This is a genomic window from Streptomyces sp. F63 (genome assembly GCF_018070345.1).
Classification (GTDB): Bacteria; Actinomycetota; Actinomycetes; order Streptomycetales; family Streptomycetaceae; genus Streptomyces.
In genome coordinates this window covers 229,467-287,137 of the sequence record NZ_JAGPXX010000004.1, presented here as the reverse complement: position 1 = coordinate 287,137, position 57,671 = coordinate 229,467, and the positions used below count along the sequence as shown (strand labels likewise).

Sequence of the window (57,671 nt, the reverse complement as noted above, 5' to 3'; positions counted from 1 at the left end):
TGACCTTTCTCACGCCCCCGCCGGTCGACAGGGGCGGGCAAGGGTGTTCTCCGAGGGGCGGGGCGGCCCGCATGCGCACCTTTCTGTCCCCATAGGTCGGTGAACGCGGCAATCATTCCGGCGTCCGGATAGTGGACGGACCGCGGCTGTTATCAGTGTGTTATGAGGCGTCAACTTCGCCCCGTTCCAGCATCCCTGGCGGCGCGGACTAATGTTTCGCCAGAACTTCACCACAGCCCCTGTGACCAGCGGTGCCCACGTCGGTATGGTCCCCGGGACGGATCGCAATGCAGGAGACCCCCGACGATGAATCGCAAGACTCTGGCGCTGCCGGCGGCCATCGGCTTGCTGCTGCCGGTCCTGGCTGCTTGCGGCGGGTCGGCGGGGTCGGCGGCGGACGGGGCGATCGTCGTCGGCACCACGGACCAGTTCATCGTCACCGAGGACAACCCGGCGCCCTTCGATCCCGCGCTGGCCTATGAGATGGCCTCCTGGAACGTCCTGCGCAACAGTTTCCAGACGCTGATGGCCCTGCCCCGCTCCGGCAGCGAGCCGACCCCCGAGGCGGCCTCCCGGTGCGGCTTCTCCGACCGGCGCAACGAGCAGTACCGCTGCACCCTGCGGGAGGGCCTGAAGTTTTCCAACGACAACCTCCTCACCGCGGAGGACGTGAAGTTCTCGATCGAGCGGACGCTGAGGATCAAGGATCCCAACGGGCCGGTCTCGCTGATCTCGAACATCGACCGGATCGAGACCCTCGGTGACCTGGAAGTCGTCTTCCACCTCAAGAAGCCGGACGCGACCTTCCCGCACAAGCTCGCCACCCCCGCCGCCGCGATCGTGGACTCCCAGAGCTACCGGCGGGACGCGCTCCGCGACGGCTTCGAGGTGTCCGGCTCCGGCCCCTACACCCTGGAGACGAAGGAGAAGGACGGTGCCGTCCAGTCGATCACCTTCACCAGGAACCGGAACTACCAGGGGCAGTTCAAGCTCAGGAACGAGAAGGTCGAACTGCGGATCCTCCGGGACTCGGTGGCGATGGAGGAGGCCCTCAAGGCCGGCGAGATCGACATGATGACCCGCAGCATGTCACCCGAGCAGATCGCCCGGCTGGCGAAGGGTGAGGACGAGGACATCGAACTCGTCGAGATGCCCGGCCAGGAGATCCGCTACCTCGTCTTCGACACCGAGCACCGGACGGCCGGCCGGAAGGCCGTGCGGCGGGCCGTCGCACAGATCGTCGACCGCCAGGAACTCGCCCGCGACGTGTACGCGCGCAGCGCCGAGCCGCTCTACTCCATGATCCCGAGCAGCGTCGACGCGCACGTCAACTCCTTCTTCAACCGGTACGGGGAGCCCGACCCGGCGGCCGCCCGCAGGACCCTGGCCTCCGCCGGTGTCGACACCCCGGTGAAGCTGGAGCTGACGTACACCACGGACCACTACGGCCCGGCCACGGCCCTGGAGTTCGAGACCCTGCAGAAGCAGCTGAACCGGACGGGCCTGTTCGACGTAACGATCAAGGGCGTTCCCTGGAAGACGTTCCGCCCCAGCCAGACCGAGCGCAAGTACGCCGCGTACGGTATGGGCTGGTTCCCCGACTTCCCGGACCCCGACAACTTCACGGCCCCGTTCTTCTCCGAGGACAACTTCCTCAACAGTCCGTACGACAACGAGGAGATCCACGGCCGGCTGATCCCGGAGACCCGGCGGCAGGCGGAGCGGACCGGTGCCACCAAGAGTTTCGAGCGGGTCCAGGACATCGTCGCCGAGGAGGTGCCGCTGCTGCCGCTGTGGCAGGGCAAGCAGTACGTCGCAGCCCGGAACACCGTCACCGGAGTGGAATGGGCGCTGAACTCGTCGTCGGTCCTGCAGCTGTGGGAACTCGGCCGCACGGTCGACTGACCTGACCAGTCGTGGCACCGACGGGGGCCGGTGCCGATCAAGAAGAGTGTGAGGAATGTGCGCGTGAGGATACGTCATCACCTGCTCGCGGTCCCCATCGCGATGGGGCTGCTGGCCGGTTGCGGCGGGGGGGACGCCGACTCGGCCGGCACGGGTGAGCCGATCGTCATGGGAATGACGGACGAGATCGCGGCCACCGACCCGGCTTCCGGCTACGACCCCGGCTCCTGGCTGCTGTTCAACAACGTCTTCCAGTCGCTGATGAGCTTCCCCCGGGGCGGTACGACACCGCAGCCGGAGGCGGCCGAGCGCTGTGGCTTCGACGACAGCGCCAGCAGGGTCTACCGCTGCGAGCTCAAGAAGGGGCTCAAGTTCAGCAACGGCAACAGCCTGACGTCCAAGGACGTGGCGTTCTCCTTCCGCCGGACGCTGAAGATCAACGACGAGAACGGCCCGGCCGTCATGCTGACGTCGATCGACAAGGTCGAGACGCCGGACGAGAAGACCGTCGTCTTCAAGCTCAAGTTCCCCGACGCGACCTTCCCCATGAAGATCGCCTCCGGCGCCGGCTCGATCGTGGACCACCGCGAGTACGAGATGGACAAGCTCCGCACCGACGGCAAGGCCATCGGCTCCGGCGTCTACAAGCTCGACTCCTACACGCCCGAGAAGGAGGCGAAGTTCTCCGTCAACCCGGACTACAAGGGCCCCGCCAAGGTCAAGAACTCCGGCATGACGATGAAGCTCTTCAACGGCGACCAGGCCGCCCTGAAGAGCGCCCTGCGCGAGGGCGAGGTCGACCTCGCCTACCGCGGTCTCTCCATCAAGGACATCAACGAGCTGGAGACCGCCACGACCGACGAGAAGAACGGCCTGGAGGTCATCGAGGGCACCAGCGCCGAGGTCCAGCACCTGGTCTTCAACGTCGACCACCCGGTCGTCGGCAAGGACGGCGTGCGCAAGGCCATCGCCTACCTCGTCGACCGCAGCGCACTGGTCCGCGACGTCTACAAGTACACCGCCAAGCCGCTGTACTCGATCGTCCCGGCGGGCATCACCAGCCACAACACCGCCTTCTTCGACGTCTACGGCGACCGCCCGCAGCGGGACAAGGCCGAGGAGGCGCTCCGCGAGGAGGGCATCACCGGCCGGCTCAAGATCACCCTCTGGGCCACGCCGACCCGCTACGGCCCCGGCACCGTCCCCGGCTTCCAGAAGCTCGCCCAGCAGCTCAACGCCAGCGGGCTGTTCGACGCCGACGTGAAGAGCGTCGAACTGGAGGAGTACGAGGAGGGCATCAAGAACGGCGAGTACGGCATCTACGTGAAGGGCTGGGTGCCCGACTACCCGGACCCGGACAACTTCACCGCGCCGTTCTTCGGCGAGGGCAACGTCCTCTCCAACAACTACGAGTCCAAGCGCATCGTGAAGCAGCTCATCCCGAGCACCGCCGCCGAGGCCAACCGCGCCGCCACCGCCGCGAACTTCGGCGAGCTGCAGGACATCGTCGCCGAGGAACTGCCGGTGCTGCCGCTGTGGCAGGGCAAGCAGTACGCGGTGGCGCACCGGGACATCGCCGGTCTGGAGTGGTCGCTGGACGCCTCCACCGTCTTCCGCTTCTGGGAGATCAGCAAGATCCAGGAGTGACCGGAGCGGTCCGCCGCACCGCTATCCGGCCCGGCACCCCGCGGGGGAAGGGCCGGCCCGCACCCGGGCCGGCCCTTCCCCCGCGTCCGCGCGCGCTCACCGGGCGCCCCCGGGCCGCACCAGACCGCTCTCGTAGGCGTAGACCGCCGCCTGCACCCGGTCGCGCAGACCGAGCTTGGTCAGCACGTGCCCCACATGGGTCTTGACCGTGGTCTCGCTGACGAACAGGTCGGCCGCGATCTCCGCGTTGGACAGCCCCTTGGCGACCAGCTTGAGCACCTCCACCTCGCGGTCGGTCAGGGTGTCCAGCGTGTCGGGCACGGGCTCGTCCCCCGAGGGGAGCTTCGCCGCGTACTTGTCGAGCAGCCGGCGGGTGATGCTCGGCGCGAGCATGGCCTCGCCCGAGGCGACCACCCGGATCGCCTGCACCAGCTCCTGCGCGGGCGCGTCCTTGAGGAGGAAGCCGCTCGCCCCCGCGCGGAGCGCCTCCACCACGTACTCGTCCAGGTCGAACGTGGTCAGGACCAGCACCTTCGCCGGCCCCTCCCGGCCCGGCCCGGTGATCTGCCGGGTGGCCTCGACCCCGTCCATCCGGGGCATCCGGATGTCCATCAGGACCACATCGGGCTGCAGGGCCCTGACCTGGTCCAGGGCCTGCAGCCCGTCACCGGCCTCGCCGACCACGGCGATGTCCTGTTCCGCCTCCAGGATCATCCGGAAACCGGTGCGCAACAGGGGCTGGTCGTCGACCAGGAGGACACGGATGGCCACAGCGGGACTCCTTCGCTAGACACCGCCCATTCTGCCCTGGCCCGGTACCCGCGGGCCGCCCGGTTCCCCGTCGGGGACGGCCACGGGCAGCAGCGGGTACGGCGGGGGAGTGCCGCCGAACTCCGGGCACACCGCCCGGTGGTCGCACCAGTCGCACAGCCGGCTCCGCCGGGGCCGCCAGTCCCCGGTGTCCGTGGCCCGGCGGATCGCGTCCCACAGGGCCAGCAGCTTCCGCTCGGTGGCCCGCAGGTCCTCCTCGGCCGGGTCGTACGTCAGGATGTCGCCGCTGCCGAGATAGACCAGCTGCAGCCGGCGCGGCACCGTGCCCCGCAGCCGCCACAGGACCAGGGCGTAGAACTTCATCTGGAACAGCGGGCCGTCCGCGTATTCCGGGCGCGGGGCCTTCCCCGTCTTGTAGTCGACGATCCGCACCTCGCCGCCCGGGGCGACGTCCACCCGGTCGATGATGCCGCGCAGCCGGAGCCCGGAGTCCAGCGTGGTCTGGACGAACAGCTCCCGCTCCGCCGGCTCCAGCCGGGAGGGGTCCTCCAGCGTGAACCAGCGCTCCACCAGCCGCTCGGCCTCGGCGAGCCATCCGGCCGGCGGCGCCGGACCGGGGCCGTCGTCGTCTCCGCCGCCCTCCGTTCCCCCGCCGGCGTCCCCGAACAGCTCGGCCAGCTCCGGCCGCGCCGCCAGCAGCCGCTCCCATTCGCCGGGCACCAGCGCCCGGGCGCGCGTGGCCGTGCGCTCCGCGGCCGGGGTGTCGAAGAGCCGCTCCAGCACCGCGTGGACCAGCGTCCCGCGGGCGGCCGCCTCGCTGGGCTTCTCCGGCAGTTTGTCGATCACCCGGAAGCGGTAGAGCAGCGGGCAGGTCATGAAGTCGGCGGCGCGCGACGGCGACAGCGACGTCGGCGGCGCGGCCGCCGCGCCGCGCCCGCGGCCGGTCCTGCGGCCGCCGTGTCCGGCGTCCGCGCGCTCGGTGCTGGTTCCCATGGCGTACGACCCTACGGCCCGGGACCGACACCGGTCCGCATACCATCGACGGCAGACCTCCCCGGGCCGCCGGCCGTGCGCGGAACCGGACGACAGCGGCGCGGGGGAACGAGCGACGAAGGGACACCGTGGACGAGAGCGGCGAGAGCGGGAAGCCGCAGTCCGGCGGCGGGGGAGCGGCCGGCGGCGTTGGTGAGCCGAAGCGGCCGCGCGGGACGGGGGGCGGCATTCTCATGGGCCGCCCGTTCGGGGTGCCCGTCTACGTCGCTCCCAGCTGGTTCCTGGTCGCCGCCCTGATCACCTGGGTCTTCGGCGGGCAGCTCGAACGGGTGCTGCCCGGACTCGGCGGTCTGCGCTACCTCGTCTCCCTCTTCTTCGCGGTCGCCTTCTACGGGTCCGTGCTCGTCCACGAGCTGGCCCACACCGTCGTCGCGCTCCACTACAAGCTGCCCGTCCGCCGCATCCAGCTCCAGTTCTTCGGCGGGGTCTCCGAGATCGAGAAGGAGTCCGAGACCCCGGGCCGGGAGTTTCTGCTCGCCTTCGTCGGCCCGCTGCTCTCCCTGGCCCTCGCCGGGGTCTTCTACCTCGGCGTGTACGCCGTCGAGCCCGGCACCGTCCCCGGTGTGCTGCTGGCCGGCCTGATGATCTCCAACCTGATCGTCGCCGTCTTCAACCTCCTGCCCGGACTGCCCCTGGACGGCGGACGGATGCTCCGCGCCGTCGTCTGGCGGGTCACCGGCAAACCGATGACCGGCACCGTCGCCGCCGCCTGGACCGGCCGGGCCCTCGCCATCGCCGTCCTGATCGGCCTGCCGCTGCTCACCCACTCCGGCAGCCTCGGCAACGCCCCGGAGGACCTCGGCGGGGTCGACACGGTCACCGACGCGCTGCTCGCCGCCATCCTCGCGGCGATCATCTGGACCGGCGCCGGCAACAGCCTGCGCATGGCCCGGCTCCGCGAGCGCCTCCCGGAACTCCGGGCCCGCAACCTCACCCGGCGCGCGGTTCCCGTCGCCGCCGACACCCCTCTCTCCGAGGCGCTGCGCCGCGCCAACGAGGCGGGGGCCCGGGCCCTCGTCGTGGTCGACGGGCAGGGCGAGCCCACGGCTCTCGTCCGCGAGGCCGCGATCGCCGGGGTCCCCGAGCACCGCCGCCCCTGGGTCGCCGCCGGCGGCCTGGCCCAGGACCTCAAGCCGGGTCTGCGGGTCTCCGCGGAGCTCGCCGGCGAGGATCTCCTGGAGACCCTGCGGGCCACCCCCGCCACCGAGTACCTGGTCGTCGAGGAGACCGGCGAGGTCTACGGCGTGCTCTCCACCGCCGACGTCGAACGCGCCTTCGTCTCCGCGATGGCCCGCAACCCCTGAGGCACCGTCCCCCGCGCCCGCGCCCGCGGACCGGCCGCACCGCTGTGGCGGGACGGCCCGCCGGCGACCGGTAGGCTGGTCACATGTCCGAACCGACCGGTGCCGCCCGCCGTCGCGGGCCCTTCAAGGTCGGGGACCAGGTCCAGCTCACCGACCCCAAGGGACGCCACTACACGTTCACGCTCGAAGCCGGGAAGAGCTTCCACACCCACAAGGGTGCCTTCCCGCACGACGAGCTGATCGGCGCTCCCGAGGGCAGTGTTGTCCGTACCACCGGGAACGTCGCGTACCTCGCGCTGCGCCCCCTGCTCCCCGACTACGTCCTGTCCATGCCCCGCGGAGCCGCCGTGGTCTACCCCAAGGACGCGGGGCAGATCCTGGCGATGGCCGACATCTTCCCCGGCGCCCGCGTCGTCGAGGCCGGCGTCGGCTCCGGCTCCCTCAGCACCTTCCTGCTGCGCGCCATCGGCGATCAGGGCATGCTGCACTCGTACGAGCGCCGCGCGGACTTCGCGGAGATCGCGGCCGGGAACGTCCGGCGCTACTTCGGCGGCGAGCACCCGGCCTGGCGGCTCACCGTCGGCGATCTGCAGGACAACCTCTCGGACACCGAGGTCGACCGGGTCATCCTCGACATGCTCGCCCCGTGGGAGTGCCTGGACGCGGTCTCCAAGGCCCTGGTGCCCGGCGGCATCCTCTGCGGCTACGTGGCCACCACCACCCAGCTCGCCCGCACCGTCGAGGCCATCCGCGAGCACGGCACGTTCAACGAGCCGACCGCCTGGGAGACCATGGTCCGCACCTGGCACGTGGAGGGCCTCGCGGTCCGCCCCGACCACCGCATGATCGGCCACACCGGCTTCCTGCTCACCGCCCGCCGCCTCGCGGACGGCGTGGAACCCCCGCTGCGCCGCCGCCGTCCCGCCAAGGGCGCCTACGGCGAGGACTACACCGGCCCGGGGTCGGGCAGCGGCGGCGCCGGCCGCGACTGACGCCCCGTCCGCCCGACCCGCGCACCACCCTCCGTACGGCACGGCTCCGCCGTCCGCTTCCCCGGGAAGTCCGGACGGCGGGGTCCCGGGTAAACCTTTGGCCACACTTGGCGGCGCGCTGTGACCCCGCCGTTCCCGGCCGGTGTGAGATATGGCACGATGCAGGCCATCCCCATCCGCTCCGGATTCCAGGAGACACAAGCGCGTGCAGGCCCCGGCATGCCCTCAGCCGTCAGCGCCCCGGCCCTCGAAGCCCACCGCGGACCTTCCGCACACCCGTACCCGGCCGGTCCACTGGCTCACCACCGCGACGGCCCTCGCCGCCGTCCTGGCAGCCGCTGCCCTCGTCCAGCCGCCGGACGCGACCGCCACCCCGCCCGCCGCCGGCCGGCAGCAGGCCGGTGCGGCGGACGGCACGGCGCGGCAGGCGGCCGCGCCCGACGCCGGGGCCGCCGAGTACCCCCTGGAGTGCGGTGGCGCGGAAACCGAGGTGGTGGACCGGGGGTCCGCCGATCTCGACGGCGACGGCCGTCCGGAGACGGCCGTCGTGGTCCGCTGCGCCGCCGGCATGGGCACGCCCCCGCACGGCGTGTACGTCCTGGGGTCCGCCCCGGGCGGACCCCAGGGCGCCCCGGCTGCTGGAGACCCTGGTCGACCCGGCGGAGAAGATGAACGTCACGGACTTCGCCGTGGACGAGGACGGGGCGATCTCCGCGACCCTGCTCGGCTACTCCGGTCCGGACGTCCCCCGCTGCTGCCCGGATCTGCAGCGGAAGGTCGAATGGCACTGGCGGGACGGGAAGTTCCGGCTGACCGCCCTGCCCGTCCCCGGGAGTGTGTGACCGGTTACTCCGCGTCAGGACCGTACAGCTCAACCTTGTCCGAAACCCGCTGTACGTGAATACAGTCGCCGGGGCATTCCTTGGCGGAATCCACGACTTCGCGGAGGAGTGGCAACGGCACGCGCGTGGTGGCGCCGGCCTCCGTGAGCAGCTCGTCGTCGGCGTCCTTCACATAGGCGAGGCCGTCGATGTCGAGTTCGAAGACCTCGGGCGCGTACTGGGCGCAGATGCCGTCGCCGGTGCACAGATCCTGGTCGATCCAGACCTCCAGCTCCGGCTGAGCCGTGTCCGCCGTGGCCCCGGCGGCCGTCTCTTCCTGCACGCTCATCTCGCCTGCCGTTCCCTGCGTCGGTGAATCAATTGAAGCCAGCTCTGACGGGTGTTGACCGTCCCGACGATACAACCGGCCGCTTCCGGATGTTGCTGGGTGGGTATCCCCTGGCGAGAGGGAGTACGCAAGGGTGAAGATCGGACACGCCCCCACCGTCTTTGTGATCTAGGGGTTTCAACCTGCACCGGCCCAGGTAGGGTCAGGAAGCGTCCAGCTCCCCTTGGAGGAGGTGAGGACCGTGGCAGCCCACGACGACGACATCAACCGCGGCTTCCGGCCGGGGCGAGGGTCCGAGGACCCCGCCGGCCAGGTCGCCTATCTCGAGCAGGAGATCGCCGTCCTGCGCCGCAAGCTCGCCGACTCTCCGCGCCACACGAGGATTCTCGAAGAGCGGATCGTCGAGTTGCAGACCAATCTGGCCGGGGTTTCCGCCCAGAACGAGCGGCTGGCCGGCACGCTCCGTGAGGCCCGCGACCAGATCGTGGCCCTCAAGGAGGAGGTCGACCGCCTCGCGCAGCCGCCCGCCGGCTTCGGGGTCTTCCTGCAGGCGAACGAGGACGGCACGGCCGACGTCTTCACCGGAGGCAGGAAACTCCGGGTCAACGTCAGCCCGAGCATCGAGCTCGACGAGCTCCGGCGTGGCCAGGAGGTCATGCTCAACGAGGCGCTCAACGTGGTCGAGGCCATGGAGTTCGAGCGCGCCGGGGACATCGTCACCCTCAAGGAGATCCTCGAGGACGGCGAACGGGCCCTGGTGATCGGCCACACCGACGAGGAGCGGGTGGTCCGGCTCGCCGAGCCGCTGATGGGCGTCACCATCCGCGCCGGCGACGCCCTGCTGCTCGAACCCCGCTCCGGCTACGTCTACGAGGTCGTACCGAAGAGCGAGGTCGAGGAGCTCGTCCTCGAAGAGGTCCCGGACATCGACTACGACCGCATCGGCGGCCTGGGCAACCAGATCGAGCTGATCCGGGACGCGGTCGAGCTCCCGTACCTCCACCCCGACCTCTTCAAGGAGCACGAGCTGCGGCCGCCCAAGGGCGTCCTGCTCTACGGCCCTCCCGGCTGCGGCAAGACGCTGATCGCCAAGGCCGTGGCCAACTCCCTTGCCAAGAAGGTCGCCGAGGTCACCGGCCGGCCCGCCGGCAAGAGCTACTTCCTGAACATCAAGGGCCCCGAGCTGCTCAACAAGTACGTCGGCGAGACCGAGCGGCACATCCGCCTGGTCTTCCAGCGGGCCCGGGAGAAGGCGAGCGAGGGCACCCCCGTCATCGTGTTCTTCGACGAGATGGAGTCCCTCTTCCGCACCCGCGGCTCCGGTGTCAGCTCGGACGTGGAGAACACCATCGTCCCCCAGCTGCTCGCCGAGATCGACGGTGTGGAGGGCCTGGAGAACGTCATCGTCATCGGCGCCTCCAACCGCGAGGACATGATCGACCCCGCGATCCTGCGCCCCGGCCGCCTCGATGTGAAGATCAAGATCGAGCGCCCGGACGCGGAGGCCGCGAAGGACATCTTCCGGAAGTACCTCAAGCCGTCGCTGCCGCTCCACGCGGACGACGTCGCCGAGCACGGCGGCTCGCCGGCGGCCGCGGTCGACGGCATGATCCAGTCCGTCGTCGAGCAGATGTACGCGGAGTCCGAGGAGAACCGCTTCCTGGAGGTCACCTACGCCAATGGTGACAAGGAAGTCCTCTACTTCAAGGACTTCAACTCCGGAGCCATGATCCAGAACATCGTGGACCGGGCCAAGAAGATGGCGATCAAAGCGTTCCTCGACCACAACCAGAAGGGTCTGCGGGTCTCCCACCTGCTCGCCGCCTGCGTCGACGAGTTCAAGGAGAACGAGGACCTCCCCAACACCACCAACCCCGACGACTGGGCCCGCATCTCCGGAAAGAAGGGCGAGCGGATCGTCTTCATCCGCACCCTCGTCACCGGGAAGCAGGGCGCCGACACCGGCCGTTCCATCGACACCGTCGCGAACACCGGTCAGTACCTGTAAAGCGCGCCCCGGCTGCGGATGCCCCCGGCGGGCATCCGCAGCCGAGTGCGTTCCGGCAAAGAATGAAATGATCTCCCCACCACCCCCACGGCGCTCTAGGCTTTCGGTACCGCCGGGCCGCGCGGTGCGGGGAGGGGCACACCGCACGCGCATCGGAAAGGCAGCGGTACTTGAGCGCCGACCCCGTCCGGGGGCGGCGCCGGGCAAGGAGGGCCGCATGACCGTACGGCGAGTAATGGGCATCGAGACGGAGTACGGGATCTCCGTTCCGGGGCACCCGAACGCCAATGCCATGCTCACCTCGTCCCAGATCGTCAACGCCTACGCGGCGGCGATGCACCGGGCGCGCCGCGCCCGCTGGGACTTCGAGGAGGAGAATCCGCTGCGGGACGCCCGGGGCTTCGACCTCGCCCGGGAGACGGCGGACTCCAGCCAGCTCACCGACGAGGACATCGGTCTGGCCAACGTCATCCTGACCAACGGCGCCCGGCTCTACGTGGACCACGCGCACCCCGAGTACAGCGCTCCCGAGGTGACCAATCCGCGCGACGCCGTGCTCTGGGACAAGGCGGGGGAGCGGATCATGGCGGCCGCGGCCGAGCGCGCCGCCCAGCTCCCCGGGGGCCAGCCGATCCACCTCTACAAGAACAACACGGACAACAAGGGCGCTTCCTACGGCACGCACGAGAACTACCTGATGAAGCGGGAGACCCCGTTCTCGGACATCGTGCGCCACCTGACGCCCTTCTTCGTCTCCCGTCAGGTCGTCACCGGCGCGGGCCGGGTCGGCATCGGCCAGGACGGTCACGAGCACGGCTTCCAGCTGAGCCAGCGCGCCGACTACTTCGAGGTCGAGGTCGGCCTGGAGACGACCCTCAAACGGCCCATCATCAACACCCGCGACGAGCCCCACGCGGACGCCGAGAAGTACCGGCGGCTGCATGTGATCATCGGCGACGCCAATCTCTCCGAGCTCTCCACCTACCTCAAGCTCGGCACCACCTCCCTGGTGCTGTCCATGATCGAGGACGGCTTCATCGCCGTGGACCTCGCCGTCGACCAGCCCGTCCGCACGCTCCACCAGGTCTCCCACGACACCTCGCTGCGCAAGGCGATCACTCTCCGCAATGGCCGGACCCTCACCGCCGTCCAGCTCCAGATGGAGTACTACGAGCTGGCCAGCAAGTATGTGGAGGACCGCTACGGCGCGGACGCGGACGAGCAGACCCGGGACGTGCTCACCCGCTGGGAGGACGTCCTGAACCGCCTGGAGCGGGATCCGATGAGCCTGGCCGGGGAACTGGACTGGGTGGCCAAGCGGGAGCTGCTGGAGGGCTACCGGCGCCGTGACGGCCTCGACTGGGACGCCCCCCGGCTCCACCTGGTCGACCTGCAGTACGCCGACGTACGCCCCGACAAGGGCCTGTACAACCGGCTGGCCGCCCGCGGCAGGATGAAGCGGTTGCTGGACGAGGGCGAGGTGGACCGGGCCGTCACGCAGCCGCCGGAGGACACCCGGGCCTACTTCCGGGGCCGCTGTCTGGAGCAGTACGCGGACGACGTGGCCGCCGCCTCCTGGGATTCGGTGATTTTCGATCTGCCGGGTCGGGACTCGCTTCAGCGGGTACCCACCCTGGAGCCCTTGCGGGGCACGCGGGACCACGTCAAGGAACTCCTGGACCGCTGCCGCACCGCGGAAGATCTGGTCCGGGTGCTCTCCGGCGGCTGAAACGGTCCCGGCCAGGGAATCATGGGGAGGACACCGGCTCTCCACGAGAAGTACGAGCAGGCGGAGAGCCGATGTCGGACCCGCCTTGTAGGGTCTGATCTTGACCGTTCCAATCAAGCTGGGTCGAACCGAGCGGGGTGAGGGATATGGCGACCAAGGACACCGGCGGCGGCCAGCAGAAGGCCACGCGTTCCACGCAGGAGACCGAGGAGACCACGCAGGACGCGCAGGCCTCGGAGGATCTCAAGGAGCGCCAGGAGAAGCTGTCCGACGACGTGGACTCCGTCCTGGACGAGATCGACGACGTCCTGGAGGAGAACGCCGAGGACTTCGTGCGCAGCTTCGTGCAGAAGGGCGGCGAGTAGGCCGCGCCCGCGCCGGAGAGCGTCACCATCCGTGACGCCTCCGGTGCGCACGGGCGCCGCGCCGGCCGGCGCGGACCCGCCGTTCCGGGAGGCCGGCGGGCGCCCCCGGCCGTCGCGGGGCCATCGGGCGTCCCCGGGAGAGCGGCGCGCCCCACGCGAGGGTGCGGTTCCCCGGGATTCCGCTCCGGCGGAACGTGTGGATCACGGCCGGGAGACGGGTAGGGTCCGGGGCGTGCCGGGTTCTTCCAGGAACGACGCCCGGCACAGGGAAGTTCAGGGACCGGCCCGAGGCGATGTGCCGGGCCGCCGCATCTGTGGAAGGAAACGTGTGGAAGCCAACCCTCGCAAGCCCGGGCGTCTGCCGGCTGCCTTCCTGACCCCGGGATCCTCCTCCTTCATGGACTTTCTCGCCGAGCACGAGCCGGAGCTGCTCCCCGGCCGCCGGCCGCTGCCCCCGGTGCAGGGGGCGATCGAGGCCCCGCACGGCACGACGATCGTCGCGGCAGCCTTCCCCGGCGGTGTGGTGCTGGCCGGTGACCGGCGGGCCACGATGGGCAACATCATCGCCCAGCGCGACATCGAGAAGGTCTTCCCCGCCGACGAGTACAGCGCCGTCGGCATCGCGGGCACGGCCGGCCTGGCCGTCGAGATGGTCAAGCTGTTCCAGCTGGAGCTGGAGCACTTCGAGAAGGTCGAGGGCACGCAGCTCTCCCTGGAGGGCAAGGCCAACCGGCTGTCCACGATGATCCGGGGCAACCTCGGCATGGCCCTGCAGGGCCTGGCCATCATCCCCCTGTTCGCCGGCTGGGACACCGACCGGGAGAAGGGGCGGATCTTCAGCTACGACATCACGGGCGGCCGGTCCGAGGAGCGCGGCTACGCGGCCACCGGCTCGGGCTCGGTCTTCGCCCGCGGCGCCCTCAAGAAGCTCTACCGCGAGGATCTGACCGAACGCCAGGCCCTCACCCTGGTCGTACAGGCTCTCTACGACGCCGCGGACGACGACTCGGCGACCGGCGGACCGGACCTGGCCCGCCGCATCTACCCCGTTGTCACGGTCATCACCGACGAGGGCTTCCGGCGGCTCCCGGAGGACGAGTCCTCCGAGATCGCCCGCGCGGTCCACGAGCGCCGGCTCGAGGAGCCCGAGGGCCCCCGGGCCGCGCTCCTCTGAGGCCGGACGGACCGGAATGCACTTGTCACCGACACGGACAGAAAGGGACGGATAGCCGGTGTCGACACCGTTCTATGTCTCACCCCAGCAGGCCATGGCCGACCGCGCCGAGTACGCCCGCAAGGGCATCGCGCGCGGCCGCAGCCTCGTCGTCCTGCAGTACACCGACGGCATCGTGTTCGCCGGTGAGAATCCGTCCCGCGCGCTGCACAAGTTCAGCGAGATCTACGACCGGATCGCCTTCGCGGCGGCGGGCAAGTACAACGAGTACGAGAACCTCCGCATCGGCGGTGTGCGCTACGCCGATCTGCGCGGCTACACCTACGACCGCGCCGATGTGACGGCCCGCGGGCTCGCGAACGTCTACGCGCAGACCCTCGGCACCATCTTCTCCAGCGCCGGCGAGAAGCCGTACGAGGTCGAACTGGTCGTCGCCGAGGTGGGGGAGACCCCCGAGGGCGACCAGATCTACCGGCTGCCGCACGACGGCTCCATCGTGGACGAGCACGGCTCGGTCGCGGTCGGCGGCAACGCCGAGCAGATCAGCACCTTCCTGGACCAGCGGCACCGGGACGGCATGACGCTCCCGGAGGCACTCAAGCTGGCCGTACAGGCGCTCTCGCGGGACACCAACGGCGGCGAACGGGAGATCCCCGCCGAGCGGCTGGAGGTGGCCGTCCTCGACCGCACCCGCCCGCAGAAGCGGAAGTTCCGCCGGGTGGAGGGCCGCCGGCTCGCCCGCCTCCTGGAACCGGGCGGCGGCGCGGCGGCCGATGAGGCGGATGCCGCCGATGAGCCGGGATCCGGCGAAGACGGGGCCTGACCGGCGCCCGCGGCGGGTTCCCGTGCCCCGGCGGAACCCTTCCGGTCCCGCCGGGGCACGGGTGTGTCCCGGCGGGACCGGCGGCCTGCACCGGGACGGCGCCGCCCCGCACGGGCGGCCCGGCGGTGCCGGGGACCACCGGGCCGTTCTCCGCCGGCGGCGTCCTCGCAGCTCGGATGGGGAGCCGGCAGCCCGGCGCGGGGGGAAAACGATCGGGAAAATGATCGAACGGTGCGGCCCGACCCGGTTTCAGAGCGGGCCGCAGGGCGTAATGTTCAGGCATGGACCGCCGCATTTTCGGGCTGGAGAACGAGTACGGCGTCACGTGCACGTTCAGGGGACAGCGCCGGCTGTCTCCTGACGAAGTGGCGCGCTACCTCTTCCGCCGTGTCGTTTCCTGGGGCCGGAGCAGCAACGTCTTTCTGCGCAACGGTGCCCGCCTCTACCTGGACGTGGGTTCGCACCCGGAATACGCGACTCCCGAGTGCGACAACGTGATCGAGCTGGTCACGCACGACAAGGCGGGCGAGCGCATTCTCGAGGGACTGCTCGTCGACGCCGAGCGCCGCCTGCACGAGGAGGGCATCGCGGGCGACGTCTATCTCTTCAAGAACAACACCGATTCGGCGGGAAACTCCTACGGGTGCCACGAGAACTACCTCGTGGCCCGGCACGGGGAGTTCTCCCGGCTCGCGGACATTCTCATCCCGTTCCTCGTCACCCGGCAGCTGATCTGCGGGGCGGGCAAGGTGCTGCAGACCCCGCGCGGCGCCGTCTACTGCGTCAGCCAGCGGGCCGAGCACATCTGGGAGGGGGTCAGCTCGGCGACCACCCGGTCCCGGCCGATCATCAACACCCGTGACGAGCCGCACGCCGACGCCGAGCGGTACCGCCGGCTGCACGTGATCGTCGGTGACTCCAACATGTCCGAGACGACCATGCTGCTCAAGGTCGGCGCCACCGACCTCGTGCTGCGCATGATCGAGGCGGGCACCGTCATGCGCGATCTCACGCTGGAGAACCCGATCCGGGCGATCCGCGAGGTCAGCCACGACATGACCGGCCGCCGCAAGGTGCGGCTCGCCAGCGGGCGGGAGGCGTCCGCCCTGGAGATACAGCAGGAGTACTACGAGAAGGCCGTCGACTTCTGCGAGCGCCGGGGCATCCGCACCGGCACCGTCGAGCGGGTGCTGGAGCTGTGGGGCCGGACCCTGGAGGCCATCCGCGACGAGGACCTCGATCGCATCGGCACCGAGATCGACTGGGTGATGAAGTACAAGCTCCTGGACCGCTACCGGGCCAAGAACAACATCACCATGTCCCACCCGCGGGTCGCCCAGATAGACCTCGCCTACCACGACATCCACCGCCGCCGCGGGCTCTACTACCTGCTGGAGCGGCGCGGCCAGGCCGCGCGGGTCTGCAACGACCTCAAGATCTTCGAGGGCAAGTCGGTGCCGCCGCAGACCACCCGGGCGCGGCTCCGCGGTGACTTCATCCGCCGCGCCCAGGAGCAGCGGCGTGACTTCACGGTGGACTGGGTGCACCTGAAACTGAACGACCAGGCGCAGCGCACGGTGCTCTGCAAGGACCCGTTCCGGTCCGTGGACGACCGGGTGGAGAAGCTGATCGCCGGAATGTGACGGCGGGCGGTACGGCACGGCGGCGGAGGGGCCCGGTCGCCCGGACCCCTCCGCCGCCGTGCCGCCGTGGTTAGAGTGGCACCGTCCGTTCCGATCCCACCGCAGCCCCCCGAGGAATCAACAGTGCGCCGAATCGCAGCCCTGCTGGCTGTCCCCCTGCTGCTCGTCTCCGCCGCGGCCTGCGGCGGCGACGACTCCCGGTCCAACGGCAAGCCCGGCGCCGTCCCCGCCGTCTCGGGCGAGGACGGCAAGAAGCCGAAGGTCGCCAAGGGCGAGGGCGACCCGCCCAAGGGCCTGAAGGTCAAGGTCCTCAAGGAGGGCAAGGGGGCGGAGGTGAAGAAGGGCGAGGCCCTGAACGCCCACTACCTGGGACAGACCTGGGAGGGGAAGGTCTTCGACAACAGCTACGACCGCGGCGAGCCCAGCACCTTCCAGATCGGTACCGGCAAGGTCATCAAGGGCTGGGACGAGGGCCTGGTCGGCCAGAAGCTGGGCAGCCGCGTCGAGCTCGTCATCCCGCCGGACAAGGGCTACGGAGAGCAGGAGCAGGCGAAGATCCCCGCCAACTCCACGCTCGTCTTCGTGGTGGACCTCAAGAAGGTCATGCCGACCCGGCCCGAGGGCAAGGAAGTCCCGCAGACCGACGCCGACCTGCCGAAGGTCGGCACCAAGGCCGATGACGCCGCGCCGAAGGTGACCATCCCCAAGGGGAAGGACGCGCCAGGGGAGGTCGTCGCCAAGACGATCATCCAGGGCACCGGCAAGGAGGTCGGCGCGAAGGACACCCTGAGCGTCCACTACGGTCTGACCCTGTGGAAGGACGGCAAGCCCGGCGGCGACACCTGGGCCCAGGGCACCCCGCAGGACGTCCCGATCGCGCAGATGCCCGGCTGGAGCGAGGGCCTCAAGGGGCAGAAGGCCGGAAGCCGGGTCATGGTCATCGTCCCGCAGGACGAGCTGACCAAGGAGCAGCAGAAGCAGATCAAGTCCGACCTGGTCTTCGTCGTGGACATCCTCGGCGTCTCGTGATCACGGCCTCTCCGCCGGGCTGTTACGGTTTCGCCGACAGAAATTCTTTCTAGGAGCATTTCAGTGAGCATCGAGAAGCCCGAGATCGACTTCCCGGGCGGCGAGCCGCCGGCCGATCTGGAGATCAAGGACATCTGGGAGGGCGACGGCCCCGTGGCCAAGGCCGGGGACACCGTCTCCGTCCACTACGTGGGTGTCGCCTTCAGCACCGGCGAGGAGTTCGACGCGAGCTGGAACCGCGGCACGCCGCTGCAGTTCCAGCTGGGCGTGGGCCAGGTCATCAGCGGCTGGGACCAGGGCGTGCAGGGCATGAAGGTCGGCGGCCGCCGCCAGCTGACCATCCCGGCACACCTCGCGTACGGCGACCGCGGCGCCGGTGGCGGGCGCATCAAGCCGGGCGAGACGCTGATCTTCGTCTGCGATCTCGTGGCGGTCTGAGACACCGGCCGCTGCCAGGCCGTATTCCCGAGGGCCCGTGCCGTTGAGGCATGGGCCCTCGCTTTTGCCGGGGGCCCCGGGGGCGGTACGGTCAGCGGTCGGGGAGACAACGAGAGAGGGCGTCGATGGCCATTGCCAAGGCCGAGCGGCTGATGAACCTGGCGCTGTGCCTGCTGGGCACCCGGCGCCCGCTCAGCAAGCGCGAGCTCCGGGCCTCCATCGAGGCGTACATCGAGGCGGCCACGGACGAGGCCTTCAACCGCATGTTCGAGCGGGACAAGGACGATCTGCGCGAGCTCGGCCTGGTCATCGAGACGGTCGAGGGCTTCGACGGCGACATCGGCTACCGTGCGCACCGCGACAGCAACCGCCTGCCGCCCGTCGCCCTCGACGCCTCGGAGGCCGCCGCCCTGGGACTGGCGGCCAAGGTGTGGCAGCAGGCACGGCTGGCGGGCGCGGCCAGCGGCGCGCTGCAGAAGCTGCGGGCGGCCGGGATGCCGGTCGCCGAGGACGCGTACACCGGGCAGAGTGCCCTGGAACCGCGGATCCCGGTCCAGGAGCCGGCCTTCGAACCGCTGATGCTGGCCTGCCGCGACCGCCGCCCGGTCGTCTTCGACTACCGCAAGGCCGCCGCCGCCCGCCCCGGGACCCGGCATGTCGAGCCGTGGACCCTGGAGTGCTGCCGTGGCCACTGGTACCTCGCCGGCTGGGACCGCGACCGGGGCGCCGAGCGCGTCTTCCGGCTCTCCCGGATCACCGGCCGGGTCAAGTCGCGCGCCGGCGCCTTCACCGCCGAGGTGCCCGACCACGTCACCGTCCGGGAGACGGTGGAGCGCTGGGCCGGCGAGGTCGCCACCAGCACGGCCCGGATCCGGCTGCGGGCCGGCGCCGGCTATCCGCTGCGGGCCCGGGCCCTCTCGGTCCGGGAGACCGGGGAGGGCTGGGACGAGCTGGAGATCCCGTACGGACACGGACTCGACGCCTGGCTGGTGGAGTTCGGGCCCGACGTGATCGTCCTGGAGCCCGCCGAGCTGCGGGCCGACGTGATCGAACGGCTGCGCGCCGTGGCCAAGGGCTGAGAGACGCCGAGAGAACGAGGGACGACGAGACTGCCGATGGCCACCAACGCGATTGACCAGACCCGCCGGATGCTCTCCCTGGTGACGTATCTGCGCGAGCGCCCCGGCGCCCGTGTCAGCGACGTCGCCCGTGCGTTCGGTATCACCGAGGACGAGCTCATCGCCGACCTCACCGTTCTCCCCATGTGCGGCACCAGCTTCCGCGGCGGCGACCTGCTGGACATCGACACCGACGGCGAGCACATCTGGTGGCGCAACCCCGACGCGGCCGGCAGCAGCTCCGGAGCTCCGCTGCGGCTGGCAGCCGACGAGGCCACGGCGCTGCTGGTCGCCGCCCGCGCCGTCGCGACGCTCCCCGGCCTGCGGGAGAGCGACCGGCAGGCCCTGCTGCGCGCCACCGCGAAACTGGAGGCGGCGGCCGGCGAGGCCGCGGGGGCCAGTTCGCGGCTGTCGGTCACCTTCGAGTCCGAGGGCGGGGTCTTCGCCGACGTGGACCGGGCGATCTCCGAGCGGCGGCGGCTCTGGCTGCGGTACTACTCTCCCGCCCGGGACGAGCTCACCGAGCGCGAGGTGGACCCCATCCGGCTGTTCGCCGTCGGCCACACCTACATGGAGGCGTGGTGCCGGACCTCCGAGGCCCGGCGCACCTTCCGGCTCGACCGGGTCGCCGAGATCCGGCTGCTGGACGAGCCCGCCGATCCGCCGCAGCTCGAACTGCGCGATCTCTCCGAAGGGCTGGTCCAGCCGTCCGCCGAGGACCCGGAGGTGGTCGTCGAGGTCGGCCCCGGAGGGCGCTGGGTCGCCGAGTACTACCCGCACGACCGTGCCGAGGAACTCGACGACGGGGGCCTGCGGATCACCCTGCGCACCCCCGACCCCGCGAGCCTGCGCCGGCTCGCGCTCCGGCTGGGCGGTGACGGCCGCATCGTCTCCCCGCCGGACCTCGCCGAGAGCGCCCGGCTGGCGGCGGGACGGGCCCTGGCGGCCTACGGCGGATGAGGGAGCGGAGGACGGAATGGACACGGTGACCACCGCGGTGCTCTTCAAGGCCGCCTGCCCGGACTGCCGGGGCCGGTTCGAGCTGGCCTCCGAGGCCATACGGCTGGCCATCGGCGCCAGTGACCGGACGACCTTCTATTCCTTCACCTGCCCCGACTGCGGGGCCGCGGTGCGCAAGCCGGCGGGGGAGCGGATCGTGGAACTGCTGACCGGCGGCGGTGTCCGCACGCTGCGGCTGCACTCCACCGTCTGAGCCGTCTGAGCCGTCTGAGCCGTCTGAGCCGTCTGAGCCGTCTGAGCCGTCCGAGCCGTTCCGGCCGCCGGGCCGGCGCGGCGCCGCCCGTGCCCGCTCGGCTAGGCTCCCCTCCATGGTCTGGCCCATGATCGCCATTGCTCTCGCCTTCTGCGGAATCGCCGTCCTCGGCGTTCTGGCCGCCCGCGTCTTCGCCGAGGTGCGCCGGCTGGCCCGGCAGGTGGCGGAAGCCTCGCGGCGCATCGAACGCGCGGCCGAGGACCTGGAGCGGGCCGCGACCCCGCTCGCCTCCCGCCCGGGGGCGCCGGAGGCCGGCTGACCGGTTCCCCGGCCCTCTGTCCCCGCGCCGAGGGGGAGGTAGGCTGGCAACTGCGGCCGCCAGGAGAGGCGGGGCCGCAACCGGGAGTGCGCGGAAGGATTGCCTGCCGTTCACCCTTGCGCGTTACGATGCTGTGCGCGGGAGCTCGGGGAATCCCCCGATCACCCGGCCAGACCCCACCAGACGCCGCCTCGGGGAGTAGGTAATCGCACATGATCGGCAACCTGAAACCTCTTGAGATCGTACTGATCGTCCTTGTGATCCTGCTGCTGTTCGGTGCCAAGAAGCTTCCCGACATGGCCCGTTCGCTCGGCAAGTCGGCCCGGATCCTCAAGAGCGAGGCGAAGGCGATGAAGAAGGACGGGGAGACGCCCGCCGGCGGGCAGGAGCCCGCCGACCCCGAGCCCGGGCAGGCCGCTCCTCCCGCGCCGCGCACCATCCAGGCCGCCCCCGGTGATGTGAACAGCTCGCGTCCGGTGTCCGAGCCGGGCCGCGCCTCCCAGCAGAGCTGACACCGTCGTCGTAGGGCCACTTCCGGCGGCCACGGCCGCCGCACAAGATGAGGAACGTGGGGTTGCTGAAGTCTTCCCGCAAGCGGGAGAAGGACCCGGAGGGGCGGATGCCGCTCGCGGAGCATCTGCGTGAGCTCCGCGACCGGCTGCTGAAGGCCGTACTGGCGATCCTCGTGGTCACCGTGGCGGCGTTCTGGTTCTACGAGGAGATCGCCGACTGGCTGACGGCGCCGATCCGGGATTCCGTGGGCTGTACGGCGAGTTTCACCGAGATCGCCGAAAAGGGCGACAACTGCGCCCAGTTGACGGTCGACGGACTCCTCGGTCCGTTCACCATCATGATCAAGGTGAGCCTCATGACGGGCGTGGTGGCGGCATGCCCGGTCTGGCTCTACCAGCTGTGGGCGTTCCTCGCCCCGGGCCTTCACAAGAACGAACGGAAATACGCCCTCCTGTTCGCGGGCGTGGGCATCCCGCTGTTCGTGGGCGGCGGATACTTCGCGTATCTGATCCTCCCCACCAGCGCCGCGGCCCTCATCGGGCTCACCCCGGACGGCCTGGGGCTCAGCAACCTGGTCCGCCTGGACGACTACCTCGACATCGTCACCCGGCTCGTGGTCGTCTTCGGGCTCGCCTTCGAGCTGCCCCTGCTGCTGGTCATGCTGAACTTCGGCGGCGTCATCTCGGGCCGCCGCATGGTCGGCTGGTGGCGGTGGATGGTCATGAGCATCACGGTCTTCTCCGCGTTCGCCACCCCCACCGGCGACCCGCTGACCATGCTGGCGCTCGCCGCGCCGATCGTTCTGCTGTACTTCGTGGCGGTCGGCGTCGCCCTCCTCAACGACCGCCGGCGCCGCCGCCGGAACCCGGACGCGGAGCTGAGCGACGACGAGGCCTCCCAGCTCGATCTGACCCCCGAGGCGATCGACGAGATCGAGCCGGTCGGCTCCGGCCGGGCCGCGCTGCCGCAGCAGAGCCGCGAGGAGAACAGCCCCCGGGTGAACGGTTACGACGACGCCACCTAGCAGCCCGTCCCCCCCCGGTGGGGCACCGGCCCGGCGCGGGGCGGCCGTCCGGCGCCGCGAACCGCTGGGGTACCAGCGGTTACGCCGGCACCGGCCGAGCGGATACAGTCCCGGCGTGACCAGCGAGATCACCCTGTTCGTCAACCCCGCGGCGGGCCGCGGGCGCGGTGCGCACGCCGCCCAGCCCGCGGCCCGCGCCCTGCGGGACGCGGGCTTCTCCGTGCGGACCGTCCTCGGCTCCGACGCCGCCGACGCCCTCGACCGCGCCCGGGCGGCCGTCGCCGGCGGGACCGGCGCGCTCATCGCAGTCGGCGGTGACGGCATGGTCTCCCTCGCCCTGCGGGCCGTGGCCGGTACGGAGGTGCCACTGGGCGTCGTCGCCGCCGGCTCCGGGAACGACTACGCCCGCTCCTACGGCCTGCCGATCCGGAAACCGGCCGCGGCCGCCGCGGTGGCCGCCACCGCCCTCAAGGAGCACGGCGGGCGCCCCGCCGACCTCGGCCGGGCCGGGGACCACTGGTTCGGCACCGTACTGGCCTCCGGCTTCGACTCCCGCGTCAACGACCGGGGCAACCGCCTCCGCGGCCCCGTCGGGCGCTTCCGCTACGATCTGGCGCTCCTCGCCGAACTCGCCGCGCTGCGCCCCATCCCGTACCGGATCGGTCTCGACGGCGGGCCCGTGCGGGAGATCGCGGCGACTCTCGTCGCGGTCGGCAACAACGCCTCCTACGGCGGTGGCATGCGGATCTGCCCCGGGGCCCGCGCCGACGACGGGCTCTTCGACATCACGGTGGTGGGCCCCTGCAGCCGCACCACGCTGCTGCGGGTCTTCCCGCGGGTCTACCGGGGCAGCCATCTCTCCCACCCGGCGGTCACCGTCCTGCGCGCCCGGAGCGTCACCCTGGAGGCACCCGGCGTCACCGCCTACGCCGACGGGGAACCGCTCGGCCCGCTGCCGCTGGCCGCCGGCACCGTGCCGGGGGCGGTGCGGCTGCTCGTTCCCTGACCGGACGGCACGGGGGCCTTCCCGGGCTGCCGCAAAAGATCGCTGAGATGTCCGAGGCGGCCGGTAGGCTCGTGGATACGATGACCGACGACATGTCCCCAGCCGAGCGCTACGCCGCCGCCCGCAGCCGGGCCGCCGAGCAGGCCACCGCGCTCTTCCCGTTCCGCGCGATGTACGACTTCGAGCTGGACCCGTTCCAGCTCGACGCCTGCCGGGCCCTGGAGGCCGGCAAGGGCGTCCTGGTCGCCGCGCCCACCGGCTCCGGCAAGACCATCGTCGGTGAGTTCGCCGTCCACCTGGCCCTCGCCCAGGGCCGCAAGTGTTTCTACACCACCCCCATCAAGGCCCTCTCCAACCAGAAGTACAACGACCTCGTGAAGCGCTACGGCGCGGCGAAGGTCGGTCTGCTGACCGGCGACAACAGCGTCAACAGCGAGGCCCCGGTGATCGTCATGACCACCGAGGTGCTGCGCAACATGCTCTACGCCGGCTCGCAGTCCCTCACGGGCCTCGGCTATGTCGTCATGGACGAGGTGCACTACCTCTCCGACCGCTTCCGCGGCGCGGTCTGGGAGGAGGTCATCATCCACCTCCCGGAGTCCGTGACGCTCGTCTCCCTCTCCGCCACGGTCTCCAACGCCGAGGAGTTCGGCGACTGGCTGGACACCGTGCGCGGCGACACCGAGGTGATCGTCTCCGAGCACCGTCCCGTACCGCTGTGGCAGCACGTGCTGGCCGGCCGCCGGATGTACGACCTCTTCGAGGAGAAGAGCGGCCGGAACGGCGCCGGCCGCCGGGAGGTCAACCCCGACCTGGTGCGCCTGGCCCGCATGGAGAACAGCCGGCCCACCGGTCCCCGCGACCGCCGCCGCGGCCGCGTCCTCCGCGAGGCCGACCGCGAGCGCGAGCGCCGGCAGCGCAGCCGGATCTGGACGCCCAGCCGTGTCGAGGTCATCGACCGGCTCGACGCCGAGGGCCTGCTGCCCGCCATCACCTTCATCTTCAGCCGGGCCGGCTGCGAGGCCGCCGTCCAGCAGTGCCTGGCCGCCGGCCTGCGGCTCAACGACGAGCCCGCCCGCCGCCGGGTCCGGGAGATCGTCGAACGGCGCACCGCCACCATCCCCGACGAGGACCTGCACGTCCTCGGCTACTTCGAGTGGCTGGAGGGGCTGGAGCGGGGCATCGCCGCGCACCACGCCGGCATGCTGCCGACCTTCAAGGAAGTCGTGGAGGAGCTGTTCGTCCAGGGCCTGGTGAAGGCCGTCTTCGCCACCGAGACGCTGGCCCTGGGCATCAACATGCCCGCCCGCTCGGTGGTGCTGGAGAAGCTCGTCAAGTGGAACGGCCAGCAGCACGCCGACATCACCCCGGGCGAGTACACCCAGCTCACCGGGCGGGCCGGCCGGCGCGGCATCGACGTCGAGGGCCACGCCGTGGTGCTCTGGCAGCGCGCCATGGACCCGGAGGCGCTGGCCGGGCTGGCTGGCACCCGCACCTATCCGCTCCGCTCCTCCTTCAAGCCCTCGTACAACATGGCGGTGAACCTGGTCTCCCAGTTCGGGCGGCACCGCTCCCGGGAGCTGCTGGAGACCTCCTTCGCCCAGTTCCAGGCGGACCGGTCGGTCGTCGGCATCTCCCGTCAGGTGCAGAAGAACGAGGAGGGCCTGGAGGGCTACCGCGCCTCCATGACCTGCCATCTCGGCGACTTCGAGGAGTACGCCCGCCTCCGCCGCGACCTCAAGGAGCGCGAGACCGAACTCGCCAAGCAGGGCGCGGCGCAGCGCCGGGTCGCGGCCGCGGCGGCTCTGGAGAAGCTCAAGCCGGGCGACGTCATCCATGTGCCGACGGGCAAGTACGCCGGGCTGGCGCTGGTCCTCGACCCCGGCCTGCCCGCCGGGCGCTCCAACGGCCACCGCGGCTTCGACCACCACGACGGGCCCCGTCCGCTGGTGCTCACCGCCGAGCGGCAGGTCAAGCGGCTCGCGTCGATCGACTTCCCGGTGCCCGTGGAGGCGCTGGACCGGATGCGCATCCCCAAGTCCTTCAACGCCCGCTCCCCGCACTCCCGCCGCGACCTGGCCTCCGCGCTGCGCACCCGCGCCGGGCACATCACCCCGGAGCGGCACCGCAGGGGCCGCGCCCCGGCGGCCGACGACGCCGAGATCTCCCGGCTGCGCACCGCGATCCGCGCCCACCCCTGCCACGGCTGCTCGGACCGGGAGGACCACGCCCGCTGGGCCGAGCGCTACCACCGGCTGCGCCGGGACACCCGGCAGCTGGAGCGCCGTATCGAGGGCCGGACGAACACCATCGCCCGCACCTTCGACCGGGTCTACGCCCTGCTGTCGGACCTCGGCTACCTCCGGGGCGACGAGGTGACGGAGGACGGCCGCCGGCTGGCCCGGCTCTACGGCGAACTGGACCTGCTGGCCTCCGAGTGCCTGCGCGCCGGGGTGTGGAACGATCTCAAACCGGCCGAACTGGCCGCGTGCGCCTCGGCGCTGGTCTACGAGGCCCGCTCCGCCGACGACGCCCTGCCGCCCAAGCTGCCCACCGGCGCGGCCCAGCAGGCGCTGGGCGAGATGGTCCGGATCTGGGGGCGGCTGGACGCGCTGGAGGAGGAGCACCGGATCAACCAGACCGAGGGCGTCGGGCAGCGCGAGCCGGATCTGGGCTTTGCCTGGTCCGCCCACCGCTGGGCGTCCGGGCACGGCCTGGACGAGGTGCTGCGCGAGGTGGAGATGCCCGCCGGCGACTTCGTCCGCTGGTGCAAGCAGGTCATCGACGTCCTGGGCCAGATCGCGGAGGCGGCGCCGGAGGGCACCCCGATCCGCCGCAACGCACGGCGCGCCGTGGACGGGATGCTCCGTGGGGTGGTGGCCTACTCCTCGGTGGGCTGACGGCGCGGGGCGGCTTCGGCCGTACGGGGCCGCCGCCGGCCTGCGTGACCACGGGGAAGACTCCGGGGCTCCGCCGTGACGGCGCGGCTCACCCCCGCGGCGGTGCCGGTGCGGGCCCGGTGGCCCGGCGTCCACCCCGGTCGCGCCCGGCGGCGGTCCGGGCCGCTCATCGCCCGGACTCAGCCCTCCAGGGCGGTGAGCAGCCGCTGGAGGGAACTGCCCAGACCCCAGCGTTCCGCGAGCCGGTCGAGCGCGGCCGGGTCGCGGGGCGCGCGGGGGAGGGCCGGGTCGAAGCCGGGCAGCGGCACGTCGGAGGCCACCCGGACGACCTTGGGGGCCACGGCGATGTACTCCCGGGCCTCCTCCAGCCGTCTGCGCTGCGCGGGGCTGATCTTCGACCCCGGGTCGCCGGCCGCGGCCATGATTCCCGCGAGGTCGCCGTACGCCGCGAGCAGTTTGGCGGCGGTCTTCTCCCCGATGCCGGGGACGCCCGGCAGGCCGTCGCTGGGGTCACCGCGCAGCAGCGCCAGTTCGGCGTAACCGGCGCCGCCCACCCCGTACTTCTCGCGGAGCACGGCCTCGTCGACGAGCTGCAGGGTGCCGACGCCCTTGACGGGATAGAGCACCCGTACCCCGCGGGTGTCGTCGACGAGCTGGTAGAGATCGCGGTCCCCCGTGACGATGTCCACCGGGCCGCCGGCGCGGGCCGTGAGGGTGCCGATCACGTCGTCCGCCTCGTAGCCGGGGGCGCCCACGCGGGCGATGCCGAGGGCGTCCAGCACCTCCTCGATCACCGGGACCTGCGGGGAGAGGGTGTCGGGCACCTCCTCCGTGTCCGGGCCGCCGGGCTTCTCCTCGGCGACCCGGTGCGCCTTGTAGGTGGGGATCAGCTCGACCCGCCACGCGGGCCGCCAGTCGGCGTCCATACAGGCCACGAGGTCGTCCGGGTGGTGGTCGCGGACGAGCCGGGCGATGAAGTCCAGCAGTCCGCGCACCGCGTTGACCGGGCTGCCGTCGGGGGCCCTCACCGAATCGGGCACGCCGAAGTAGGCGCGGAAGTAGAGGCTGGCGGTGTCGAGCAGAAGACACTTCTTGAGGCGAGTCATGAATCCATCATGTCGGACCCGTACGACACCATCCGGCCACTGCTGGCCGTAGGGCGGCCGTACATACGACGAATGCCCCGCCTCCCGGCTGGGGCGCCGTTCGCGGTCAGTGGGGCGTCAGCGGCCGTTACGGCACCCCTCGACACCAGCCCCGACGACCGGCGACCTGCCGACCGTTGCGCCCCGGCCCACTGCCCGTTCAGCGCCCCGGGACGGCCATCACGACCGACGCCCCGGCGTGCCAAGCGCGGCCGCCGGCGGCCAGCAGTGGACGTGGTGAACGGCGCCCCCGGGGTGTGCGCGATCGGTACCCGGGGCGTCGACGGGGGCGGGCGGGACGACGCACCCCGGGGGAGTTCGGGCAGCGCCCCCCAGGGACAAGCGGCGGCGTCGGGCTCATCGTCACGGACCACGGCGAACAGCGCGGGGACAGCCCAACGAGCGGTATGCATATTGTCGTTGTCCATAACTCGAAGCCGGGCCATCACGACGCGGACGGCATCGGCCGGGTCTTCGAAGTGCAGCGCATGGTGACGCGCGGGCTCCCGGCCTTCGACGGCGGCCGAGACCACGGCCATAGCGGCATCGAACCGGAGGTCACGCCGAATCGCGCGACGCATCTATAGACGCGTCTGGGGAGGTACGGCAGCGGAGTTGAACACGGCATGCGGGCTCCAGCGGTCAGGCGGGGTCAATGCGTCGTCCTCGACATCGCACGGTCTGCGCCGGCGAAAGGCGCGGGGAGCAGTTCGGCATCGCGGACGAACATTGCGCCCAGCGCAGCGAGGGCGCGGGTATTCATTGCCCCCGGGCGGTTTTCGCGGCGCGGCGGGCGCGGCCGGCAGCAACTTCGCGCTCGCGGGTGCATGCGGCCCGGCTGCCGCGCCGACGCCGTGTCCGGCCGCGTTGGCTGCGCCGGGCATGCCGACGCCCACACACCGCGCCACCGCGCTCGTCGCGCCGATCCCGAGCACGCTCCGTGCACGCCTTCTCGGCGTTTATGTCGTGTTCTCCTCATCAGGCTTCGACGCCTCCGCAACAGCGAACGGCCGCCGACCTGGAGCGTGTTCAAGCCGACGACCGCAAGCCTGATGGGAGGCCGGCCGGGGGATCAATCCCGGCCGTCGATGACGTGGGCCAGTCGCCGAAAACGTATTCAGAATGGCGCTGCTGGCCGTGTAGACGGCGAAGGGGCGAGGCCCGGACCGTCAGCCCGGACACCGCCCCAGGGCCGTCAGTCGGCCATCAGTCGTTGGAGGGGGTCCGCCCGGCTTCTCGTGGGTCCGCGGCGTCCCGGCCATGGTCGTTGCGCCAGTGGATATCGACCCTCCCTGCGTCGATACCGCGCCGACCACGGACGCCAGGCCTGATCACGATGTGGTCGAGGGCGCTCCCCAACAACGCACGGCGGCCGTCGGTGTCGCGCTCGTCCCATGCCTCCTGGAACGTCTGCCCGGTCGGGATCAGTTTGACCACAGGTTCGCTCGGCTGCGCCGCGAGTTCCCGTCGCCGCGCCTTGAGCGTCCGCAGATGGGACATCAGCTCGTCCTCCTCGTCCTCATCCGCGTCGGCCAGTTCCGCCGTCGCCGCTTTGATCGCCGATTCCACGGCTGCGAGGTTCGCGACTTCCCGCACGGTCTCGCGGACTTCGACGACCTCCAGCCCTCCGACCGTGCTGAGGAACTCGGCCTCCACGTGCTCCTCGATACGGTCGGCGACGATGGACACCCCGCGCTCGCAGCCGTTCCCGTCGGACTTTCCGAAGCACCCGTAGCGCACGGTCGGCTTTGTGCCGCCGGTCTGGTTGACCCGCAACGAACCGCCGCAGGTGACACACCGCAGCAGCCCGCCGGACAGCAGCCGTGTGCGGCGCTTGCGCTCGCCGCCCGGGGTCTTGGTCGGCTTCAGGAGCGCGCGAAGCCGTTCGACGTCCTCTAGGGGGAGCAATGGTTCCCACACTTGGACGGGGAACCCGTTGTCATCGCGGACGAGCTTCTTGTGGTGGGTCATGTAGCCGAGCGTCGCGTCTTGGGTCAGCACGATTCTGAGCGACGTCAGCGACCAGGCGGCGGCCTTGCGAGGCTTGGACCCAGCGGCGTTGAGGGCGGCCGTCGCGGCATACGTCGATGATCCTCCGAGGATCATGTCGGCGGCCTTGCGGACGTAGGCGGCTTCGACCGGGTCGACTTCGAGCATCTTCCCGGGGCCGTCGCGGTTGTCGACCACCCGGTACCCGTAGGGGGCCGCTCCGCCCGGGTAGCGCCCGGCCTTCACCACGGCTGCGCGGGCGGACCGGACGCGGTCGCGGATGGTCGCGGCTTCAAATTCGGCGAACACGCCGAGGAGTTGGAGCAGCATCCGACCGGTCGACGTCGTCATGTCGAAGGGTTCGGTCGCGGATACAAGCGACACTCCCTTGCCCGTGTTCGCCCATTCATCTGTGAGCGACGCAAGGTCGGACACCGACCGGGCGATGCGGTCGATGCGCCAGACCATGACCACGTCGACCTGTCCGGCGCGGACGGCGTCGCGGACACGGTCCAGCCCGGGGCGGTCGAGTCTGGTCTTGGTGGCGGACACGTCGGCGTCTTCGACGATCTCGGCGAGCGCCCAGCCACGGGCGCGGCACGTGGCTGTGATGATCTCGCGTTGCCGTTCGATGGACGTGCTCTCGTCGGTGGCTTTGCTGATGCGGACGTATCCGATGACCCGGGCGCGCGATGCAATTGTCATGCTGCTTATGATAATTGACGGCCTGACAGTGTTGAGAAGCATCAGGTGTCGGGTCATGCCCCCGATGATGCCCCAGGGGACCGACAGCGCCGTGCGGCGCCGTGCGGCACCGGGGCGGTGACTGCGGCGCGGGTGCTGTCACCGGCGGGGGCCGGGGAGGCGCGGGCACGGGGCCGCGCCCGGAGGAGGCGGCGCGGCGGTAACGCGTGCGTGCGGCCCGGCGTCCGGCGGCTCGTGTCCGGTGGCCCGCTCGCCCGGTGCCGGGCCCGGGGCGCGGAAATCCGGTTGGGGCCGCCGCCGTCCGCGGGCCAGAATGCGGGAGGCGGCGGCGACGCGGCGCGCGGCCCGTCCGGCCGTTCACGGGGGTGCGGCCGGACGGGCCGGCCGGCGCGCCGACCGGTCAGCGGGCGGCGCGGACCAGGGCCGCCATCACCCGCGGATCGTCACCGGCCTCCGGGTGCCACTGCACGCCGAGCACGAGCCCCGGGGCGCCGGGGAGTTCGACCGCCTCCACGGTGCCGTCCCCGGCGTACGCGCAGGGGACCAGGCCCCGGCCGAGCCGGTCCACGGCCTGGTGGTGGTAGCTGGGCACGGTGACCGCCTCGTGCAGGGCCCGGGCCAGCAGGGTGCCCGGCACCGGTTTCACCTCGTGCTCTCCGAAGACCCCGGGCGGCCCGCCGTGCGCGCAGCCGGGCCCGGCGGTCTCCGGCAGGTGCTGCACCAGGGTGCCGCCCAGGACCACGTTGAGCAGCTGCATGCCCCGGCAGATGCCGAGCACCGGCGTGCCGGACTCCAGCGCGGCCTCCAGCAGGGCGGTTTCCCAGGCGTCGCGTTCCCGGGCGGGCGGTCCGGTCATCGGGTGCGGGGCGGCCCCGTACCGCACGGGTTCCACGTCGGGGCCGCCCGCGATGACGAGGGCGTCGAGCCGGGCGGCCACGGCGGCGGCCGCGGCCGGGTCGTCCGGCGGCAGCATCGCGGCGAGGCCGCCCGCGCGCTGGACGAGCCGGTGGTAGCCGGCGGGGAGCAGGGCCGCGCTCTGCTCCCAGACGCCCCAGCGCGCCACGGCTTCGAGATAGGTGCTCACGCCGATCAGCGGCCTGGGCTCGGGCACGGTCGGGTTCCTCCCGTCGGTGGCGGTCCGGCGTCCGGGGCCGGGATCGCGGTGGGCGGGCCGGTCCGTTCCGGCTCGGCGTCCGCCGCCCGCTCCCGGCCCGTCCGTCCCGTCGCTGTTCCTGTTCGTGTGCCGGTTTCCGGCTGCGCCGTCAGTCGCGTTCCAGTTCGGCCTCGGCGGCGGCCAGTGCGGCGAACTCCTCCTCCGGTGCGGCGGCCACCAGCCGGTGACGGCTGTAGAAGGCAAAGTAGGCCACGGCGACCGCGTACACCCCGAGGGTGATGAGCGCGGCGTCCTGGTCCACGAGGAAGGTCGCGACCAGCGCCGAACAGGCCAGGACGAACGCCACCGCGGAGGTGGCCGCGCCGCCCGGCGTGCGGTAGGGCCGCGGCAGGTCCGGCTCGCGGCGGCGCAGCACGATGTGCGAGAGGGACATCAGGGCGTAGGAGATGGTGGCGCCGAGGACGGCGACGTTGAGCATCCGGGCGCCGTCCCCGGTCGCCGCGGCCAGGGAGAAGCCGATCGCGCCCGGCACGAGCAGGCCGAGCCAGGGGGCCTTGCGGCGGCTGGTGAGGGAGAGGAAGCGGGGGAGGTAGCCGGCCCGGGAGAGGGCGAAGAGCTGCCGGGAGCCGGCGTAGACGAGGGAGAAGAAGGAGGCGACCAGGCCGGCCAGTCCCGCGTAGTTGACGAAGCGGCTGAGCGGGGTCGGGTCGCCGTCCCCCTGCAGGGCGGCGACCAGGGGGTTGCCGGCGTCCTGGAGGGCGGCGGAGCCGTGCGCGCCGGTCGCGGCGAGGAAGGTGATCAGGGCGAGCAGCAGCAGGATCCCCATGGACAGGGCCATGGCCCTCGGCAGGGTGCGGGCCGGGTCGCGGGTCTCCTCGGCGGCCAGGGGCACGCCTTCCACCCCGAGGAAGAACCACATGCCGAACGGGAAGGCGGCCCAGATGCCCAGCAGCCCGAACGGCAGCCAGGAGCTGGAGCCGAACGCGTCCGGGTCGGCCGGGATGTCGTTGAGGCCGGAGGCGTCGAACTCGGTGAACGCGCCCACGGCGAAGATCAGCAGCGCGGCCACGGCGATGCCCGTGACCACGAAGCTGAACCGCAGGGCCTCGCCGACGCCCCACAGGTGGATCCCGACGAACACCGTGAAGCAGGCGAGCTGCAGCGGCCAGCCGGACTCCAGGCCGAAGAGCCCGAGGGATTCCACGTAGTCGCCGATGAAGATGGAGATCGCGGCGGGGGCGAGGACGTACTCGATGAGGATCGCGGTGCCGGTGAGGAAGCCGCCCCAGGTGCCGAGGGCGCGGCGGGCGAAGCCGTAACCGCCGCCCGCGGTGGGCAGGATCGCGGACAGCTCGGCCAGGGAGAAGACCATGCAGGTGTACATCAGGCCCATGAGTACGGTGGCGACGGCGAGACCGCCGAAACCGCCCTCGGCCAGGCCGAAGTTCCAGCCGGAGAAGTCGCCGGAGACGACGTAGGCGACGCCGAGGCCGGTCAGCAGCAGCCAGCCGGCGCTGCCCTGGCGGAGCGAGCGCCGCTCCAGGTAGCCGTGGTGGGCGTGGTGGTGCGCGCGGTCTCCGGGGGCGCCGGGGCCGGGGGAGCCCTCGCCCGGCGGCGCGGTGGTCGGGGTCGGGGTCGGGGGGCGCGAGTCGATGCCGTCGGCCATGAGCCGCTCCTGCCTGGGGGCAATGGTTTAGCGCCATACCATTGCGCTGCCGGGCGGCCGTGCGCAAGGGGTGTGCGGTGACCGCCGGTGAACACCGGGGTGCGCCGGCGAGCCCGGTGACGGGCCGTGAGGCCGTCGGATCGCCGTGCGGACGGGGCGCCCGGACGCGCGCGGCACCGGACGCGCGGGCCGCCGGGCGCACGGAGGCGCGCTCAGACGAGGAAGCCCCGCAGCAGCGACGCCGTGCCCGCGCAGTGCTCCCGCATCACCTCGCGGGCGCCGTCCGCGTCACCCTCCAGGACGGCTTCCACGAGCGCCGCGTGCTGCTGCTGCGAGTGCTCCAGGTTCCGCACGAGCAGCGGGATGCGGTCCAGCAGGTCGTTGAGGGAGGCCCGCACGGCGGCGTACTGGGCGGCCAGGGTGGGGGAACCGCTCAGCTCCGCCAGCGTCAGGTGGAGCAGGGTGTCGAGGCGCCGGTAGTCCGCCGGTGTCGCGTCGCGTGTGGCGGACAGCGCGGCGCGCAGCCGGTCCGCGGCGGGGCCGGTGAGGCCGTCCGCCGCGCACAGGCCGGCCGCCCCGACCTCCAGCACCTCGCGGAACCGCAGGGTGTCCTCGACGTCCGCCGCCGCGGTGCGCCGCCGCGGAGCGGTCTCCGCGCCGCCGCCCGTTCCGGGGCCCGGCAGGACGAACGTTCCGCCGTAGCGGCCGCGGCGGCTCTCCACGAGCCCCTGGTCCGCGAGCACCTTCAGCACCTCGCGCAGCGTCACCCGGCTGATGCCCAGCCGGCCCGCCAACTCCCGCTCGGAGGGCAGCCGTTCGCCCGGCGGCACCAGGCCCAGCCGGAGCACCTGGAGGATCTGCTCCAGCGCCTCCTCGAAGCCGTTGCCCGCCCGCACGGGCCGCAGCACCGGCGCCAGCCGGTCCGCGGTCCCCGTCCCCGCGTCCGCGTCCGGCGTTCCGTCCCCGCTCATGGCCACCTCTTCCCAGCCAATGGTCTCGGCGGATACCTTATGGCCTCCGGTGCCGCGGCGACACGGCGGGGAGGCATCCTGCCCGCTGCCCGCGCGCCCCGGTACCGGCTCCGGACCCCAGGAGGACACACCGTGGCAGGACGTACCCCCCCGCTCTCCGTCGAGGAGCTGCGACGGCTCACCGGCAGCGGCGAGATCGACACCGTCGTCCTGGCCTTCACCGATATGCAGGGCAGACTCCAGGGCAAGCGGTTCGCGGCCCCGTTCTTCCTCGACGAGGTCCTGGAGCACGGCTCCGAGGGATGCAACTACCTCCTCGCCGTGGACGTCGACCTCAACACCGTCGACGGGTACGCCATGGCCTCCTGGGAGCGCGGCTACGGCGACTTCCGCATGACCGCCGACACCTCCACCCTGCGCCGCACCCCGTGGAACCCGGGCACCGCCCTGCTCACCGCCGACCTCGCCTGGCACGACGGCACCCCCGTCGCCGCCGCGCCGCGCCAGGTCCTCCGCCGCCAGCTCGACCGGCTCGCCGAGCGCGGCTGGACCGCGCAGGTCGGCACCGAGCTGGAGTTCATGGTCTTCAGGAACTCCTACGAACAGGCCTGGGACAGCGGCTACCGCGGGCTGACCCCCGCCAACCAGTACAACGTCGACTACTCCGTCCTCGGCACCGGCCGCGTCGAGCCGCTGCTGCGCCGCATCCGCACCGAGATGGCCGCCGCGGGCCTGGTCGTCGAGTCCGCCAAGGGCGAGTGCAACCTCGGCCAGCACGAGATCGCCTTCCGCTACGCCGACGCCCTCACCACCTGCGACCAGCACTCCGTCTACAAGACGGGCGCCAAGGAGATCGCCGCCCAGGAGGGCGTGGCGCTCACCTTCATGGCCAAGTACGACGAGCGCGAGGGGAACTCCTGCCACATCCATCTCTCGCTGCGCGACGACGCCGGCCGGCCCGTGCTCGCCGACGACTCCGGCCCGTACGGCATGTCCGCGACGATGCGGCACTTCCTCGCCGGACAGCTCGCCGCGCTGCGCGACTTCACCCTCCTCCACGCCCCCAACATCAACTCCTACAAGCGCTTCCGGCCCGGCTCCTTCGCGCCCACCGCCGTCGCCTGGGGGCCGGACAACCGCACCTGCGCGCTGCGCGTCATCGGGCACGGCCCGTCCCACCGGCTGGAGAACCGGCTGCCCGGCGGAGACGTCAACCCCTACCTCGCCGTCGCCGGCATGATCGCCGCGGGGCTGTACGGCGTCGAGAACGAACTGGACCCCGGCGAGCCCTGCACCGGCAACGCCTACGCGGGGGAGGCCGAGCACGTCCCCACCACCCTCCGCGAGGCCGCGGACCGCTGGGAGGCCAGCCCGCTCGCCCGCGCCGCCTTCGGTGACGAGGTGGTCGAGCACTACCTCACCATGGCGCGCGTCGAGCAGCGGGCGTACGACAGCGCGGTCACCGACTGGGAGCGCTACCGCTCCTTCGAGCGGATGTGACCCCACCGGACCCGCCCGGGCCCCCGCACCGGCGACCATGGACGCCGCGGACCACACCAGCACAGCACGACACGGGGGCGGTGAGCCCCCAGGGAGAGCGGACAGCCGTGCACCAGCTTCGCGTACTCAACCCCGCGACCGAGGAGACCGTCGCCACCGTCCCGGCCGCGACGGCCGAGGACGTCGGCAAGGCCGTGCACCGGGCCGCCGCGGCCCAGCGCACCTGGGCCGCCCTCGCGCCCGCCGACCGGGCCCGGCTGCTGCGCCGCTTCGCCACCGCCGTCGACGGGCGGCTGGAGGAGCTGGCGCGGCTGGAGGTGAGCGAGGCCGGGCACCCCCTCGGCAACGCCCGCTGGGAGGCCGGCAACGTGCGGGACCTGCTCGACTACGCCGCCGGGGGAGTGGAGCGGCTGACCGGCAGCCAGATCCCCGTCGCGGGCGGGGTGAACCTCACCTTCCTGGAGCCGCTGGGCGTCGTCGCCGTCATCGCCCCGTGGAACTTCCCGATGCCCATCGCCGCCTGGGGCACCGCCCCCGCCCTCGCGGCGGGCAACGCCGTCCTCCTCAAACCGGCGGAGACCACTCCGCTGACCGCCCTGCGGCTGGCCGAACTCGCCCTCGACGCCGGGCTGCCCGAGGGACTCTTCCAGGTACTGCCCGGCACCGGGCCGGTCGCCGGGAGCGCCCTCGTCGAACACCCGGACGTCGCCAAGGTGGTCTTCACCGGCTCGACCGCCGTCGGGAAGTCCGTCATGGCGAAGTGCGCGGCGCAGGTGAAGCGCGTGACGCTCGAACTCGGCGGCAAGAGCCCCAACATCGTCTTCGCCGACGCCGACCTCGAACGCGCCGCGGCCGCCGCCCCCGGCTCCTTCCTCGACAACACCGGCCAGGACTGCTGCGCCCGCAGCCGCATCCTGGTGCAGTCCTCCGCCTACGACCGGTTCATGGAACTGCTCGAACCCGCCGTGCTCGCCTTCACCGCGGGCGACCCGGCCGATCCCGCCACCCTCATGGGCCCGCTGATCTCGGCCGCCCAGCGGGAACGCGTACGGTCCTACGTCCCCGAGGACGCGCCCGCGGCCATCCGGGGCACCGCCCCCGCGGGCAGGGGCTTCTGGTATCCCGCGACCGTCCTTGAGGCCGCCGGGGCGGGCGGCGCCGCCGTCGAGGAGGTGTTCGGCCCCGTCGCCGTCGTCCAGCGCTTCGAGGACGAGGCGGAGGCGGTGCGGCTGGCCAACGCCACGCGCTACGGGCTGTCCGGCTCGATCTGGACCCGCGACACCGGGCGCGCCCTGCGGGTCTCCCGCGCGGTGGCGGCCGGCAATCTCTCCGTCAACTCGCACAGCAGTGTGCGCTACGCGACCCCCTTCGGCGGCTACAAGGAGTCCGGGATCGGCCGGGAGCTGGGGCCGGGGGCGCTGGTCGCCTTCACCGAGACGAAGAACGTGTTCCTCAGCACGGAGGACGCCTGACGGCACCGGGCGGCGCGCCTCCCCGGCGCCACCCGTCCGCGCCGGGGCGCCGCCACCGCGCCGTCCGCGCCCGCGGCACTCCCGGCCCCGACACCCCCACCCCCACCCCACCCCCGCCACCCGCACCGACCAGCGAGGAGAAACCGCCGTGACCGATCAGCCCCTGTGCCGCCGCCTCCCCGGCCGCACCGCCGTCGTCACCGGAGCGGGCAGCGGCATCGGCCTCGCCGCCGCGCGCCGGCTCGCGTCCGAGGGCGCCAACGTCGTCTGCGCGGACGTCGACGAGCGGGCCGGGAAGGCCGCCGCCGAGGAGACCGGCGGCATGTTCGCGGCCGTGGACGTCACCGACGAAGGACAGGTCGAGGCGCTGTTCCGGACGGCGTACGACGCCTACGGCTCGGTCGACGTGGCCTTCAACAACGCCGGGATCTCGCCCCCCGAGGACGACTCGATCCTCATCACGGGCCTCGACGCCTGGAAACGCGTCCAGGAGGTCAACCTGACCTCCGTCTACCTCTGCTGCAAGTACGCCATCCCCTACATGCGGCGGCAGGGGAAGGGCTCGGTCATCAACACGGCGTCCTTCGTCGCCCGCATGGGCGCCGCCACCTCCCAGATCAGCTACACCGCCTCCAAGGGCGGCGTGCTCGCCATGTCCCGCGAGCTGGGCGTGCAGTTCGCCCGCGACGGAGTCCGCGTCAACGCCCTGTGCCCGGGGCCCGTCAACACCCCGCTGCTGAAGGAGCTGTTCGCCAAGGACCCGGAGCGGGCCGCGCGCCGGCTGGTGCACGTTCCCGTGGGGCGCTTCGCCGAGCCGGAGGAGATCGCCGCGGCGGTCGCGTTCCTCGCCAGCGACGACTCCTCCTTCGTCAACGCGGCGGAGTTCCTGGTCGACGGGGGCATCGCGGGGGCGTACGTGACTCCGCTCTAGGCGGGCCGGGCCGTGCGGCGGTCCGCCGGGAGCGAGGACTGGTGTACGAACGGTAACCGTCCGCCGTAGGCTGATCGCGTGAGCATGACGACACCCCCCGGCTGGTACCCCGACCCCGGACACACGGGCGGCGGCCCGGCCCTGGAACGCTGGTGGGACGGCTCCGGCTGGACCGACCACACCCGGCAGGCACAGGCCGGCGCCCCGGCCGCGGCGTCCCCGCCGGGCGGCTTCGGCGGCTTCGGGGACGGCGGCTTCGGCTCTCCGGAGCCGCCGGACCTGCCCCCGTACGACATCCGGGACCGGCAGCCGTCCGCCGGCGGTTCCCGCGGCGCGCGAGTCGCCGTGCTGGTCACCGCGGCGGTGGTGCTGGTCGCGGCGCTCGCCGGCGGCATCGCCCTGCTGGACGGCGGCGACGACTCCGGTGCGGCCTCCTCCCCCGGACCCGGCTTCTCCGCCCGGCCCACCCCGGCCCCCACACCGGCGCCGTCCGTGCCGGAGGACGGCGAGAGCGAGGGCGGCCCGGACGGCGGGGAACTCCCGCCCGGCTCCGGCGACCGCGCCATGGACGCCCTCAACGGCATCTACCTTCCCGTGCCCGAGGGCTGGGAGGGCCGCAGCGGCTCCCGGGGCGCGGGCCTCACCACGGGCCCGTACCCCTGCCCCGGCGACAAGAAGCTCAAGTGCGTCCGAGGCGGCGTCAACTCCCAGGCGGCGGACGGGTACAAGGCCACCACGGCCGAGGGCGTCGCGGAGGAGGACATCCCGAAGAACGCCGAGGCCTCCTACGGCAGGAGCCCCGGCTCCGCCAGCGAGGCCTACGGCGGCATCACCTCGCGCAAGGAGGTCAAGTCCGAACCCGTCACGGTCGCGGGCGAGGAAGGCCACCTGGTGCGCTGGAAGCTCGGCACAGCCGAGGGCGCAGGCGGATATGTGCAGTCCGTAGCCTTCCCCTCGCCGCTGGACCCGGAGAAGTTCGTGGTGATCCGGTTCGGCTTCGACGCCAGTGACAAGGCGCCGGACGTCTCGGAGATGGACGCGATCATCGCCGGCGTCGAACCGCTGACCGCGCCCGGGGGCACGGCGGGACGCGAGGTCTGAACGGCGGGCCGGCCCCCGTCGGCCGGCCCGGTCCCGCTGCGGCCGGCAGCGCGGCCTCCGCCGCCGGGGCCTCCGCACGACGGTCACCGGACCGCCCGCGGTGAACACGGCACGGCGGGGCCCGCCGGGCGACGCGCTGGAGATCACGGAAAGCGGGAGGCCACCCCCATGGCGGGATCTCGCGTGGAGCAACCGCGAAGAACTCTTTGCGAAGAGACTTTTGCGAAGAGTTCTTTGTGGTTTACCGTGTCCGGGTGACTGATGCACCGGAGAGGCCGGATGGCCCGAACATCGAAGAGAACTCGGTCGTCCTGGATGCCCAAGGGCTGCGTGCCCTGGCGCATCCGGTGCGCGTGCAGCTGGTCGGGCTGCTGCGGAAGTACGGCCCGTCGACGGCCACCCGCTTCGCGGAGCGGCTGGGGGTGAACTCCGGCACGGCCAGTTATCACCTCCGGCAGCTCGGCGCGGCAGGCTTCGTCGAGGAGGACGCCGAGCGCGGCAACGCGCGGGAGCGCTGGTGGCGTTCGGTGCACCGGACGACGGAGCTCAACGACCGGGAGCTGGCCGATCGCGAGCCCGAGGCCGCACTCGCCTTCCTGCAGTCCGTCGCCGCCACCCACACCCTGCGCATACAGCAGACCCTGAACGCGCTGCAGACGATCCCCCGGACCTGGCGGGACACCTTCGACGTGAGCGACTGGGCCCTGCGGCTCACTCCCGAAGAGGCCGTCGCCCTGCGTCAGGAGCTGAGGGCCGTCGTCGCCCGCTACCGGAGGGACACGCCGGAGGCGGCGGCAGGGGCCCCGGAGGGAGCCGAGCGGATCGGGGTCATCACGCACCTCCTGCCCGAACTGGACGTGCCCGCAACGCCGGAGAAGCCCACCGGACCGGAGACGGCCACGGGAACGGAGACGCCGTGACGGAGGACGCCCCCGGCTCCCCGGGCATATCCGGCAGGCGTTCCTTACGGCCGCTGGGCGGGGTGCTGGCGGCCATGGCCGTGTCGCTGACCGGCACCCGGATATCCGCCGTGGCCCTGCCCTGGTTCGTGCTCGTCACGACCGGCAGTGCCACGCAGACCGGGCTGGTCGCCTTCTTCGAGATGACGCCCTACGTGCTGGTCAAGGCGTTCACCGGACCGCTGGTGGACCGTACCGGCCCCCGGGCCGTTTCCTGGACCACCGATCTGGCCAGCGCGGCAGCCGCCGCCGCGATCCCCCTGCTCCACGCCCTGGAGCTGCTCTCCTTCCCCCTTCTGCTGGCCCTGGTCGCCCTGATCGGCGCGGCCCGGGGCCCCGGCGACCTCGCCAAGGAGGTCATGGTTCCGGAAGCGGCCGAACGCGGCGGGGCGCCGCTGGAGCGGGCCATCGGTCTGGCCGGCGCGACCGAGCGGCTCGCCGCCACCCTCGGCCCGGCCGCCGGCGGATCCCTGGTGGCGCTGCTCGGCCCCCTGACCGGACTCGCCGTCAACGCGGGCTGCTTCGCCCTGGGATCTGTGATCATCGGACTCACGCTGCCTCGCGGCATGGGACACGCGGCCGAGGAAGCCCCCTCCCGGTCCGGGGAGACGGAACCGGGCTACTGGCGGCGGCTCGGCGAAGGCTTCACCTTCCTGCGCGGCGAGCCGTTGCTGGTCACCGTCATCGTCATGGCGGGGATCACCAATCTGCTGGACGCGGCGTTCACCACGGTGCTCCTGCCCGTCTGGGCCCGGGAATCCGGCCACGGGCCGGCGGCGATCGGCCTGCTGGGCAGCGTCAAGGGAGCCACGGCGATCGCCGGGAGCCTGATCGCCGCGATGGCGGCCCACCGCCTGCCGCGCAGAGTGGTGGTTCTCGCCGGATTCCTGCTGGCCGGGGCACCGAGGTTCCTGATCCTCGCCGTCGACGCCCCGTTGGCGGCGGTAGTGGCCGTCTTCGCTGTCGGCGGGTTCGGGGCGGGCTTCATCAACCCGGTGCTGGGTGCCGTCCTCGTCGAACGGGTGCCGCGCCGGCTGCTGGGAAGGGTCAACGCGCTCGGTGACTCGCTGGCCTGGGCCGGCATCCCCCTCGGCGGGCTGTTCGCCGGGGCGGCCGTCGCCGCTGCCGGACTCGGGCCGGTGCTGATCGTCTGCGGAACCGTGTACTTCCTCACCACGAACCTGGCAGGACTGCGGCCGGAGTGGCGCGAGATGGACCGTCCGGGCGGGCCGAAGATGGTGAAGCGCCTCCCGGAGCAAGGCGCTTCACCAGGCGGCGTGGACAGCGCGACATGATCCTCGGGCGGGGGAGGGGAACCATCGGGTCCCTTCCCCCGCGCTCTTCCGGATGCCGATCCGCGCCGTCAACGGCTGCGTCCGGGACGCGTGGCGGAAACAGGCCCGGGACAAGGGCGGGCCGGGGCAGGGTGAAACCGACGCACCGGCCCCGGGAAGGTGCCCGCGGGCCGGCTGCTAGAATGACCGGGCTGGCCTTCGGCGCCCCAACGGGGCTGTCCGGAGGCTTTTTTCATGCCCTCCGATTTCATGCCCGCCGACACCCCCGCGTCCAGCAGGCTCCCCACCACCGGCTACCGCGACCTGCTCCGCAACCGCGAGTTCGCCGGCCTGTACGCCGGCTTCACCCTGACGGCCGCCGCGACCACCCTGTCCGGCTTCGCCCTTGCCACGCTGATCAGCCGGCAGACCCAATCCCCGTTCCTGACCGCCCTGAGCATGTACGGCGCCACGTTCGCGACGGTGCTCGGCGCGCTGACGCTGATGTCCGTAGCGGACGGCACCCGTCCCCGCCGGACCCTCGTCGCGCTCCAGTGCGCCTCGCTCGCGGGCGTTGCCGCACAGGCGGTTCCGGGGCTGCCGCTGCCCGCCCGGTTCGGTCTGCTCCTGATCCTGGGCTTCTTCCAGTCCCTGGCGACCGGAACGCGGTTGGGGCTGCTCGCCGAGGTGCTGCCGTCCTCCGCGTACGCGCTGGCACGTTCGCTGATGAACATCACCTCCGGCGGCATGGCCGTCCTCGGCTTCGCCACCGGCGCCGTACTGCTGCGCCACCTGAGCCCGCAGGACGTCTTCCTCTGCGCGGCCGCCCTGACCGGAGCCGGACTGATCGTGGTGGCGGTCACGGTCCGGGAACACTTCATCCGTCCGGCCCGCCGCCCCGGCCTCCGCACAACCTGGACAACGAACACCGCGCTCGTCTCCCACCCCGGCCGGCGTGTCCTGCTGCTGAACCTGTGGGTCCCCAACGGCCTGATCGCCGGCTGCCAGGCTCTGTTCATCCCCTACGCCCCGCACCATGCCGGCGTCTTCCTCGCCGCCGGATCGGCCGGCATGCTCCTCGGCGACCTGGCCGTCGGACGACTGCTCACCGCAGCCCGGCGCCGCCGCTGCGCCTACGCCCTGCGGCTGCTGCTCGCCATCCCGTACCTGCTGTTCGCCCTCCACCCGCCCGTGCCGGTGGCGGCAGCCGCGGTGTTCCTCGCCGGCGCCGGGTTCGCCGCCACCCTGCCGCTCCAGGAGCAGCTTCTCGCGCTGACCCACGGTCCGGTCCGCGGCCAGGTCCAGGGAGTCGACTCCGCCGGCCGGATGACGTGGCAGGGCCTCGGAGCCGCGATCGCCGGCGGCCTCGCCGAGTACGTCACCCCCGGCACGGCCATCACCGCTGTGGCCGCGCTCTCCGTCGCCGTCACGGTCGCCTCCCGGCCCTTCGTGGTCCGCGCCCGGGCCGCCGGCCCCGGAGCCGTCCGCGCCGGTACGCCCACCGGACGGACCGGCCCCGGCCGGTAGCCGACGGCACGCCCGTCCCGGTGGAACGAACGGCGGGCGTGACCGGCGACGTGCCGGTGGGCCGGCCGCGCGGTCCGAGCGGTTTCCGCGGCCGGTCCACCGGGACGCGGTCAGAGGAAGGTCTGCCCCTCGCCCCGGTAGGTCGGCACCGTGGCCACCACCCGGTCGTCCTCGACCAGCAGCAGCTCCGCGAAGCGCTCGCACAGTTCACCGGCCTTGGCGTGCCGGAACCACACCTTGTCGCCGATCCGCAGCTCGTCCGCGGCCCGGCCCAGCAGTGGTGTCTGCACCTCCCCGGGGCCCTCCAGCGGCTCGTAGCGCAGCCCCTCCGGGAGATGCGGCACCGGCAGCCGGTCCCTGCCCGCGGCTCCGGACGCCGGGTAGCCGCCGCCCAGGACGGTCGCCACCCCGGGCCCCGGGCGCCGGACGACGGGCAGCGCGAACAGCGCCGCCGGACGGCCGTGGAAGGAGGTGTAGTGGTCGAACAGGCGCGGCACGAACAGGCCCGAGCCGGCGGCGATCTCCGTCACCGCCTCCTCGGCCGCCGTGTGCTGCACGCTCCCCGTTCCGCCGCCGTTGACGAACTCCAGCCCCGGCGCCGCCTCCCGCACCGCGCGCACCGCCTCCGCCCGCCGGGCCGCGAGCTCCCGCCGCGCCGCCGCCTGCATCAGCCGCACCGCCCGGGAGTGCAGCGGCCGGCCCGCGACCGCGTCGCCGACCCCCGCCACATGCCCCTCGTACGCCATCAGCCCCACCAGCCGGAAGCCGGGGCGGCGGGCCACCGAGCGGGCCAGTTCCGCCAGTTGCTCCGGGGCGTGGAGCGGCGAGCGGCGCGGCCCGATGCGGACCCGCCCGCCCAGCAGCCACAGCGAGGTGTCCAGCTCCAGGCAGACCCGCACCTCCTCGCGGCCGTCGCCCGCCCGCGCGGCGTCGATCAGGTCGAGCTGGCGCGGGTCGTCCACCATGACGGTCACCGCCGCCGCCAGCTTGGGATCGGCCGTCAGTTCGGCGAACCGCGCCCGGTCGGCCGAGGGATACGCCAGCAGGACGTCCGTCATCCCGGACCGGGCGAGCCACAGCGACTCGGCCAGCGTGAAGGACATCACCCCGGAGAAGCCGTCGAGGGCCAGCACCCGGTCCAGCAGAGCCCGGCAGCGCACCGACTTGGACGCCACCCGGAGCGGTTTGCCCCCCGCGCGGCGGACGAGGTCGGCGGCGTTGGCGTCGAAAGCCGCCAGGTCGACGATCGCCAGCGGGGCGTCGAAACGGTCGGTGGCCCGGTCGTAGCGGGCCCTGTCTCGGTGCGGGGCGGCCATGCGGTCACCCTGCCAGACGGCATTACCGCGGGGTAGGGGGACGGCTCGGGCAAACCGGCCAAGCGTCCGTATCGGTTGCCGCACCCTCGGTTCCGCGTCGTAGAGTGACGCCCATGCCACGGCCTTCCGGTTGCCGGTGGCACGACCGACCATGAACAGGCCTGCCCCGCACGGTGACCAGCGGCCCGGGCGAGCACGAACCGAAGGGGGGCGGATGAGCGCCGAGGCGTCACGCGCGTCCGCCCGCCGGCCCGAGGACTTCCCGCCCCCGCCGCCCGGCGGCCCGCCGCCGTGGCCCGGCCCGCCCCCGCCCGCCGCTCCGCCCCGGCCGGGTGTGCCGCCGCGGACGCCGGGGGATTCGCGTGCTCCGGGGGAGAGTTGGTTTCCCGCGGCGCCTCCCGCCGGTGAGCCCGGTGGTGGCCTCGCACCGGACCGCGGGGACGCGTCCGGCGCCCCGCCGTGGCCGGGTGTGCCGCCGCAGCGGCCGCCGCGTGTTCCGGGGGAGAGCTCGTTTCCTGCCGCCTCCTCGGCCGGTGAGCCCGGTGGTGGCCTCGCACCGGACCGCGGGGACGCGTCCGGCGCCCCGCCGTGGCCGGGTGTGCCTCCGCAACCGCAGCGGCCGCCGCGTGTTGCGGGGGAGAGCTGGTTCCCCCCGGCTTCTCCGGCCGGGGAGCCGGGCGGTGCCGGGGCGCCGGACCGCGGGGACGCGTCCGGCGCCGCGCCCCGGCCGCGCTTCCCCTGGGAGGACTGGGAGAACTGGGACGGCGGCCGGCCGGGCGGTGGCGACCGCGAGCTCCCCCGCCTCCCGCTCCGGCAGCGGCTCCGCCGCCTCACCCCCCGGGCGGTCGTCGAACGGCTGGCGCGGATGCGGCCTCCCGTGCGCACCGCCGCCGTCGCCGGCTGCCTCGTCCTCGGCCTCGGCCTGCTCGGCGGGGCCGCAGCGGGCAGCTGGCTGACCGGTGACTCCGGCCAACAGGCCGCCGTGGACCGCGAGTTCACCCGGGCACGCGGCCTCTGGCACAGCATCCCCGTCGACACGATCTTCCCCCGCTCGCTCTCCGGTGACGGCGCGGGCCCCGGCGGCACCGACCGCACGTGGGTCCGGATCGCCGTCGCCCCGGACGGCGACTGCGCCGCCGCCTTCGACCCGCTGCTGGCCAAGGTCCTTTCCCCGGCCGGCTGCGAACGCCTGCTGCGCGCCACCTACGTGGACGCGACCAGCAGCAGCGTCACCACCGTCGGACTGGTCGTCACCCGCACCGACCGGGCCGCGATGAAGGCGCTCCACGACCGCTTCGAACGCGAGAACCTCGGCGACCGCGCCGACCTGATCCCGCGTCCGTACGCCGCCCCGGACACCCCGGCCGAGGACTTCGGCGACGCCCAGCGCGCCTCCTGGACCGTCCGCGTGCTGCCGGATCTGCCGGCCGTCGTCTACGCCGTCTCCGGCTTCGCCGACGGCCGCACGGTGAGCGACCGGCTCTCCGCCGAGGAGGCCACGGCCGACGGCGCCACCGCCGCGCCCGCGCAGGCCGGCCTCGGCCACGACGCCCGGGGCATCGCGGACCGCGTCGAACGCGGCTTCCGCGCCGCCGCAGAGAACGCAGAGAAGGAGCCGGAATGAGCCCGGACCGCCCCGCCCCGCCCGGGGCCGGCCCGCCGCCCTCCCGTCCGTTCGCCTCCCGTCCGCTCGCCGCCCGGGTGCGCCGGGCCGCGGCAACCCTCCTCCTCGCCCTCGCGGCCACCGCCGCGACCGCCGGCCTGGCCCCGGCCCACGCCGACTCCATACGCGACCAGGAGTGGCCCCTGGAGGCGCTCCGCACCGAGGAGGCCTGGCGGACCACGCAGGGGGAGGGCGTCACCGTCGCCGTCCTCGACACCGGCGTCGACGGCGACCACCCGGACCTCACCGGCCAGGTGCTGGAGGGCAAGGACTTCATCGGCTTCGGCGCGCGGCCCGGCGACCGGGCCTGGGCCCGGCACGGCACCGCCATGGCCGGGATCATCGCGGGCCACGGACACGGCCCCGGCAACGGCGACGGGGTCCTCGGCGTCGCCCCGCGCGCCAGGATCCTCCCGGTCCGGGTGATCCTGGAGGACAGCGACCCGGCCCGCAAGCGGGCCCGCGGCAGCCGCGGCGGAGCGCTCGCCGAAGGCATCCGCTGGGCGGCGGACCAGGGCGCCGACGTGATCAACCTGTCCCTCGGCGACGACAGCGAGTCCGCGCACCCCGAGCCGGGCGAGGACTCCGCCGTGCAGTACGCCCTGAGCAAGGGCGCCGTGGTGGTGGCCTCCGCCGGCAACGGCGGCGAGGACGGCGACCGGGTCTCCTACCCGGCCGCCTATCCCGGCGTCATCGCCGTCACCGCGGTCGACCGGCTCGGCGTCCGCGCGCCCTTCTCCACCCGCCGCTGGTACGCCACCGTCTGCGCCCCCGGGGTGGACGTCGTCATAGCCGACCCGGACCGCCGCTACTACGAGGGCTGGGGCACCAGCGCCGCCGCCGCGTTCGTGTCCGGCTCGGCGGCCCTGGTCCGCTCCGCCCACCCCGATCTGAGCCCCGCGCAGGTCAAGCGGCTGCTGGAGGACACCGCGCGGGACGCGCCGCCCGGCGGCCGCGACGACGCCCTGGGCCGGGGCATGGTCGACCCGGCCGCCGCGATCCGGGCCGGCGGCGCGCTCGCCCCCCGCCCGCAGCGGCCGAGCCCGGTCCCGTACGAGAAGCGCTACTTCGGCGCCGGCCCGGCCGGTGACGGGGACGGCGGGGGCGGCGGCGCGCTGCCGGCCGCGTCCGCCGCCGTGGCGGGCGGCGCCCTCCTCGCCGCCGCGGGCGTCCTCTGGCACGCCGGCCGCCGCAACCGCGACCCGGACCTTCTCTTCCCCCTGCGCTGACGCCCCCTGCACGCCGGTGCCCCCCTCGGTGACGTCCCCTGCACGCCGGTGCCCCCGTCGGTGACGTCATGCCGGCGCTCCCTGAGCGCCGTGGCCCGGTGCGTCGGCCGCCCCGGTGGCCCCCCACCGCCCCAGCCGCACGGCCTCCGGCAGAGGCGAACCCCCGCCGGGGGCCGCCGGCCCGGCCGATACCCTCGACCCGTGGCCCTCAAGAACATCCCGGATTCCCCCTTCTCCGACGACGACGGCTCCGCCGACCCCCGGCTGGCCGCCGCCCTCGCCGCCTACGCGGACGACCGCGCCGCCGAGGCCGAGGTGCTGTCCGCGCTGACCGGCACCCGGTTGCTCGTGCCGGTCGTCGCCGTCCTCGGCGAGACCGAGACCGGTGCGGACGGCCTGCGCCGGGAGAAGACCAGCGACATGGCCGTGCCCACCCTCCAGGCCCCCGGCGGCCGCCGCGCCCTGCCCGCCTTCACCTCCACCGAGACGCTGGCCCGCTGGGACCCGCGGGCCAGGCCGGTCGCCGTACCGCTCCACCAGGCGCTGCGGGCCGCGGCCCACGAGCAGGCCGACACGGTGGTCCTGGACCTGGCCGGCCCGGTGCCGTACGAGCTCACCGGCCCGGCACTGCGGGCGCTGGCCGAGGGCCGGAAGAGCGCCGACCCGCTCGCGGACCCGGCCGTCCGGGACGCACTGCGCGCGGTGCTGGCCGCCGAGCCGGGCGTCGTCCGCGCCCATCTCGTCCCGGCGGAGGAGACCGACGGGACCCTCGCTCTCCTTCTCGGCCCGGCGGCCGACCCCGGCGAGACCACGCGGCGGGTGGCGGGCGCGCTCGCGGCCGACGAGGTGCTGCGCGCCCGTCTGGTGCGCGGGCTGGACCTGGCTCCGCTTCCGGAGGGGACGGCGGTTCCGGGGGAGCCGCTCTTCACCCGAGAGGCGTAATGCCCGAAAACGCCCCACAATGCGGAGAGTCGTAACGATCTCTGTGAGGAGGGCGTCATGGATACGCGCAAGGCCGTATCCGAGTTCCTCGGCACGCTGCTGCTGGTGTTCTTCGCGGTGGGCTCGGCCGTGCTCGGCGCGGAGTACATCGGCACGGTCGGCATCGCTCTGGCCTTCGGCTTCACTCTTCTGGCCCTGGCCTACGCGCTGGGGCCCGTATCCGGCTGCCACATCAATCCGGCGGTCACCCTGGGCATGCTCATGGCCGGGCGGATGTCCCTGCGGGCGGCCGTCGAGTACTGGGTGGCGCAGGTGCTGGGCGGCATCACCGGAGCGCTGCTGCTGTTCATCCTGGCCAAGCAGGTGCCGGGCCTGGAGACGAGCGGCGCCTTCGGCAGCAACGGCTACGGCTACCGCTCGCCGGTCGGCGTCAACACCTTCGGCGCGCTGGTCGCCGAGACCGTTCTGACCTTCCTGCTGGTCTACGTGATCCTGGACGTCACCCACCGGGTGGCGGTGGTGGGTTTCGACGGCCTGGCGATGGGCCTGGCGCTGGCCGCGGTCCATCTGGTCGGCATCCCGCTCACCGGCACCTCCGTGAACCCCGCCCGGTCCATCGGGCCGGCGATCTTCGCCGGCCCGGACGCCCTGGCGCAGCTCTGGCTGTTCATCCTGGCGCCCCTGGCCGGCGGGGCGCTGGCCGCGGTCGTGCACGGGGTGACGCACCCGGCCGGCGAGCCGCGGCAGATCGCCGACGAGGCCGCGGCCGCCGACGCCGGGCACGGCCCGGGGTGATGCCCCCGGGACCGCCGCGCCACCGGGAGCCGGGCGGCGCGGCGGAAGCGGGAGCCCGTCGCCGTCCGGCGCAACCGCCCGGACGGGGGTGGCGGGCTCCGGCGCTCCGGTCCGGCCGCCCCGGGGCCGGACGCGGTGATCCGGATCCGCACCCGCCTTCCCCGCCCCCACCGGGCGGCCCGGTCTCAGCCGAAGACGGGCCCGGTGAACTTCTCGCCGGGGCCCTGACCCGGCTCGTCCGGCACCACGGAGGCCTCGCGGAAGGCGAGCTGGAGCGACTTGAGCCCGTCCCGGAGCGGCGAGGCGTGGTATGAGCCGACCTCGGTGGCGCTCGCGGTGACCAGCCCGGCCAGCGCGGTGATCAGCTTTCGCGCCTCGTCCAGGTCCTTGTGCTCCGGGCCCTCCTCGGCGAGGCCGAGGTTGACCGCCGCCGCGCTCATCAGGTGCACCGCCACCGTCGTGATCACCTCCACCGCGGGCACCTCCGCGATGTCCCGCGTCATGCTGTCGAAGTCGGGGCCGGGTCCGTCGGGGCCGGGGCCGGATGCGGCGGGCTGCTGCGGAGAGGTGTCGCTCATGGCTCAACTTCACTTTCGGTGGAGGGGACGCCCTCAGCCTAGGGCCCGCCGGCGCCCGTGCGACGAGCGGCCCGGGCGCTGGTATATTGGGTTTACGACCGGTCGGACACTCATGTGGCCGACCCGCAAGTGGAGGCTCCGTTCTCCCACCTGACCGGCTTCACGGCCGGCGGGTCACCGGTCAGGCAGTGCCTCCGGCCCGCTTTCGCGGACGGCTGGCGCCGTCGATGCGCCCCGCGGTGAACCGTGGTGGTGCTCCCGGTTTCCGCGGAGCTCCGCCTGTGTCCCGTCCGGGGCGTTTTTGCGTGCCGCGCGGTGGTCGTCAGAACAGACGTTACGCGGCTGTCCGCCAGGCGGCCGCGTGGGTGCTAACCGAGGAGGCCCCATCAGCGCCGAGCCCCGCATCAACGACCGGATCCGAGTCCCCGAGGTACGACTCGTCGGTCCCAGTGGCGAGCAGGTCGGCATCGTGCCGCTTGCCAAGGCACTGGAGCTCGCACAGGAGTATGACCTCGACCTGGTCGAGGTGGCGGCGAACGCCCGCCCCCCCGTGTGCAAGCTCATGGACTACGGGAAGTTCAAGTACGAGTCGGCCATGAAGGCCCGTGAGGCGCGCAAGAACCAGGCGCACACGGTCATCAAGGAGATGAAGCTCCGGCCGAAGATCGACCCGCACGACTACGACACCAAAAAGGGTCACGTCGTCCGGTTCCTCAAGCAGGGCGACAAGGTCAAGATCACGATCATGTTCCGCGGCCGTGAGCAGTCCCGCCCCGAGCTGGGCTACCGGCTGCTCCAGCGGCTCGCGGAGGACGTCCAGGACCTGGGCTTCGTGGAGTCCAACCCCAAGCAGGACGGCCGGAACATGATCATGGTTCTCGGTCCGCACAAGAAGAAGACCGAGGCGATGGCCGAGGCCCGCGAGCTGAAGGCGGCCCGCAAGGCGGAGAGCCAGGGAGCCGCCGCCGGTGAGCAGCAGCCCGCCGAGGAGCCCGCCGAGGCGTCGTGATCCCGGGAGTCCCGCGGTCGCGGGCCCGGTGGGCCCGCGCGGGAAACCCGTCCGGGGCGGCCGCCCCGGACACCAACCGAACCAACTGACGCTTCCGCAGGCCGGTCCCCGGACCGGGGAGGCGCCACCGACGAGGAGAGAACGGCGACATGCCGAAGAACAAGACGCACAGTGGTGCCAGCAAGCGCTTCAAGCTCACCGGCTCCGGCAAGGTGATGCGCCAGCGCGCCGGTCGCCGCCACCTTCTCGAGCACAAGCCGTCCACTCTGACGCGCCGTCTTGCCGGCAAGACCGAGATGGCCCCGGCCGACGCCAAGAAGATCAAGAAGCTTCTCGGCAAGTGACGCAGACCGCCCCGGGCGTCCGGAAGGACGCGGACCGGGGCGGTGCGCCGCACCACCGGGACCCCGTCGATCCGGGCCGCGTGACCATCCCGCGGCCCCGTACAAGGAGTTAAACAAGTGGCACGCGTCAAGCGGGCAGTCAACGCCCACAAGAAGCGCCGGGCGATCCTCGAGCAGGCCAGCGGTTACCGGGGCCAGCGGTCCCGCCTGTACCGCAAGGCCAAGGAGCAGGTCACCCACTCCCTGGTCTACAACTACAACGACCGCAAGAAGCGCAAGGGCGACTTCCGGCAGCTGTGGATCCAGCGGATCAACGCCGCGGCCCGCGCCAACGGCATCACCTACAACCGCTTCATCCAGGGTCTGAAGGCCGCCAACGTCGAGGTGGACCGCAAGATCCTGGCCGAGCTCGCGGTGAACGACGCCAACGCCTTCGCCGCGCTGGTCGAGGTGGCCCAGAAGGCGCTGCCGAGCGACGTCAACGCCCCGAAGGCCGCCGCCTGATCCGCAGGCGCCCGGCCGAGAGGCTTCAGCGGACCCGCAGGCCCTGCCTGCGGGTCCGTTCTGCTGACGGCGGACGCCTGACGGCGGACGGTCCCCGGCCGCGCCGCCGTCCCGGCGCCCGCCGTCCCCTGCCCGCCGCACGCCGCACCCCCCGACCCCACCGCATGCGTCGCGCACGCACCGCACCGAGAACGAAGCGAGCCGCCGCCCATGGGCACCCCCGAGCTGATCTCCCCGCGCTCCCCCCGCGTCGCCGCCGCCCGCCGGCTGGCCCGGCGAAACGTCCGGAGCAAGGAGCGCCGGTTCATCGCCGAGGGCCCGCAGGCCGTACGGGAGGCGGTCGCCCACCGCACCGGCGGCGAAGCCACCCTCACCGAGCTGTTCGCCACCGCCGAGGCCGCCGAACGGTACCCGGATCTCGTCGCCGCCGCCCGCGCCGCCGGGGCCCGGGTGCACACGGCCTCCGCCGAGGTGCTGGGCGAGGTCTCGCAGACGGTCACCCCGCAGGGGCTGGTCGGTGTCTGCCGCTTCCTCGACTCGCCCTTCGGGGAGATCACCGCCGCCCGGCCCCGGCTGGTCGCCGTGCTGGCGAACGTCCGCGATCCCGGCAACGCCGGCACCGTGCTGCGCTGCGCCGACGCCGCGGGCGCCGACGCCGTGGTGCTCACCGACGCCTCCGTCGACCTCTACAACCCCAAGGCGGTACGGGCCTCGGTCGGCAGCGTCTTCCACCTGCCCGTCGCCGTGGGGGTGCCCGTCGAGCGGGTGGTGAGCGGGCTGCGGGAGGCCGGGCTGCGTGTCCTGGCCGCCGACGGCGCCGGGGAACGGGACCTCGACGGCGAGCTCGACGCCGGCACGATGGGCACCCCCACCGCCTGGGTCTTCGGCAACGAGGCCTGGGGCCTGCCCGAGGAGACCCGCGCCCTCGCCGACGCGGTGGTACGGGTCCCGATCCACGGAAAGGCCGAGAGTCTGAACCTCGCGACCGCGGCGGCCGTATGCCTCTATGCCTCGGCCCGTGCGCAGCGTGCATCCGGAGGGTGCCGCTCCGTCACTTTCAGCTAGTAGGGTTGCGGCCCGGGGCCGACTTCAGGGGGTGCGGTGAGGGACGTCAGGACTTCGGGGCGGCCGGTGCCGGACACCGGGCCGCCGGTCTCGGCGGCCGACTGGAGCCCCGGGCCGTCCGCCCTCGGCGTCGATCCGGACGACCTGCCGGACGGCCTGGTCGTCGCCGACGAGAACGGCCGCGTCATCTGCTTCAACGCGGCCGCGCAGCGGATCACCGCGCTCCGGCCCTCCCAGGTGCTGGGGCTCCCGCTGGAGCGCGCCCTCCCGCTGGAGGACCTGGAGGGCCGCCGCTGGTGGGCGTGCACCGACCCGTACGGCGGGCTGGCCACGCGGGCCGGCCAGCCCGAGCGGAATCTCTTACTCCCCGGCGGCCGCGAGGTGCTGGTCTCCGCCCGCTACATACGCCGCCGCCGGCTGGGCCCGGTGCACCGGCTCGTGATCTCCCTGCGCGGCACCGAGGCCCGCCGCCGCACCGAGCGGAGCCACGCCGAGCTGATCGCCACCGTCGCCCACGAACTGCGCTCGCCGCTCACCTCCGTGAAGGGGTTCACCGCCACCCTCCTCGCCAAGTGGGAGCGGTTCACGGACGACCAGAAGCGGCTGATGCTGGAGACCGTCGACGCCGACGCCGACCGCGTCACCCGGCTCATCGCCGAACTGCTCGACATCTCCCGGATCGACTCCGGCCGGCTGGAGATACACCGGCAGCCGGTGGACATGGCCGCCGCCGTCCGGCGCCACGTCGCGGCGCACGTCGGCGCCGGGGAGCCGGAGGACCGCTTCGCCGTCCGCGTCGCGGGGCCGCTGCCCGCGCTCTGGGCGGATCCGGACAAGGTGGACCAGGTCCTCGGCAACCTGCTGGAAAATGCCGTGCGCCACGGCGAGGGAACCGTCACCATCGAGGTGTCAGCCGCCCATCCGCCGAACGAGGGGACATCCGTCACCGTGAGCGATGAGGGCCCCGGGATCCCGGAGGAGTCGATGAGCCGCGTCTTCACCCGCTTCTGGCGGGGCAGCAAGCGCGGCGGCACCGGCCTGGGCCTGTACATCGTCAAGGGGATCGTGGAGGCCCACGGCGGGACGATCGAGGTCGGCCGCGCCCCCGGCGGCGGCGCCCGCTTCCGGTTCACGCTGCCCGTCGCCGCTCCGTCCTTCCTGGTCTGAGCGGCCGCGGGCTCTCCCGTCCCCCGCGCCCCGTAGACTCGGGCGGTGGCACTCCGGGCTGCTCCGGCAGCCGGCAGCCACCGAGCACGGGCCGCGCAGTCAGCCAATCGGAAACACGGGAAGAGATGTCGGCACCCAATAAGTCGTACGACCCTGTCGAGGTCGAGGCACTGAAACCGGAACAGATCGCCCGGATGCGGGACGAGGCGCTCGCCGCCATCGCCGCCGCCGGGGATCTCGCGGCCCTGCACGAGGCGAAGGTGGCCCACGCCGGTGACCGCTCGCCGCTCGCCCTCGCCAACCGCGAGATCGGCGCCCTCCCGCCGCACGCCAAGGCCGACGCCGGCAAGCGCGTCGGCGGCGCCCGCGGCGAGGTGAAGCGTGCGCTGGCGGCCCGCCAGGCGGAGCTGGAGGCGGAGCGCGACGAGCGCGTGCTGGTCGAGGAGGCGGTGGACGTCACGCTGCCCTACGACCGCGAGCCGGCCGGCGCCCGGCACCCGCTGACCACGCTCATGGAGCGCATCGAGGACATCTTCGTCGCCATGGGTTACGAGGTGGCCGAGGGCCCCGAGGTCGAGTCGGAGTGGCTGAACTTCGACGCCCTCAACATCGCCCCGGACCACCCGGCCCGCACCATGCAGGACACCTTCTTCGTCGAGTCCGCCGCCACGGACCGCGACCAGTCCGGCGTCGTGCTGCGCACCCACACCTCCCCGGTGCAGATCCGCTCGATGCTGGACCGCGAGCCGCCGGTCTACGTCATCTGCCCCGGCCGCGTCTACCGCACCGACGAGCTGGACGCCACCCACACCCCGGTCTTCCACCAGGTCGAGCTGCTCGCCGTCGACGAGGGCCTGACCATGGCGGACCTCAAGGGCACCCTGGACCACATGGTCCAGTCCCTCTTCGGCGAGGGCATGACGACCCGGCTGCGGCCGAACTACTTCCCCTTCACCGAGCCCTCCGCCGAGATGGACATGGAGTGCTACGTCTGCCGCGGCGCCTCCGTCGGCGACCCGGACCGCCCCTGCCGCACCTGCGGCAGCGAGGGCTGGATCGAGCTGGGCGGCTGCGGCATGGTCAACCCGCGGGTGCTCACCGCCTGCGGCGTCGACCCGGAGAAGTACAGCGGATTCGCCTTCGGGTTCGGCATCGAGCGGATGCTGATGTTCCGCCACAACGTCGAGGACATGCGAGACATGGTCGAGGGTGACGTGCGCTTCACCCGGCCCTTCGGGATGGAGATCTGATGCGGGTCCCGCTCAGCTGGCTGCGGGAGTATGTCGACCTCCCCACCGGACAGACCGGTCGTGACGTCCAGGCCCGGCTCATCGCCGCCGGCCTGGAGGTCGAGACCGTCGAACAGCTCGGCACCGGCCTCAAGGGCCCCCTGGTGGTCGGCGAGGTGCTGGCCATCGAGGAGCTCACCGGCTTCCGGAAGCCCATCCGCTACTGCCAGGTGAACGTCGGCGCCGCCAACGGCACCGGCGAACCGCAGAACATCGTCTGCGGCGCGCGGAACTTCGCCGTGGGCGACAAGGTCGTCGTGGTCCTGCCCGGCGCCGTGCTCCCGGGCGACTTCGCCATCTCGGCGCGGAAGACCTACGGCAAGACGTCCGAGGGCATGATCTGCTCGGCCGCCGAACTGGGCATGTCCGAGGACCACGAGGGCATCATCGTCCTCCCGCCGGGCCACGAGCCGGGCACCGACGCGATCGAGCTGCTCGAACTCGCCGACGAGGTCCTGGACATCGCCGTCACCCCCGACCGCGGCTACTGCCTCTCGATGCGCGGCATCGCCCGCGAGGCGGCCACCGCCTACGGCGTACCGCTGCGCGACCCGGCGCTGCTCGACGTGCCCGCGCCCAACGAGCACGGCCACCCCGTCGAGGTCGCCGACCCGCGTGCCTGCGACCGCTTCACCGCCCGCACGGTCACCGGCCTCGACCCCGAGGCGCACTCACCGGTCTGGCTCCAGCGGCGGCTGCAGAAGGCCGGGATGCGGCCCATCTCCCTGGCCGTGGACATCACCAACTACGTGATGCTCGAACTCGGCCAGCCGCTGCACGCCTACGACCGCGCCCGGCTCGACGGACCCATCGGTGTCCGCCGCGCCGGGCCCGGCGAGAAGCTCACCACCCTCGACGGCGTCCAGCGCGTCCTCGACCCCGAGGACCTGGTCATCACCGACCGCCGCGGACCCATCGGGCTCGCCGGTGTCATGGGCGGCGCCAACACCGAGATCGGCGACGCGGTGACCGACCCGGAGACCGGCACGGTCACCGGCGGCACCACCGACGTCGTCATCGAGGCCGCCCACTTCGACCCGGTGACGGTCGCCCGGACCGCCCGCCGGCACAGGCTGTCCTCCGAGGCGTCCAGGCGCTTCGAGCGCGGCGTCGACCCCGAGGCCGCCTCGGCCGCCGCCCAGCGCGCCGTCGACCTGCTGGTGCTGCTCGCCGGCGGCTCCGCCGAGGCCGGGGTCACCGAGGTCGTCACGCCCTCCGGTCCGCACACCATCAAGATCGCCGCGGACCATCCCGACCGCGTCGCGGGTGTCGCCTACGGCCGCGAGACCGTCGTCCGCCGCCTCCAGGAGATCGGCTGCGACGTCTACGGGCAGGACGAACTCACCGTCACCGCGCCCAGCTGGCGGCCCGACCTCACCGACCCCAACGACCTCGCCGAGGAGGTCATCCGGCTGGAGGGTTACGAGAACCTGCCCTCCACCCTGCCGAGGCCGCCCGCCGGCCGGGGCCTGACCGAGCGGCAGCGGCTGCACCGCCGGGTGGGCCGCGCCCTCGCCGGCGCCGGCTGCACCGAGGCGCTCAGCTACCCGTTCCTCGGGGAGAGCGTCTTCGACCAGCTGGGGCTGGACGCGGACGACCCGCGCCGCACCGTGGTGCGGCTGGCCAATCCGCTCGCCGACACCGAACCCGCGCTGCGCACCACCCTGCTGCCGGGCCTGCTGGCCGCGCTGCGCCGCAACGACGGGCGCGGCGAGCACGACCTGGCACTCTTCGAGACCGGGCTGGTCTTCCGGCCGACCGGGGCGGAGAAGCCCGGCCCACGGCTGCCCGTCGACCGCCGCCCCACCGAGGAGGAGCTCGCCGGGCTCGCCGCCGCGCTGCCGGACCAGCCGCGCCGCGCCGCGGTGGTGCTCTCCGGGGCCCGCCGCCCGGACGGCTGGTGGGGCAAGGGCTCCGCAGCGAACTGGGCGGACGCCGTCGAGGCCGGCCGCACGGTCGCCCGCGAGGCCGGCGTCGGGCTGACGGTCCGCCAGGACCGGCACGCCCCCTGGCACCCGGGCCGCTGCGCGGCGCTGCTCGCGTCCGTCGACGGGGAGGAGCGGGTCGTCGGGCACGCCGGCGAACTGCACCCCCGGGCCGTGAAGGCGCTCGGGCTGCCCGAGCGCACCTGCGCGATGGAGATCGACCTCGACCTCCTGGAGCGGGCCGGCACGGGCACGCTCCGGGCCCCCCGGATCTCCACGTTCCCGGTGGCCACGCAGGACGTCGCCCTGGTCGTGGACGGTTCCGTGGCCGCGGCCGACGTCGCCGCCGCACTGGGCGCCGGGGCCGGGGAACTCCTGGAGTCGCTGCGGCTGTTCGACGTGTTCACCGGCGAGCAGCTCGGCGAGGGCCGGAAGTCCCTCGCGTACACGCTGCGCTTCCGGGCGCCGGACCGCACGCTGACCGCCGAGGAGATCTCCGCGGCGCGCGACGCGGCGGTGGCGGCGGCCGCCGACCGCACGGGGGCGGTGCTGCGCGGCGCCTGACCGCCCGCGCCCGTACGCCCGACGGCGTCACCGAGGGGGCGCTCCGGAGCTCACGGCTCCGGGGCGCCCCCTCGCCCGTGCGCGGACCGGGGGTGCGGAGCGTGCCGGGCCGGGGCGTGGCCCGGGTCCGGGTCCGGGCCCGGGGCGGCCGCGGCGTACGGCGCCGTGGGGGTGCGGGCCCGCGCCGAGGCGTGCGCCCCGGCGCGGTGAACGTCAACTCGCCGTGGGTTCTCACCCGTTGCCCGAGCACAGTCATGGCGGTGCCGTGGGCCCGGTTCCCGGGCGCCGATGGTCGGGAGAACCGCCCGGACCGCCAAGGAATCCCTGGTCAGCGTCGTCGCAGGGGTGGCACTCGGGAGTCCGGTGGTCGCGCCGGGGCTGCCCGGCATCCCTTCGCGTCCGGGAAACGAACAGCTCGCACGATCGGGTGAAGTCGGCCCAACGGAGTGCGTATCGCCGCCCGGAGCCGAAAGACTCGACGCGTTTCGCCGTGGGCCCCGCAGACCAACCGGAGCCCGTCCGCCGGGAGACCGCCCGGGGGGTGCCCGCAGGAGACCCGGGCACGGCGCAGCGCGCCGGCCCGGCGACTCCGACCGGCCGGGCCGGCGGACGGACCACCGAGGGGGAGTTCGCCGGCATGAACCGTCTCCGGACCACGCGCGTCCCCGGCAGCGGCTCCCGTGCGCTGCTGCGCGGATCGCTCATAGCCCTGCCCGTCCTGTGGATCCTGGCCGTCGCCGGATGGGAACTGCTGCGGCCGGCCGGCCCGGACCTGACACCGCT

50 protein-coding genes and 1 pseudogene (1 of these 51 only partly in view) are annotated in these 57,671 nt (G+C 72.9%); 41 read left to right on the top strand and 10 right to left on the bottom strand.

The window, feature by feature from the left end; genetic code table 11:
- Positions 1 to 306 precede the first annotated feature (306 nt).
- Both KBZ10_RS07250 and KBZ10_RS07245 read left to right on the top strand, forming a co-directional pair.
- Positions 307 to 1,905, top strand: a complete 1,599-nt coding sequence (locus KBZ10_RS07250; RefSeq protein ID WP_210986652.1) for an ABC transporter substrate-binding protein — start codon at positions 307 to 309, stop codon at positions 1,903 to 1,905.
- Between the two features lie 63 nt (positions 1,906 to 1,968).
- Positions 1,969 to 3,552, top strand: a complete 1,584-nt coding sequence (locus KBZ10_RS07245) for an ABC transporter substrate-binding protein (RefSeq protein WP_374223318.1) — start codon at positions 1,969 to 1,971, stop codon at positions 3,550 to 3,552.
- Between the two features lie 96 nt (positions 3,553 to 3,648).
- On the opposite strand, the gene KBZ10_RS07240 is transcribed toward KBZ10_RS07245, so the two are convergent.
- Both KBZ10_RS07240 and KBZ10_RS07235 read right to left on the bottom strand, forming a co-directional pair.
- Positions 3,649 to 4,323 (bottom strand): response regulator transcription factor, encoded by a 675-nt coding sequence (locus tag KBZ10_RS07240; RefSeq protein ID WP_210986651.1) that lies wholly within the window; start codon positions 4,321 to 4,323, stop codon positions 3,649 to 3,651.
- Positions 4,324 to 4,338: 15 nt separating this feature from the next.
- Complete coding sequence (locus KBZ10_RS07235) at positions 4,339 to 5,316, bottom strand: PD-(D/E)XK nuclease family protein (protein WP_210986650.1); 978 nt, start codon at positions 5,314 to 5,316, stop codon at positions 4,339 to 4,341.
- Between the two features lie 128 nt (positions 5,317 to 5,444).
- Between KBZ10_RS07235 and KBZ10_RS07230 the strand changes: the two genes are divergently transcribed.
- The 3 genes and pseudogenes from KBZ10_RS07230 to KBZ10_RS07220 all read left to right on the top strand — a co-directional run bounded on the left by KBZ10_RS07230 (position 5,445) and on the right by KBZ10_RS07220 (position 8,514).
- Positions 5,445 to 6,680, top strand: coding sequence for a site-2 protease family protein (locus KBZ10_RS07230; RefSeq protein WP_210986649.1), 1,236 nt, complete (start codon positions 5,445 to 5,447; stop codon positions 6,678 to 6,680).
- A gap of 83 nt (positions 6,681 to 6,763) precedes the next feature.
- On the top strand, positions 6,764 to 7,672 hold the full coding sequence (locus KBZ10_RS07225; RefSeq protein WP_210986648.1) for a tRNA (adenine-N1)-methyltransferase: 909 nt from the start codon (positions 6,764 to 6,766) through the stop codon (positions 7,670 to 7,672).
- A gap of 205 nt (positions 7,673 to 7,877) precedes the next feature.
- Positions 7,878 to 8,514 (top strand): annotated as a pseudogene (locus KBZ10_RS07220) (hypothetical protein).
- A gap of 4 nt (positions 8,515 to 8,518) precedes the next feature.
- Here the strand turns inward: KBZ10_RS07220 and KBZ10_RS07215 are convergent.
- Positions 8,519 to 8,842, bottom strand: a complete 324-nt coding sequence (locus tag KBZ10_RS07215; RefSeq protein WP_210986647.1) for a ferredoxin — start codon at positions 8,840 to 8,842, stop codon at positions 8,519 to 8,521.
- A 241-nt stretch (positions 8,843 to 9,083) separates the two neighbouring features.
- Here KBZ10_RS07215 and arc point away from each other — a divergent pair, with 241 nt between their 5' ends.
- The 16 genes from arc to KBZ10_RS07135 all read left to right on the top strand — a co-directional run bounded on the left by arc (position 9,084) and on the right by KBZ10_RS07135 (position 26,144).
- Positions 9,084 to 10,850 (top strand): proteasome ATPase, encoded by a 1,767-nt coding sequence (arc, locus tag KBZ10_RS07210; RefSeq protein WP_210986646.1) that lies wholly within the window; start codon positions 9,084 to 9,086, stop codon positions 10,848 to 10,850.
- Between the two features lie 217 nt (positions 10,851 to 11,067).
- On the top strand, positions 11,068 to 12,579 hold the full coding sequence (dop, locus tag KBZ10_RS07205; RefSeq protein WP_374223317.1) for a depupylase/deamidase Dop: 1,512 nt from the start codon (positions 11,068 to 11,070) through the stop codon (positions 12,577 to 12,579).
- A gap of 146 nt (positions 12,580 to 12,725) precedes the next feature.
- Complete coding sequence (locus tag KBZ10_RS07200; protein ID WP_030542136.1) at positions 12,726 to 12,944, top strand: ubiquitin-like protein Pup; 219 nt, start codon at positions 12,726 to 12,728, stop codon at positions 12,942 to 12,944.
- A gap of 328 nt (positions 12,945 to 13,272) precedes the next feature.
- Entirely contained in the window at positions 13,273 to 14,118 is an 846-nt protein-coding gene (gene prcB, locus KBZ10_RS07195; protein WP_210986645.1) for a proteasome subunit beta, read from the top strand.
- A gap of 58 nt (positions 14,119 to 14,176) precedes the next feature.
- Positions 14,177 to 14,941, top strand: a complete 765-nt coding sequence (gene prcA / locus KBZ10_RS07190; RefSeq protein WP_210986644.1) for a proteasome subunit alpha — start codon at positions 14,177 to 14,179, stop codon at positions 14,939 to 14,941.
- A gap of 281 nt (positions 14,942 to 15,222) precedes the next feature.
- Positions 15,223 to 16,584: a Pup--protein ligase gene (pafA, locus tag KBZ10_RS07185; protein ID WP_210986643.1), complete on the top strand. Its 1,362-nt coding sequence runs from the start codon at positions 15,223 to 15,225 to the stop codon at positions 16,582 to 16,584.
- 123 nt (positions 16,585 to 16,707) lie between these two features.
- Positions 16,708 to 17,613 (top strand): FKBP-type peptidyl-prolyl cis-trans isomerase, encoded by a 906-nt coding sequence (locus KBZ10_RS07180; protein ID WP_210986642.1) that lies wholly within the window; start codon positions 16,708 to 16,710, stop codon positions 17,611 to 17,613.
- A 63-nt stretch (positions 17,614 to 17,676) separates the two neighbouring features.
- Positions 17,677 to 18,051 carry an FKBP-type peptidyl-prolyl cis-trans isomerase gene (locus KBZ10_RS07175; protein WP_019708851.1) on the top strand — a complete coding sequence of 125 codons (375 nt, stop codon included), beginning with the start codon at positions 17,677 to 17,679 and terminating at the stop codon, positions 18,049 to 18,051.
- 125 nt (positions 18,052 to 18,176) lie between these two features.
- Complete coding sequence (locus KBZ10_RS07170; RefSeq protein WP_210986641.1) at positions 18,177 to 19,130, top strand: YafY family protein; 954 nt, start codon at positions 18,177 to 18,179, stop codon at positions 19,128 to 19,130.
- A 36-nt stretch (positions 19,131 to 19,166) separates the two neighbouring features.
- Positions 19,167 to 20,129, top strand: coding sequence for a YafY family protein (locus tag KBZ10_RS07165; protein ID WP_210986640.1), 963 nt, complete (start codon positions 19,167 to 19,169; stop codon positions 20,127 to 20,129).
- A gap of 16 nt (positions 20,130 to 20,145) precedes the next feature.
- Entirely contained in the window at positions 20,146 to 20,382 is a 237-nt protein-coding gene (locus tag KBZ10_RS07160) for a hypothetical protein (protein WP_210986639.1), read from the top strand.
- Positions 20,383 to 20,497: 115 nt separating this feature from the next.
- Positions 20,498 to 20,701: a hypothetical protein gene (locus tag KBZ10_RS07155; RefSeq protein ID WP_210986638.1), complete on the top strand. Its 204-nt coding sequence runs from the start codon at positions 20,498 to 20,500 to the stop codon at positions 20,699 to 20,701.
- Positions 20,702 to 20,913: 212 nt separating this feature from the next.
- The gene (gene tatA / locus KBZ10_RS07150; protein ID WP_210986637.1) at positions 20,914 to 21,213 is read left to right on the top strand and encodes a Sec-independent protein translocase subunit TatA; all 300 of its coding nucleotides are present in this window, start codon (positions 20,914 to 20,916) and stop codon (positions 21,211 to 21,213) included.
- 62 nt (positions 21,214 to 21,275) lie between these two features.
- Positions 21,276 to 22,238, top strand: a complete 963-nt coding sequence (tatC, locus tag KBZ10_RS07145; RefSeq protein ID WP_210986636.1) for a twin-arginine translocase subunit TatC — start codon at positions 21,276 to 21,278, stop codon at positions 22,236 to 22,238.
- A 115-nt stretch (positions 22,239 to 22,353) separates the two neighbouring features.
- On the top strand, positions 22,354 to 23,244 hold the full coding sequence (locus tag KBZ10_RS07140) for a diacylglycerol kinase (RefSeq protein WP_210986635.1): 891 nt from the start codon (positions 22,354 to 22,356) through the stop codon (positions 23,242 to 23,244).
- A gap of 80 nt (positions 23,245 to 23,324) precedes the next feature.
- Positions 23,325 to 26,144, top strand: a complete 2,820-nt coding sequence (locus tag KBZ10_RS07135; protein ID WP_210986634.1) for an RNA helicase — start codon at positions 23,325 to 23,327, stop codon at positions 26,142 to 26,144.
- Positions 26,145 to 26,323: 179 nt separating this feature from the next.
- Here KBZ10_RS07135 and KBZ10_RS07130 read toward each other — a convergent pair whose 3' ends face one another.
- Positions 26,324 to 27,250 (bottom strand): 5'-3' exonuclease, encoded by a 927-nt coding sequence (locus KBZ10_RS07130; protein ID WP_210986633.1) that lies wholly within the window; start codon positions 27,248 to 27,250, stop codon positions 26,324 to 26,326.
- A gap of 446 nt (positions 27,251 to 27,696) precedes the next feature.
- Here KBZ10_RS07130 and KBZ10_RS07125 point away from each other — a divergent pair, with 446 nt between their 5' ends.
- Positions 27,697 to 27,876, top strand: a complete 180-nt coding sequence (locus tag KBZ10_RS07125) for a hypothetical protein (RefSeq protein ID WP_210986632.1) — start codon at positions 27,697 to 27,699, stop codon at positions 27,874 to 27,876.
- Positions 27,877 to 28,495: 619 nt separating this feature from the next.
- Here the strand turns inward: KBZ10_RS07125 and KBZ10_RS07120 are convergent.
- The 4 genes from KBZ10_RS07120 to KBZ10_RS07105 all read right to left on the bottom strand — a co-directional run bounded on the left by KBZ10_RS07120 (position 28,496) and on the right by KBZ10_RS07105 (position 33,734).
- On the bottom strand, positions 28,496 to 30,040 hold the full coding sequence (locus KBZ10_RS07120; RefSeq protein ID WP_210986631.1) for a recombinase family protein: 1,545 nt from the start codon (positions 30,038 to 30,040) through the stop codon (positions 28,496 to 28,498).
- A gap of 343 nt (positions 30,041 to 30,383) precedes the next feature.
- Positions 30,384 to 31,094 carry a gamma-glutamyl-gamma-aminobutyrate hydrolase family protein gene (locus KBZ10_RS07115; protein WP_307847249.1) on the bottom strand — a complete coding sequence of 237 codons (711 nt, stop codon included), beginning with the start codon at positions 31,092 to 31,094 and terminating at the stop codon, positions 30,384 to 30,386.
- Between the two features lie 151 nt (positions 31,095 to 31,245).
- Positions 31,246 to 32,763, bottom strand: a complete 1,518-nt coding sequence (gene eat / locus KBZ10_RS07110) for an ethanolamine permease (RefSeq protein WP_210986630.1) — start codon at positions 32,761 to 32,763, stop codon at positions 31,246 to 31,248.
- 212 nt (positions 32,764 to 32,975) lie between these two features.
- On the bottom strand, positions 32,976 to 33,734 hold the full coding sequence (locus tag KBZ10_RS07105) for a FadR/GntR family transcriptional regulator (RefSeq protein ID WP_210986629.1): 759 nt from the start codon (positions 33,732 to 33,734) through the stop codon (positions 32,976 to 32,978).
- Positions 33,735 to 33,866: 132 nt separating this feature from the next.
- Between KBZ10_RS07105 and KBZ10_RS07100 the strand changes: the two genes are divergently transcribed.
- From KBZ10_RS07100 to KBZ10_RS07070, 7 genes are all read left to right on the top strand, one after another.
- Positions 33,867 to 35,234 carry a glutamine synthetase family protein gene (locus KBZ10_RS07100; protein ID WP_210986628.1) on the top strand — a complete coding sequence of 456 codons (1,368 nt, stop codon included), beginning with the start codon at positions 33,867 to 33,869 and terminating at the stop codon, positions 35,232 to 35,234.
- Positions 35,235 to 35,341: 107 nt separating this feature from the next.
- The gene (locus KBZ10_RS07095; protein WP_307847247.1) at positions 35,342 to 36,706 is read left to right on the top strand and encodes an aldehyde dehydrogenase family protein; all 1,365 of its coding nucleotides are present in this window, start codon (positions 35,342 to 35,344) and stop codon (positions 36,704 to 36,706) included.
- A 148-nt stretch (positions 36,707 to 36,854) separates the two neighbouring features.
- Positions 36,855 to 37,637: a 3-oxoacyl-ACP reductase gene (locus tag KBZ10_RS07090; RefSeq protein ID WP_210986626.1), complete on the top strand. Its 783-nt coding sequence runs from the start codon at positions 36,855 to 36,857 to the stop codon at positions 37,635 to 37,637.
- Between the two features lie 84 nt (positions 37,638 to 37,721).
- Positions 37,722 to 38,738 (top strand): DUF2510 domain-containing protein, encoded by a 1,017-nt coding sequence (locus tag KBZ10_RS07085; RefSeq protein WP_210986711.1) that lies wholly within the window; start codon positions 37,722 to 37,724, stop codon positions 38,736 to 38,738.
- 254 nt (positions 38,739 to 38,992) lie between these two features.
- A complete protein-coding gene (locus tag KBZ10_RS07080) occupies positions 38,993 to 39,658 on the top strand; it encodes a transcriptional regulator (RefSeq protein WP_210986625.1) in 666 nt (221 codons plus the stop codon).
- Entirely contained in the window at positions 39,655 to 40,992 is a 1,338-nt protein-coding gene (locus tag KBZ10_RS07075) for an MFS transporter (protein WP_210986624.1), read from the top strand. The genes KBZ10_RS07080 and KBZ10_RS07075 overlap by 4 nt, the downstream gene beginning before the upstream one ends.
- A 249-nt stretch (positions 40,993 to 41,241) precedes the next feature.
- Entirely contained in the window at positions 41,242 to 42,498 is a 1,257-nt protein-coding gene (locus KBZ10_RS07070) for a hypothetical protein (RefSeq protein WP_247701971.1), read from the top strand.
- A 110-nt stretch (positions 42,499 to 42,608) separates the two neighbouring features.
- Here KBZ10_RS07070 and KBZ10_RS07065 read toward each other — a convergent pair whose 3' ends face one another.
- Positions 42,609 to 43,814, bottom strand: a complete 1,206-nt coding sequence (locus tag KBZ10_RS07065; protein ID WP_210986622.1) for an amino acid deaminase/aldolase — start codon at positions 43,812 to 43,814, stop codon at positions 42,609 to 42,611.
- Positions 43,815 to 44,412: 598 nt separating this feature from the next.
- Here KBZ10_RS07065 and KBZ10_RS07060 point away from each other — a divergent pair.
- From KBZ10_RS07060 to KBZ10_RS07045, 4 genes are all read left to right on the top strand, one after another.
- On the top strand, positions 44,413 to 45,438 hold the full coding sequence (locus tag KBZ10_RS07060) for a hypothetical protein (RefSeq protein WP_210986621.1): 1,026 nt from the start codon (positions 44,413 to 44,415) through the stop codon (positions 45,436 to 45,438).
- Positions 45,435 to 46,706, top strand: coding sequence for a type VII secretion-associated serine protease mycosin (gene mycP / locus KBZ10_RS07055; RefSeq protein ID WP_210986620.1), 1,272 nt, complete (start codon positions 45,435 to 45,437; stop codon positions 46,704 to 46,706). The genes KBZ10_RS07060 and mycP overlap by 4 nt, the downstream gene beginning before the upstream one ends.
- A 201-nt stretch (positions 46,707 to 46,907) precedes the next feature.
- The gene (locus KBZ10_RS07050; RefSeq protein WP_210986619.1) at positions 46,908 to 47,648 is read left to right on the top strand and encodes an SseB family protein; all 741 of its coding nucleotides are present in this window, start codon (positions 46,908 to 46,910) and stop codon (positions 47,646 to 47,648) included.
- 57 nt (positions 47,649 to 47,705) lie between these two features.
- Entirely contained in the window at positions 47,706 to 48,443 is a 738-nt protein-coding gene (locus KBZ10_RS07045; protein WP_210986618.1) for an MIP family channel protein, read from the top strand.
- Positions 48,444 to 48,628: 185 nt separating this feature from the next.
- On the opposite strand, the gene KBZ10_RS07040 is transcribed toward KBZ10_RS07045, so the two are convergent.
- Positions 48,629 to 49,021, bottom strand: coding sequence for a DUF1844 domain-containing protein (locus KBZ10_RS07040; RefSeq protein WP_210986617.1), 393 nt, complete (start codon positions 49,019 to 49,021; stop codon positions 48,629 to 48,631).
- A 361-nt stretch (positions 49,022 to 49,382) separates the two neighbouring features.
- Here KBZ10_RS07040 and infC point away from each other — a divergent pair, with 361 nt between their 5' ends.
- The 8 genes from infC to KBZ10_RS30470 form a co-directional block, all read left to right on the top strand.
- Positions 49,383 to 50,030 carry a translation initiation factor IF-3 gene (infC, locus tag KBZ10_RS07035; protein ID WP_210986616.1) on the top strand — a complete coding sequence of 216 codons (648 nt, stop codon included), beginning with the start codon at positions 49,383 to 49,385 and terminating at the stop codon, positions 50,028 to 50,030.
- Positions 50,031 to 50,179: 149 nt separating this feature from the next.
- Complete coding sequence (rpmI, locus tag KBZ10_RS07030; RefSeq protein WP_014175142.1) at positions 50,180 to 50,374, top strand: 50S ribosomal protein L35; 195 nt, start codon at positions 50,180 to 50,182, stop codon at positions 50,372 to 50,374.
- Between the two features lie 117 nt (positions 50,375 to 50,491).
- Positions 50,492 to 50,878, top strand: coding sequence for a 50S ribosomal protein L20 (rplT, locus tag KBZ10_RS07025; protein ID WP_017945472.1), 387 nt, complete (start codon positions 50,492 to 50,494; stop codon positions 50,876 to 50,878).
- Positions 50,879 to 51,088: 210 nt separating this feature from the next.
- The gene (locus KBZ10_RS07020) at positions 51,089 to 51,943 is read left to right on the top strand and encodes an RNA methyltransferase (RefSeq protein WP_210986615.1); all 855 of its coding nucleotides are present in this window, start codon (positions 51,089 to 51,091) and stop codon (positions 51,941 to 51,943) included.
- A 66-nt stretch (positions 51,944 to 52,009) separates the two neighbouring features.
- A complete protein-coding gene (locus KBZ10_RS07015; RefSeq protein ID WP_210986614.1) occupies positions 52,010 to 53,110 on the top strand; it encodes an ATP-binding protein in 1,101 nt (366 codons plus the stop codon).
- A 125-nt stretch (positions 53,111 to 53,235) separates the two neighbouring features.
- Positions 53,236 to 54,360 (top strand): phenylalanine--tRNA ligase subunit alpha, encoded by a 1,125-nt coding sequence (gene pheS / locus KBZ10_RS07010; RefSeq protein WP_210986613.1) that lies wholly within the window; start codon positions 53,236 to 53,238, stop codon positions 54,358 to 54,360.
- On the top strand, positions 54,360 to 56,888 hold the full coding sequence (gene pheT, locus KBZ10_RS07005; protein WP_210986612.1) for a phenylalanine--tRNA ligase subunit beta: 2,529 nt from the start codon (positions 54,360 to 54,362) through the stop codon (positions 56,886 to 56,888). Before pheS ends, pheT begins: the two co-directional genes overlap by 1 nt.
- A gap of 637 nt (positions 56,889 to 57,525) precedes the next feature.
- A protein-coding gene (locus tag KBZ10_RS30470) for a SpoIIE family protein phosphatase (protein WP_374223316.1) crosses the window boundary here: on the top strand, positions 57,526 to 57,671 show its 5' end (the start). Its footprint extends 1,498 nt past the window's final position; only the first 146 of its 1,644 coding nucleotides appear in the window; its start codon is at positions 57,526 to 57,528; its stop codon lies off the right edge, out of view.

Bases quoted from the DNA above. Each gene is read 5' to 3' on its own strand.
- KBZ10_RS07250 (WP_210986652.1), top strand. From the start codon at position 307: ATGAATCGCAAGACTCTGGCGCTGCCGGCGGCCATCGGCTTGCTGCTG.
- KBZ10_RS07235 (WP_210986650.1), bottom strand. From the start codon at position 5,316: ATGGGAACCAGCACCGAGCGCGCGGACGCCGGACACGGCGGCCGCAGG.
- KBZ10_RS07225 (WP_210986648.1), top strand. From the start codon at position 6,764: ATGTCCGAACCGACCGGTGCCGCCCGCCGTCGCGGGCCCTTCAAGGTC.
- KBZ10_RS07215 (WP_210986647.1), bottom strand. From the start codon at position 8,842: ATGAGCGTGCAGGAAGAGACGGCCGCCGGGGCCACGGCGGACACGGCT.
- dop (WP_374223317.1), top strand. From the start codon at position 11,068: ATGACCGTACGGCGAGTAATGGGCATCGAGACGGAGTACGGGATCTCC.
- KBZ10_RS07200 (WP_030542136.1), top strand. From the start codon at position 12,726: ATGGCGACCAAGGACACCGGCGGCGGCCAGCAGAAGGCCACGCGTTCC.
- pafA (WP_210986643.1), top strand. From the start codon at position 15,223: ATGGACCGCCGCATTTTCGGGCTGGAGAACGAGTACGGCGTCACGTGC.
- KBZ10_RS07170 (WP_210986641.1), top strand. From the start codon at position 18,177: ATGGCCATTGCCAAGGCCGAGCGGCTGATGAACCTGGCGCTGTGCCTG.
- KBZ10_RS07165 (WP_210986640.1), top strand. From the start codon at position 19,167: ATGGCCACCAACGCGATTGACCAGACCCGCCGGATGCTCTCCCTGGTG.
- KBZ10_RS07160 (WP_210986639.1), top strand. From the start codon at position 20,146: ATGGACACGGTGACCACCGCGGTGCTCTTCAAGGCCGCCTGCCCGGAC.
- KBZ10_RS07155 (WP_210986638.1), top strand. From the start codon at position 20,498: ATGGTCTGGCCCATGATCGCCATTGCTCTCGCCTTCTGCGGAATCGCC.
- tatA (WP_210986637.1), top strand. From the start codon at position 20,914: ATGATCGGCAACCTGAAACCTCTTGAGATCGTACTGATCGTCCTTGTG.
- KBZ10_RS07135 (WP_210986634.1), top strand. From the start codon at position 23,325: ATGACCGACGACATGTCCCCAGCCGAGCGCTACGCCGCCGCCCGCAGC.
- KBZ10_RS07130 (WP_210986633.1), bottom strand. From the start codon at position 27,250: ATGACTCGCCTCAAGAAGTGTCTTCTGCTCGACACCGCCAGCCTCTAC.
- KBZ10_RS07125 (WP_210986632.1), top strand. From the start codon at position 27,697: ATGCATATTGTCGTTGTCCATAACTCGAAGCCGGGCCATCACGACGCG.
- KBZ10_RS07120 (WP_210986631.1), bottom strand. From the start codon at position 30,040: ATGACCCGACACCTGATGCTTCTCAACACTGTCAGGCCGTCAATTATC.
- eat (WP_210986630.1), bottom strand. From the start codon at position 32,763: ATGGCCGACGGCATCGACTCGCGCCCCCCGACCCCGACCCCGACCACC.
- KBZ10_RS07105 (WP_210986629.1), bottom strand. From the start codon at position 33,734: ATGAGCGGGGACGGAACGCCGGACGCGGACGCGGGGACGGGGACCGCG.
- KBZ10_RS07085 (WP_210986711.1), top strand. From the start codon at position 37,722: ATGACGACACCCCCCGGCTGGTACCCCGACCCCGGACACACGGGCGGC.
- KBZ10_RS07070 (WP_247701971.1), top strand. From the start codon at position 41,242: ATGCCCGCCGACACCCCCGCGTCCAGCAGGCTCCCCACCACCGGCTAC.
- KBZ10_RS07065 (WP_210986622.1), bottom strand. From the start codon at position 43,814: ATGGCCGCCCCGCACCGAGACAGGGCCCGCTACGACCGGGCCACCGAC.
- mycP (WP_210986620.1), top strand. From the start codon at position 45,435: ATGAGCCCGGACCGCCCCGCCCCGCCCGGGGCCGGCCCGCCGCCCTCC.
- KBZ10_RS07045 (WP_210986618.1), top strand. From the start codon at position 47,706: ATGGATACGCGCAAGGCCGTATCCGAGTTCCTCGGCACGCTGCTGCTG.
- KBZ10_RS07040 (WP_210986617.1), bottom strand. From the start codon at position 49,021: ATGAGCGACACCTCTCCGCAGCAGCCCGCCGCATCCGGCCCCGGCCCC.
- rpmI (WP_014175142.1), top strand. From the start codon at position 50,180: ATGCCGAAGAACAAGACGCACAGTGGTGCCAGCAAGCGCTTCAAGCTC.
- KBZ10_RS07020 (WP_210986615.1), top strand. From the start codon at position 51,089: ATGGGCACCCCCGAGCTGATCTCCCCGCGCTCCCCCCGCGTCGCCGCC.
- pheS (WP_210986613.1), top strand. From the start codon at position 53,236: ATGTCGGCACCCAATAAGTCGTACGACCCTGTCGAGGTCGAGGCACTG.
- pheT (WP_210986612.1), top strand. From the start codon at position 54,360: ATGCGGGTCCCGCTCAGCTGGCTGCGGGAGTATGTCGACCTCCCCACC.